At 46.1% G+C, this 57,671-nt stretch carries 60 protein-coding genes, 1 pseudogene and 2 riboswitches (2 of these 63 only partly in view); of the genes and pseudogenes, 52 read left to right on the top strand and 9 right to left on the bottom strand.

The features are described 5' to 3' along the window. The 6 genes from drmB to B3M90_RS08180 all read left to right on the top strand — a co-directional run. Nucleotides 1-1,026: the 3' portion of a DUF1998 domain-containing protein gene (gene drmB, locus B3M90_RS08205; RefSeq protein ID WP_290783311.1), read on the top strand. Its footprint begins 705 nt before the window's first position; only the last 1,026 of its 1,731 coding nucleotides appear in the window; the start codon falls outside the window, past its left edge; its stop codon occupies nt 1,024-1,026. 18 nt (nt 1,027-1,044) lie between these two features. Continuing rightward, a complete protein-coding gene (locus B3M90_RS08200) occupies nt 1,045-4,299 on the top strand; it encodes a helicase-related protein (protein ID WP_290783309.1) in 3,255 nt (1,084 codons plus the stop codon). Continuing rightward, nucleotides 4,296-5,024, top strand: coding sequence for a DUF4391 domain-containing protein (locus B3M90_RS08195; RefSeq protein WP_290783307.1), 729 nt, complete (start codon nt 4,296-4,298; stop codon nt 5,022-5,024). Before B3M90_RS08200 ends, B3M90_RS08195 begins: the two co-directional genes overlap by 4 nt. Further along, the gene (locus B3M90_RS08190; RefSeq protein ID WP_290783305.1) at nt 5,014-6,993 is read left to right on the top strand and encodes a site-specific DNA-methyltransferase; all 1,980 of its coding nucleotides are present in this window, start codon (nt 5,014-5,016) and stop codon (nt 6,991-6,993) included. Before B3M90_RS08195 ends, B3M90_RS08190 begins: the two co-directional genes overlap by 11 nt. 12 nt (nt 6,994-7,005) lie before the next feature. Further along, nucleotides 7,006-9,990 (top strand): DEAD/DEAH box helicase family protein, encoded by a 2,985-nt coding sequence (locus tag B3M90_RS08185; RefSeq protein ID WP_290783303.1) that lies wholly within the window; start codon nt 7,006-7,008, stop codon nt 9,988-9,990. Nucleotides 9,991-10,061: 71 nt separating this feature from the next. Further along, the gene (locus B3M90_RS08180) at nt 10,062-10,571 is read left to right on the top strand and encodes a GNAT family N-acetyltransferase (RefSeq protein WP_290783301.1); all 510 of its coding nucleotides are present in this window, start codon (nt 10,062-10,064) and stop codon (nt 10,569-10,571) included. Between the two features lie 175 nt (nt 10,572-10,746). Here the strand turns inward: B3M90_RS08180 and B3M90_RS08175 are convergent, their stop codons facing one another. Further along, nucleotides 10,747-11,673, bottom strand: coding sequence for a DUF5655 domain-containing protein (locus B3M90_RS08175; protein WP_290783300.1), 927 nt, complete (start codon nt 11,671-11,673; stop codon nt 10,747-10,749). Nucleotides 11,674-11,878: 205 nt separating this feature from the next. Further along, on the bottom strand, nt 11,879-12,244 hold the full coding sequence (locus B3M90_RS08170; RefSeq protein ID WP_029342458.1) for a winged helix-turn-helix transcriptional regulator: 366 nt from the start codon (nt 12,242-12,244) through the stop codon (nt 11,879-11,881). Nucleotides 12,245-12,448: 204 nt separating this feature from the next. Between B3M90_RS08170 and hxlA the strand changes: the two genes are divergently transcribed. The 3 genes from hxlA to B3M90_RS08155 all read left to right on the top strand — a co-directional run bounded on the left by hxlA (nt 12,449) and on the right by B3M90_RS08155 (nt 14,589). Beyond that, nucleotides 12,449-13,084 carry a 3-hexulose-6-phosphate synthase gene (gene hxlA, locus B3M90_RS08165; RefSeq protein WP_023469194.1) on the top strand — a complete coding sequence of 212 codons (636 nt, stop codon included), beginning with the start codon at nt 12,449-12,451 and terminating at the stop codon, nt 13,082-13,084. Further along, the gene (gene hxlB, locus B3M90_RS08160) at nt 13,085-13,633 is read left to right on the top strand and encodes a 6-phospho-3-hexuloisomerase (protein ID WP_290783298.1); all 549 of its coding nucleotides are present in this window, start codon (nt 13,085-13,087) and stop codon (nt 13,631-13,633) included. Nucleotides 13,634-13,818: 185 nt separating this feature from the next. Further along, a complete protein-coding gene (locus B3M90_RS08155) occupies nt 13,819-14,589 on the top strand; it encodes a DUF4367 domain-containing protein (RefSeq protein ID WP_214852568.1) in 771 nt (256 codons plus the stop codon). Between the two features lie 39 nt (nt 14,590-14,628). On the opposite strand, the gene hisJ is transcribed toward B3M90_RS08155, so the two are convergent. Continuing rightward, complete coding sequence (hisJ, locus tag B3M90_RS08150; RefSeq protein ID WP_055968870.1) at nt 14,629-15,423, bottom strand: histidinol-phosphatase HisJ; 795 nt, start codon at nt 15,421-15,423, stop codon at nt 14,629-14,631. Nucleotides 15,424-15,545: 122 nt separating this feature from the next. On the opposite strand from hisJ, the gene B3M90_RS08145 reads away from it, so the two are divergent. The 12 genes and pseudogenes from B3M90_RS08145 (at nt 15,546) to B3M90_RS08090 (ending at nt 24,885) form a co-directional block, all read left to right on the top strand. After that, nucleotides 15,546-16,367 (top strand): ATP phosphoribosyltransferase regulatory subunit, encoded by an 822-nt coding sequence (locus B3M90_RS08145; protein ID WP_290757583.1) that lies wholly within the window; start codon nt 15,546-15,548, stop codon nt 16,365-16,367. Further along, nucleotides 16,368-16,979 carry an ATP phosphoribosyltransferase gene (hisG, locus tag B3M90_RS08140; RefSeq protein ID WP_290783295.1) on the top strand — a complete coding sequence of 204 codons (612 nt, stop codon included), beginning with the start codon at nt 16,368-16,370 and terminating at the stop codon, nt 16,977-16,979. Then, nucleotides 16,976-18,193: a histidinol dehydrogenase gene (gene hisD / locus B3M90_RS08135; RefSeq protein ID WP_290783293.1), complete on the top strand. Its 1,218-nt coding sequence runs from the start codon at nt 16,976-16,978 to the stop codon at nt 18,191-18,193. Before hisG ends, hisD begins: the two co-directional genes overlap by 4 nt. After that, on the top strand, nt 18,193-19,164 hold the full coding sequence (locus B3M90_RS08130; protein ID WP_290783290.1) for a pyridoxal phosphate-dependent aminotransferase: 972 nt from the start codon (nt 18,193-18,195) through the stop codon (nt 19,162-19,164). Before hisD ends, B3M90_RS08130 begins: the two co-directional genes overlap by 1 nt. Beyond that, nucleotides 19,137-19,718, top strand: a complete 582-nt coding sequence (hisB, locus tag B3M90_RS08125) for an imidazoleglycerol-phosphate dehydratase HisB (RefSeq protein WP_035396348.1) — start codon at nt 19,137-19,139, stop codon at nt 19,716-19,718. Before B3M90_RS08130 ends, hisB begins: the two co-directional genes overlap by 28 nt. Then, complete coding sequence (gene hisH, locus B3M90_RS08120; protein WP_255997628.1) at nt 19,715-20,302, top strand: imidazole glycerol phosphate synthase subunit HisH; 588 nt, start codon at nt 19,715-19,717, stop codon at nt 20,300-20,302. The genes hisB and hisH overlap by 4 nt, the downstream gene beginning before the upstream one ends. Next, on the top strand, nt 20,275-20,979 hold the full coding sequence (gene hisA / locus B3M90_RS08115; RefSeq protein ID WP_029342450.1) for a 1-(5-phosphoribosyl)-5-[(5-phosphoribosylamino)methylideneamino]imidazole-4-carboxamide isomerase: 705 nt from the start codon (nt 20,275-20,277) through the stop codon (nt 20,977-20,979). Before hisH ends, hisA begins: the two co-directional genes overlap by 28 nt. Further along, nucleotides 20,973-21,722, top strand: coding sequence for an imidazole glycerol phosphate synthase subunit HisF (hisF, locus tag B3M90_RS08110; RefSeq protein ID WP_023469183.1), 750 nt, complete (start codon nt 20,973-20,975; stop codon nt 21,720-21,722). Before hisA ends, hisF begins: the two co-directional genes overlap by 7 nt. After that, nucleotides 21,719-22,334 (top strand): annotated as a pseudogene (gene hisIE / locus B3M90_RS08105) (bifunctional phosphoribosyl-AMP cyclohydrolase/phosphoribosyl-ATP diphosphatase HisIE). Before hisF ends, hisIE begins: the two are co-directional and overlap by 4 nt. A gap of 218 nt (nt 22,335-22,552) precedes the next feature. Beyond that, nucleotides 22,553-23,212 (top strand): PAQR family membrane homeostasis protein TrhA, encoded by a 660-nt coding sequence (gene trhA / locus B3M90_RS08100; protein WP_290783425.1) that lies wholly within the window; start codon nt 22,553-22,555, stop codon nt 23,210-23,212. After that, nucleotides 23,209-23,883, top strand: coding sequence for a TVP38/TMEM64 family protein (locus B3M90_RS08095; RefSeq protein WP_290779020.1), 675 nt, complete (start codon nt 23,209-23,211; stop codon nt 23,881-23,883). The genes trhA and B3M90_RS08095 overlap by 4 nt, the downstream gene beginning before the upstream one ends. A gap of 84 nt (nt 23,884-23,967) precedes the next feature. Continuing rightward, on the top strand, nt 23,968-24,885 hold the full coding sequence (locus B3M90_RS08090; RefSeq protein WP_290783288.1) for a proline dehydrogenase: 918 nt from the start codon (nt 23,968-23,970) through the stop codon (nt 24,883-24,885). 735 nt (nt 24,886-25,620) lie between these two features. On the opposite strand, the gene B3M90_RS08085 is transcribed toward B3M90_RS08090, so the two are convergent. Beyond that, nucleotides 25,621-26,268, bottom strand: coding sequence for a class I SAM-dependent methyltransferase (locus B3M90_RS08085; protein WP_290783286.1), 648 nt, complete (start codon nt 26,266-26,268; stop codon nt 25,621-25,623). A 183-nt stretch (nt 26,269-26,451) separates the two neighbouring features. Here B3M90_RS08085 and B3M90_RS08080 point away from each other — a divergent pair, with 183 nt between their 5' ends. The 26 genes from B3M90_RS08080 (at nt 26,452) to B3M90_RS07955 (ending at nt 51,606) form a co-directional block, all read left to right on the top strand. Then, entirely contained in the window at nt 26,452-28,869 is a 2,418-nt protein-coding gene (locus tag B3M90_RS08080) for a 3-hydroxyacyl-CoA dehydrogenase/enoyl-CoA hydratase family protein (protein WP_290783284.1), read from the top strand. Nucleotides 28,870-28,886: 17 nt separating this feature from the next. Beyond that, on the top strand, nt 28,887-30,077 hold the full coding sequence (locus B3M90_RS08075) for an acetyl-CoA C-acetyltransferase (protein WP_087681307.1): 1,191 nt from the start codon (nt 28,887-28,889) through the stop codon (nt 30,075-30,077). Then, nucleotides 30,074-31,858, top strand: a complete 1,785-nt coding sequence (locus B3M90_RS08070; protein WP_290783282.1) for an acyl-CoA dehydrogenase family protein — start codon at nt 30,074-30,076, stop codon at nt 31,856-31,858. Before B3M90_RS08075 ends, B3M90_RS08070 begins: the two co-directional genes overlap by 4 nt. A gap of 75 nt (nt 31,859-31,933) precedes the next feature. Beyond that, on the top strand, nt 31,934-32,386 hold the full coding sequence (locus tag B3M90_RS08065) for a DinB family protein (RefSeq protein WP_290757616.1): 453 nt from the start codon (nt 31,934-31,936) through the stop codon (nt 32,384-32,386). A gap of 34 nt (nt 32,387-32,420) precedes the next feature. Beyond that, a complete protein-coding gene (locus tag B3M90_RS08060; protein ID WP_290757620.1) occupies nt 32,421-32,783 on the top strand; it encodes an arsenate reductase family protein in 363 nt (120 codons plus the stop codon). Between the two features lie 64 nt (nt 32,784-32,847). Further along, nucleotides 32,848-33,231, top strand: coding sequence for a glycine cleavage system protein GcvH (gene gcvH, locus B3M90_RS08055; protein ID WP_029342437.1), 384 nt, complete (start codon nt 32,848-32,850; stop codon nt 33,229-33,231). A 98-nt stretch (nt 33,232-33,329) separates the two neighbouring features. Continuing rightward, nucleotides 33,330-33,611: a thioredoxin family protein gene (locus B3M90_RS08050; RefSeq protein ID WP_023469167.1), complete on the top strand. Its 282-nt coding sequence runs from the start codon at nt 33,330-33,332 to the stop codon at nt 33,609-33,611. Between the two features lie 538 nt (nt 33,612-34,149). Then, nucleotides 34,150-34,788, top strand: coding sequence for a class I SAM-dependent methyltransferase (locus B3M90_RS08045; protein WP_290783280.1), 639 nt, complete (start codon nt 34,150-34,152; stop codon nt 34,786-34,788). A 3-nt stretch (nt 34,789-34,791) separates the two neighbouring features. Then, complete coding sequence (locus B3M90_RS08040; protein WP_023469165.1) at nt 34,792-35,256, top strand: S-ribosylhomocysteine lyase; 465 nt, start codon at nt 34,792-34,794, stop codon at nt 35,254-35,256. Beyond that, the gene (locus tag B3M90_RS08035) at nt 35,253-36,176 is read left to right on the top strand and encodes a PLP-dependent cysteine synthase family protein (protein ID WP_023469164.1); all 924 of its coding nucleotides are present in this window, start codon (nt 35,253-35,255) and stop codon (nt 36,174-36,176) included. The genes B3M90_RS08040 and B3M90_RS08035 overlap by 4 nt, the downstream gene beginning before the upstream one ends. Then, entirely contained in the window at nt 36,169-37,335 is a 1,167-nt protein-coding gene (locus B3M90_RS08030) for a bifunctional cystathionine gamma-lyase/homocysteine desulfhydrase (RefSeq protein WP_214727831.1), read from the top strand. The genes B3M90_RS08035 and B3M90_RS08030 overlap by 8 nt, the downstream gene beginning before the upstream one ends. Nucleotides 37,336-37,392: 57 nt before the next feature. Continuing rightward, a riboswitch (SAM riboswitch) is annotated at nt 37,393-37,497 on the top strand. A 78-nt stretch (nt 37,498-37,575) separates the two neighbouring features. Continuing rightward, the gene (locus tag B3M90_RS08025; RefSeq protein ID WP_195864563.1) at nt 37,576-38,598 is read left to right on the top strand and encodes a methionine ABC transporter ATP-binding protein; all 1,023 of its coding nucleotides are present in this window, start codon (nt 37,576-37,578) and stop codon (nt 38,596-38,598) included. After that, nucleotides 38,595-39,260 carry a methionine ABC transporter permease gene (locus B3M90_RS08020; RefSeq protein ID WP_290783276.1) on the top strand — a complete coding sequence of 222 codons (666 nt, stop codon included), beginning with the start codon at nt 38,595-38,597 and terminating at the stop codon, nt 39,258-39,260. The genes B3M90_RS08025 and B3M90_RS08020 overlap by 4 nt, the downstream gene beginning before the upstream one ends. A gap of 32 nt (nt 39,261-39,292) precedes the next feature. Next, a complete protein-coding gene (locus B3M90_RS08015; protein ID WP_290757636.1) occupies nt 39,293-40,126 on the top strand; it encodes a MetQ/NlpA family ABC transporter substrate-binding protein in 834 nt (277 codons plus the stop codon). Nucleotides 40,127-40,205: 79 nt separating this feature from the next. Continuing rightward, complete coding sequence (locus B3M90_RS08010) at nt 40,206-41,456, top strand: MDR family MFS transporter (RefSeq protein WP_290783274.1); 1,251 nt, start codon at nt 40,206-40,208, stop codon at nt 41,454-41,456. 133 nt (nt 41,457-41,589) lie between these two features. Further along, entirely contained in the window at nt 41,590-42,375 is a 786-nt protein-coding gene (sufC, locus tag B3M90_RS08005; RefSeq protein ID WP_023469158.1) for a Fe-S cluster assembly ATPase SufC, read from the top strand. Between the two features lie 18 nt (nt 42,376-42,393). Then, nucleotides 42,394-43,671, top strand: a complete 1,278-nt coding sequence (gene sufD, locus B3M90_RS08000; RefSeq protein ID WP_056062861.1) for a Fe-S cluster assembly protein SufD — start codon at nt 42,394-42,396, stop codon at nt 43,669-43,671. Between the two features lies 1 nt (nt 43,672). Continuing rightward, nucleotides 43,673-44,896 carry a cysteine desulfurase gene (locus tag B3M90_RS07995; RefSeq protein WP_290783271.1) on the top strand — a complete coding sequence of 408 codons (1,224 nt, stop codon included), beginning with the start codon at nt 43,673-43,675 and terminating at the stop codon, nt 44,894-44,896. Continuing rightward, nucleotides 44,886-45,320, top strand: coding sequence for a Fe-S cluster assembly sulfur transfer protein SufU (sufU, locus tag B3M90_RS07990; protein ID WP_035406013.1), 435 nt, complete (start codon nt 44,886-44,888; stop codon nt 45,318-45,320). The genes B3M90_RS07995 and sufU overlap by 11 nt, the downstream gene beginning before the upstream one ends. Nucleotides 45,321-45,356: 36 nt before the next feature. Further along, complete coding sequence (sufB, locus tag B3M90_RS07985; protein WP_023469154.1) at nt 45,357-46,754, top strand: Fe-S cluster assembly protein SufB; 1,398 nt, start codon at nt 45,357-45,359, stop codon at nt 46,752-46,754. An 87-nt stretch (nt 46,755-46,841) separates the two neighbouring features. Then, nucleotides 46,842-47,396 carry a dihydrofolate reductase family protein gene (locus B3M90_RS07980; protein WP_214852615.1) on the top strand — a complete coding sequence of 185 codons (555 nt, stop codon included), beginning with the start codon at nt 46,842-46,844 and terminating at the stop codon, nt 47,394-47,396. A 77-nt stretch (nt 47,397-47,473) separates the two neighbouring features. Then, nucleotides 47,474-48,316, top strand: a complete 843-nt coding sequence (locus tag B3M90_RS07975) for a DUF72 domain-containing protein (RefSeq protein ID WP_290783269.1) — start codon at nt 47,474-47,476, stop codon at nt 48,314-48,316. Between the two features lie 21 nt (nt 48,317-48,337). Further along, nucleotides 48,338-49,639, top strand: a complete 1,302-nt coding sequence (locus B3M90_RS07970) for a bifunctional metallophosphatase/5'-nucleotidase (protein WP_290783267.1) — start codon at nt 48,338-48,340, stop codon at nt 49,637-49,639. A gap of 62 nt (nt 49,640-49,701) precedes the next feature. Next, entirely contained in the window at nt 49,702-50,601 is a 900-nt protein-coding gene (gene lipA / locus B3M90_RS07965; protein ID WP_023469150.1) for a lipoyl synthase, read from the top strand. A gap of 95 nt (nt 50,602-50,696) precedes the next feature. Further along, on the top strand, nt 50,697-51,074 hold the full coding sequence (locus B3M90_RS07960) for a YutD family protein (RefSeq protein WP_214852623.1): 378 nt from the start codon (nt 50,697-50,699) through the stop codon (nt 51,072-51,074). 85 nt (nt 51,075-51,159) lie between these two features. Beyond that, complete coding sequence (locus B3M90_RS07955; RefSeq protein ID WP_214727844.1) at nt 51,160-51,606, top strand: general stress protein; 447 nt, start codon at nt 51,160-51,162, stop codon at nt 51,604-51,606. Between the two features lie 33 nt (nt 51,607-51,639). On the opposite strand, the gene B3M90_RS07950 is transcribed toward B3M90_RS07955, so the two are convergent. After that, nucleotides 51,640-51,915 carry a DUF3055 domain-containing protein gene (locus tag B3M90_RS07950; protein ID WP_023469147.1) on the bottom strand — a complete coding sequence of 92 codons (276 nt, stop codon included), beginning with the start codon at nt 51,913-51,915 and terminating at the stop codon, nt 51,640-51,642. A gap of 35 nt (nt 51,916-51,950) precedes the next feature. Continuing rightward, nucleotides 51,951-52,931, bottom strand: a complete 981-nt coding sequence (glpX, locus tag B3M90_RS07945; protein WP_290757658.1) for a class II fructose-bisphosphatase — start codon at nt 52,929-52,931, stop codon at nt 51,951-51,953. Nucleotides 52,932-53,082: 151 nt separating this feature from the next. Here glpX and B3M90_RS07940 point away from each other — a divergent pair, with 151 nt between their 5' ends. After that, the gene (locus tag B3M90_RS07940; protein ID WP_023469145.1) at nt 53,083-53,526 is read left to right on the top strand and encodes a DUF86 domain-containing protein; all 444 of its coding nucleotides are present in this window, start codon (nt 53,083-53,085) and stop codon (nt 53,524-53,526) included. Between the two features lie 6 nt (nt 53,527-53,532). Next, nucleotides 53,533-54,297 carry a TIGR01457 family HAD-type hydrolase gene (locus tag B3M90_RS07935; protein ID WP_290757661.1) on the top strand — a complete coding sequence of 255 codons (765 nt, stop codon included), beginning with the start codon at nt 53,533-53,535 and terminating at the stop codon, nt 54,295-54,297. A 42-nt stretch (nt 54,298-54,339) separates the two neighbouring features. On the opposite strand, the gene B3M90_RS07930 is transcribed toward B3M90_RS07935, so the two are convergent. Further along, nucleotides 54,340-54,567, bottom strand: coding sequence for a NifU family protein (locus B3M90_RS07930; protein ID WP_012371190.1), 228 nt, complete (start codon nt 54,565-54,567; stop codon nt 54,340-54,342). A 110-nt stretch (nt 54,568-54,677) separates the two neighbouring features. Here B3M90_RS07930 and B3M90_RS07925 point away from each other — a divergent pair, with 110 nt between their 5' ends. Next, nucleotides 54,678-54,974 (top strand): DUF1462 family protein, encoded by a 297-nt coding sequence (locus B3M90_RS07925; protein WP_035406035.1) that lies wholly within the window; start codon nt 54,678-54,680, stop codon nt 54,972-54,974. A 41-nt stretch (nt 54,975-55,015) separates the two neighbouring features. Here B3M90_RS07925 and B3M90_RS07920 read toward each other — a convergent pair whose 3' ends face one another. Next, nucleotides 55,016-56,068 (bottom strand): NAD(P)/FAD-dependent oxidoreductase, encoded by a 1,053-nt coding sequence (locus B3M90_RS07920; RefSeq protein WP_290783264.1) that lies wholly within the window; start codon nt 56,066-56,068, stop codon nt 55,016-55,018. A 92-nt stretch (nt 56,069-56,160) separates the two neighbouring features. Between B3M90_RS07920 and B3M90_RS07915 the strand changes: the two genes are divergently transcribed. Then, on the top strand, nt 56,161-56,394 hold the full coding sequence (locus tag B3M90_RS07915) for a YuzB family protein (RefSeq protein WP_023469141.1): 234 nt from the start codon (nt 56,161-56,163) through the stop codon (nt 56,392-56,394). Nucleotides 56,395-56,470: 76 nt separating this feature from the next. On the opposite strand, the gene B3M90_RS07910 is transcribed toward B3M90_RS07915, so the two are convergent. Continuing rightward, the gene (locus B3M90_RS07910) at nt 56,471-57,037 is read right to left on the bottom strand and encodes an ECF transporter S component (protein ID WP_029342415.1); all 567 of its coding nucleotides are present in this window, start codon (nt 57,035-57,037) and stop codon (nt 56,471-56,473) included. A gap of 154 nt (nt 57,038-57,191) precedes the next feature. Further along, nucleotides 57,192-57,334: riboswitch (FMN riboswitch) on the bottom strand. 111 nt (nt 57,335-57,445) lie between these two features. On the opposite strand from B3M90_RS07910, the gene B3M90_RS07905 reads away from it, so the two are divergent. After that, nucleotides 57,446-57,671, top strand: partial view of a HesB/IscA family protein gene (locus B3M90_RS07905; protein ID WP_029342414.1) — the 5' portion only. 125 nt of this gene lie beyond the right edge of the window; the window shows 226 of its 351 coding nt (coding positions 1-226); its start codon is at nt 57,446-57,448; its stop codon lies off the right edge, out of view.

Raw genomic sequence — 57,671 nt, 5'->3', positions numbered from 1 at the left:
ACAACATCTAGTTCAGATTTTGATGTCCTTTACTTAGTAGATAAAAATAGAGAAGAATTTAACCAAGCCTATGAAGGGATGGGTGAAGCAGGACTTAAAATAGCCTGTACTCTTAAGAACATTCCCACTTCATTTGTATCCACTATAAAGAGGTTTTTAGAAGATAAAATCACGCTCGAAAAAAGCTCAACCTACGAATCAATAAAAAAACAAGAATGGAATACGTTAACACAAAATAAAGTAAATGAGGAAGAGTTCTCATCTGAAAAAGTCGAAATTGATCCAATTTTGATTCCTTATTTTGATGGGATATTTCGAATAGACTCAGTACCTGAAGTACAAGTATTAAAGGAATTTACACGTTTAGATTATATTGATCGATTTATAGACGATGAAGTAAAAACGCAACCAGTTGTCATTACAAATGAACCTATGTGGTTACCGGCTGTTCGAAATTATGGAGAAGGCATTTTCTTTAAATTTAATCTAGGCAGATTAGAAGAATGGGAGAAAAACGAGGAGTTAACAAACTTGATTATAAAAGCTTACAACGCTCAACGTGAAGAGTTGAAAAAGCCTTCGCTAGACATTCTTCCTCGTCAAATATTGTTGCATACTTTTAGCCATGCGTTACTACAAGAATTAGCTGCATACTCTGGCTATGCAACAACATCTTTAAAAGAGCGTATTTATGCTAACGAAGATATGTACGGAGTATTTATTTATACGGCTTCTGGTGATTCGGAAGGAAGTTTAGGTGGTTTAACAAATTTAGCACAAAGTGAAAAGATTTTACCGATTATTATTAGGGCTCTAGAAAAAATTAGTCATTGCTCATCAGATCCGATTTGCTCGGATGGTGAATTTGAATACCATACCTCAGCGAATGGTGCTGCTTGTCATGCTTGTACATTTGTCTCTGAAACATCATGTGAATGGGGAAACCTATTACTAGATCGACGCACTTTAATTAATATTAATTCAAGTGAAAAAAATGGTTATTTCAATCAATTATTTGAAATGTAATGTAGGCGGTGTTTGAAGTTGAAAGTAGATTTAGTTGATAACAAGGGGAATAACACTCTTATTCAAAAAATGAAAAATGAAGTGAAAAAGGGATCATCCATTACTATTTCTTCTGCTAAATTTAGTATAAATGTTTTTAAAGAATTAAAAAAAATAATAGATAAAGGTGATTCTTTTCGTTTTTTATTTACTGAATCAACTTTTTATCAACAAGAGATAGATATTAATCAACAATTTAAAGTAGTAAAAAGAAGTAAAGAAAAATTTGAAATAGAAGGTAACCACTTTGAAATTCCATTACGTAATCAAATGCAAACAAAACAAATTGCTAGAGAACTATCTGAGTGGATTAGTAATCATGCTCAATTTAAAACGATTTTAGGAGAAGTAATTTATCCGAAACAGATATTAATTGAGAATAAATCGAGTGAAGATATTTTAATACAATCTGAAATTGACTTTACGGCGGACGGACTAGGTATTACTCCATCGAACCGTCAATCTAGTTATACTTTTTTGAAAGAAAAAGCTGGTATTACAAAGACCCTACTTTCAGAATTTAATCGAATTTGGCAAGATGATACAAAGTCAAAAGAAATCACTGAAGAAGTTTTACAACAACTGAATGCTTTTCAAAAAGAAAATGCACCGGAGTGGCTTTATTTTGTTACTCTATATAGCATTTTTTCTGAAAACATAGATGGATTTTTAGAAGAAAGTGTTATTAAGGAAGGAACGAATTTTAAAGAAACAATTATATGGAATAAGCTCTATCCATTTCAACGCGATGGTGTAATCGGTATTATCGATAAGATCGAAAAGCATAATGGTTGTATTTTAGCGGATAGTGTCGGATTAGGTAAAACTTTTTCGGCCCTAGCAGTTATTAAATACTACGAGTTGAGAAACAATCGCGTTCTAGTATTGTGTCCTAAAAAGCTTAGAGATAACTGGACGATCTACACCCAAAACGATAAAAGAAATAGTTTAAGTACAGATCGTTTTAACTATGATGTGTTGAATCACACCGATTTGAGTCGAGAAAGTGGTACGTCAGATGGAGTTCGACTAGATACAATCAATTGGGGAAATTACGATTTAGTTGTCATCGATGAATCACATAACTTTAGAAATAATGTTGCACGACAAGGTCGATTAACACGATACCAAAAATTAATGCAGGATATTATTAAAAATGGTGTTAAAACTAAAGTCTTATTACTATCTGCTACTCCAGTAAACAACAAAATGAATGACATGAAAAACCAAATTGCTTTTATTACAGAAGATAAGGACAATGTACTTCAAAAAGAGGGTATTGAAAGTATCGAAAAAACGTTACGATTGGCCCAGACGGCTTTTAATCGGTGGGCGACTCTTCCGGTAAAAATACGTACGACAGAAAAATTTTTAGATATGGTGGATCAAGATTACTTCCAGTTGCTTGATTTGCTAACTATTGCACGGAGTCGAAAACATATTGAGAAATATTATAATGTTACAGACGTAGGAAGTTTTCCAACGCGATTAAAGCCAATTTCGATTAAATCTGATGTTGATACGAGACAAAAATTCATTAATATGAGTGAAGTAAATGAAAAATTGGAATCATTAAACTTTAGTATCTATCAACCAATGAAATATATTCTACCGCATAGAATAAATTATTACGAAAATTTGTATGATACGAAAGTAAAAAATGGACAGTCAACTTTTAAACAAACCGATCGTGAATACGCTGTAGCTGCATTGATGAAGGTCAATCTATTTAAACGTCTAGAAAGTTCGATTCATGCATTTAGACTGACTCTGGAAAAACTAGTAAGTCGTATCGAAGAAACTTTACTCACATTACAGCTTAGAAATGAGCAATCATATTCAGAGCAATATTATGACGAAACAGAGTTTGACGACGAACAACTTGAAGCGGTTACTGTAGGTAGTGACAAAGTAAAAGTTCAATTGAGTGATATGGATGCCTTAAAGTGGTCAGGTGATTTACGTAGTGATTTAACAATAATACAAACCTTATTAAATCAGTCAAAACAAATTTCAACAGACCGCGATGCAAAACTTGAACATTTAATACAAGTGATTCAAAAAAAAATAGAGAATCCAATCAATCCAGGAAATAAAAAAGTCATCATTTTTTCGGCATTTGCTGATACAGTGAAATATTTATATGAACATTTATCAGAACGCTTATTAAATAATAACCTTCATTCTGCATTAGTTACTGGTAGTTCAGTTAATAAATGTACCTTAAAAGGAGTTCGGTTAAATAATATCAACGATATTTTAATGAATTTTTCTCCGATTTCGAAAGAACGCAATAAAGTATTTAGTAAACAAACAAGTGAAATAGACATTCTCTTTGCGACGGATTGTATTTCAGAAGGTCAGAACTTGCAAGACTGCGATTATTTGATAAATTATGATATTCATTGGAATCCAGTGCGTGTTATTCAACGCTTTGGACGGATTGACAGAATTGGTTCAGTTAATGAAAAAATCCAACTTGTAAACTTTTGGCCGAATATGGAACTAGATGAATATATTAATTTAGAGGAACGTGTCAAAGGACGAATGAAAATGTTAAGTACTTCTGCTTCAGGTGAAGAAGATTTTTTAGAGACATCTTCCAAAGAAATGAATGACTTAGAATATCGTCGCAATCAATTAAAATCTCTACAAAATGACGTACTGAACCTAGAAGATATTTCTGGGGCGATTTCGATTACCGATTTGACATATACCGACTTTAAAAGCGACTTAGGTACAGCTTTAAAGAACTATAAAAAAGAACTTTCTACAGCAGTGAAAGGTCTTTATGCTGTTATTACTAATGAATCATTACCAGAAGCTGTTCCAGGGGTCATTTTTTGTGTTAAGCAACATAAAAAAGTTGCGATGGAGGATAATAATTTAGGTTCTCATATTTTGCTCTATGTAACAGACGAAGGTAAGGTATTTATCCATTATACACATGCGAAAAAAATCTTGGATGTTTATCGAAAATTAACACTCGGTTATAATGAACCCGATTTAAATGCCGTGAATTGGTTTAATGAACAGACGAATGATGCGGTTGATATGGATCATTATCAAGAATTACTAAAAAAATCGATTAATATCATCAAAGATAAGCAAGATGAGGTCGGATTTGAAAGTTTATTTAACTTCGGGACAAGTACATTACAGGCTCATTCAGAGTTAGATGAAACTGAGATAGAACTAATTTCATTTTTAGTTATAAAGGATGCATCTTTATGAACGAAATACGATTATTAAAAGCAGTGGGTTTTCCTAAAGCAACTCATATCATGAGAACCTTACCGTACAATCAATTGGAAGACAAACTCAATCCGGTCCAGAAGAAGGTCATTTCTGATAATGTAGTTTCTAGAGGGATTCGTATTTTAGCAACGATTCAAACTAATAATACAAATATCGAACCATTTGAAAGTGAGACTGAGCGATACGATTCAATTATTTTATTATTAGTATCTGTGCATGATTTAAGGAAGTCTAATCAAATTTATAAGATGTTTATGAATATCATACCTAATCCACTTGTTATTTTGTTTTTTGATGGTAGCAATACAAAATGGATTTTGGCAACGCATATAAAGAAAAAAGATGGTTTTTTAACGCATGATAGGGTGTACGAGTTCAATAAAATTATCATGAAAAATGCGGAACAATTTTTAGAGTTTGATTCTTTTAATAAAGACAACTTAAAATTGTTTTATGAGTCTTGGATTGAACAACTATTACATTTAGAATTGGGAGCTCGTTACAACATCTATGCACCAGTTTCATTGGAAAGTAACTTACTAGAAGAATTAGTTGTTATGGATTCACAAATAGAAGATTATATTAAACGTGCAAAACAAGAAAAGCAATTAAATAAAAGAATAGAAATGCAACAAGTAGCTAATAAAATAAAGCTTCAAAAACAGGCACTAATAGAAAAGGAGCAAAGACATGATCAATAAAATGAGCGGAGAATCTTTAGATTTAACAGTAAGGAATATTGAACACCTAAAAAAAATATTTCCAGAAGTCATAACAGATAACGAAAAAATTGATTTTGATATGTTGAAGACAGTTCTTGGTGAAGTTATAGAAAATGAACAAGAACGCTATCAGTTTACATGGAACGGAAAGAAAAAAATGATTGCGGGAGCGCAAAGACCATCAAAAGGTACTTTACGACCAGATTTTGATAAAAGTAAAAATTTTGATACAACTGAAAATCTCTATATTGAAGGAGATAACCTAGAAGTATTAAAACTCTTACAAAAATCATACAACAATAAAATTAAAATGATTTATATTGATCCTCCATATAACACTGGAAAAGATTTTGTTTATAAGGATAAATTTACAGATGGATTGCAAAATTACTTAGAGCAGACAGGTCAAATAGACATTGAAGGAAAAATGATTAGAACGAATACGGAAAGTAATGGACGTTTTCATACAGATTGGTTAAATATGATGTTTGCAAGACTAAAAATATCTAAAAACTTACTAACTGATGATGGTGTTATTTTTATTAGTATTGACGATAGTGAACAAAGTAACTTGAAACGAATTTGTGATGAAATTTATGGCGAAAATAATTTTATTGGAACAATAATTAGAAATACAAATAGTACAAAGAATCAAGCGTTGTTTTTATCAGTAAGTCATGAATACTGCTTAGTTTACTCCAAAAATATTAATATACTAAATGAAAAACATTCTGATCAAAAATGGGCTGTAGATAAAAATAATATCGAAGAGTATAAAAAAAGAATTGCCTATTTGCAAGGAAACAACATGTCAAATGATGAGATAACAAATGAATTAAAAGAACTTACTAAATACCCTAGATTTATAGATTTTACAAATTATTGGTATTTAGATGAAAGGGGTGTATATCGAAAAGATAACTTAGGCGGTGTCAAGAATGGAAATTTAGAACCTTTATTTAATCCTCTAACTAACGACTATGATTCTGTACCACCCGGTGGATATAGATACAACTCTGAGAGATTAAAAAAATTAGTAGAAGATAATCGTATTCATTTTCATTCAGATGGAAGCTTACCTACAATAAAAAGATATCTAGAAGAAAATTCTAAGCAAAGACCCAAATCTATCATGTCTGATGATCAAAGACCAGATTATAATTTCTTTAAGGAAAATAATCTAAACTTTGATAATCCTAAGCAGTTGACGTTCATGAAAAGAATTATTAGTATTATGGATTCAGATTCTATAATTTTAGACTTTTTTTCGGGATCTGCAACAACAGCCCATGCAACAATGCAACTAAATTCCGAAGATAACGGAAATCGTAAATTTATTATGATTCAGCTTCCAGAAATATTAGATGAAAAATCTGAGGCCTATAAAGATGGCTATCGTACTATTTGCGACATTGGTGAGGAACGTATTCGTCGTGCAGGTGAAAAAATAAAAAAAGAACTACAAGAAAAACAACTGCAGTCGAGTATTTTGGATGAAAGAACTGTTGATCCAGAATCACTAGATATCGGTTTTAAAGTGCTAAAACTTGATACTTCAAATATAAGAGAATGGAATGTAGATTTTTCAAACTTGGAAGATGAATTAGATTTATATGAGTCAATTTTTGTTGAAGGTCGTTCGGAATTAGATACTGTATATGAAATTATGCTGAAACAAGGTCTAGAACTAACATATCCTATTGAAATTTTTGAAGTCGATGATCAAACAATTTACGATATTGCGTTTGGAAGTTTATTTATTTGTTTATCGAATCGAATCACACCAGAAATCGCAAAAGCGATCATTGTACGCCGTGATGAGCAAGGTTCAGAGACGAGTAGTGTTATTTTTTGCGATTCTGGTTTTATCAATGACTCAGACAAGTTGAATTGTATTGAAATTCTAAAAGATGCAGGTTATCCGGAAGATAACTTGTTAACGATTTAAAGGTGATTATATATGAAAATTCAGTTTGATGAATTAATGTATCAGTCAGATGCAGTAAACGCAATATTAAGAGTTTTCGAAGGACAACAAATTCGAAAATCGGAATTTACAATTATGGATCAATCTACACAAGGAAAGCTTTTTGGTCAAATAGGTATCGGTAATAAAATTGATGTTTCGCATAGTAAATTATTACAAAATGTCCATCAAATTCAAATTGATCAGGGTATTCCGATTGCTAAAGATTTTTTTAATAAATTTCTTCAGTTTAATATTGAAATGGAAACTGGTACCGGAAAGACGTTTGTTTATTTAAAATCGATTTTAGAAATGAATCGTAAATACGGTTTCACTAAGTTTATTATTGTAGTTCCTTCTGTAGCGATAAAAGAAGGAGTTATGAAAACACTTGAAATGACTCGTGATCATTTTAGAACACAAATGCAAGGACAAATCTATCGCTCTTTTATGTATGATAGTTCACGACTCAATGAAGTTCAGGCATTTGCGACGAGTAATGAAGTTGAAATCATGGTAATTAATATTCAAGCTTTTTCAAAGAGTACTAAAAATAATGACAATATGAATATTATTTATCGTAATGATATGGATACATTACATGGTGTTGCTCCAATTGAGTTAATCTCAGAGACCAATCCCATTGTGATTATCGATGAACCACAAAGTGTAGACAATACTGAAAATGCGCAAGATGCTATCGCAGCATTAAAACCATTAGTAGCATTCCGATTCTCTGCAACACATAAGAATAAAAACTATCCATTAATTTATAAACTTGGTCCAGTGGAAGCGTATCAACAAAAGCTTGTCAAACAAATTGAAGTAGCTGGAATTTCACGTTCTATCGATGGTAATAATGCATACTTAAAATTAGTGAATGTTAAAGCTACTCCTAAAACAATAACAGCAACTGTTGAAATGCTTGTAAAAAATAAAGGAGAAATTGAAAAAAAAGAATTTAAGCTTAAACAAGGCGACGACCTTTATACTAAATCGAAACATATTGTTGCTTATGAGTCTGTTGGTTTTGTAAAAGATATTTCAGCAGAGCTAAACAATGAATACATCGAGTTTTCAGGTGAACCATCTATAATTCGTTTGAGTCAATCACAAAATGAAGATTTAGAAATAAAGCGTGCTCAGATTCGAAAAACGATTGAGGAGCATTTAAATAAAGAGTTGAAACTTAATGATAGAGGAATTAAAGTATTAAGTTTATTCTTTATTGATAACGTAGCTAACTATCGAAAATATGATAGAGAAGGTAACGAATTACTAGGGATATATGGACAAATATTTGAAGAAGAATATGAGAACGTTATAAAATCTTCTAAGTATAAAAAACTTCGTGATCATGGAGTGTCGGTTAAAGAGGTTCACAATGGTTATTTCTCGATAGATGGAAAAAATAAGGTGAAAAATACGTTAGGATCTTCAAAAGAAGATGAGACCACATACAATATCATCATGAAAAACAAAGAGGATTTGCTAACTATCTATGATGAAGCAAGCGGAAATACGAAATCTGCACATAAATATCGTTTTATTTTTTCACATTCTGCTTTAAAAGAGGGATGGGATAACCCGAATGTTTTTCAAATTTGCACGCTAATTGAGTCGACTGATACGATTACAAAGCGTCAAAAAATTGGACGAGGTCTTCGTATTGCAGTCAATCAAGATGGTGAGCGCGTTCCAGGTTTCGAGGTCAATACTTTAACAGTCATGGCAAATGAAAGTTATGATGAATTTGCTAAAGGGTTACAAACTGAGTACGAAGAAGAAGGAATGGAATTCGGACTCTTTAAACAAGATATTTTTAGTTCACTTGTGATTCAAGTAGATGAGCACACGGGAATTAAAACGCCGCTAGGAATTGAAAAATCTGAACAACTTGTAGAATATTTGAAAGAACAGGATTATATTGATGCCAAGTGTAAAGGTACAGAATTACTTGCAAAAGCAATCAAGGAAAAAACATTTGATATTCCAGATACTTTTAAAGAACTTGCATTAGATATGAAAGAAAAAGTTATCGAAATAATTGAATTGAAATTCAATGTTGAAAAAATTGAAATAAAAGATAATCAAAAAAAAGTAAAAGTAAAATTAAACAAAGAAGCACTCTCAGGTCCATTTTTAGAATTGTGGGATCAAATTAAGTATAAAACAAACTATACGATTCAAATGGATACCAATAGATTTATACAGCACGTTGCTGAAAAATTGAATGATGAGCTGATTGTTCGCATAGATAAATTAGAATATGAGCGTAGTAGACTCGAAGTAGATGAGTCTGGTATATCAACACTTAAAGAAGAAAATACGATTTTTTCTATGACTGAACGAAAATACGAAAAAGCACCAGATATTATAACGTATTTGCAAAATGAGACGAAACTAAGGCGCAAAACGTTAATTCAAATATTAAAAGAGAGTGACACTTTAGTAGATTTTAAACGAAATCCGCAAATGTATATGATGGAATCAGCTCGCATTATTAATGCCGCAAAACGTATGGAAATCATTGATGGTATTAAGTATGAGAGAACACCAGGCGATGAAGTATATGATCAGTCACTTTTCATGAAGGAAGAAATTGAAACATATAGTGATAAGATCGTTTCGGTAGTGAGTAATCGTTCACCTTATGATCATGTTATTGTCGATTCATCGGTGGAAAGAGAATTTGCAGAATCCTGTGAGCAAGACACGAACGTAAAATTTTATATTAAGCTTCCTGGAGAATTTAAGATTAAAACACCACTTGGTATGTACAATCCAGACTGGGCATTAGCTCTTGAAAGAGATGGAAAGGATCGTTTATATTTCATTGTTGAAACAAAAGGTAGTACTGCTTCAGAAGATTTACGTCCAACAGAATTAGCAAAAATTCGGTGTGGAGAAAAGCATTTTTCTGCAATCGAAACAGGGATTACTTTTAAGAAGACTACTCAACTCAGTGAAGTATATTAAGTGGGAAATGCTAGGGATGCAATAAGAATTGATTTATAAATCTGGTTTCTTTAGAAACGGAGCTGACACCTATGATACGACGCGCCACATTGATGGACGGAAAAGCCTTATCGGACTTGATGCGACGAATTGATCGGGAAACGAAATATATGTTGTACGAGCCAGAGGAACGCGTCCTGTCAACGGAACAGGCGGAGGCGTTCATCGAGAAGTTCGGTCAGGCTGCGAACTCGGATATCTTTGTTGTGGACGTCGATGACCAACTCGTCGGGTATGCACTCGTCGTTGGTGGCGAACCGAGTCGAATCCGTCACCGAGCGAATCTCGTCATCGGCTTGCTAGATGCCTATACGGGTCGTGGTCTTGGTGCGGGGCTACTAGAAGCGGTTGATGCGTTTGCGATTGAAGAAGGGCTCATCCGACTCGAGTTGACGGTTCGCAAAGACAATCTGCGGGCGATCGAACTCTATCATAAGTTTGGCTTTAACATCGAAGGCACACGGATTGCATCGCTTTTCATCGATGGGGAATACGTTGATGAACTGGCGATGTCGAAGATTTATACGGCGGAAGAATCCTAAAAAAGATGCTTAGTAGCTCTTCTCACATAGAGAAGAGTTCACTAAGCATTTTTTATGGACCAATTCTTTCTGAACACCATTAAAAAGTTCTTAAATTAGTTAGCTTTAAACAACTATAGTGATCGGATGTAAGAATACGAAACTGATGTGAAACAACTCAAGCCTCATATATTTTTTAGCTTAAATCATAAGATTGTTCAATGTATGTTTTAGCTTTTTCTAGTTCTTCATCATTGCTAATACGTATTTCGAAATCGCCAGTTCCATAATGTCCAATATTACTAACGTCTCTAGTGAATCCTGGTTCGATGTTAATATTTGATGGATTAATTTTTAGATATAGTAAGATTATATTAGATTGTGGATGAACTTCAACACATACAAAATTCTTAATACGTTTAAATGCTATATAATATTTTAATACTTTAACTTGAATATCATCACCTAAAGCTAAGATAAAAGCTTTTAAGTTTTCGTACCGGTCTATTAATTTGTCATCTGCTCGTTCTATATACTCAGAAACAGTTTTTCCTTGTCTAGTATTAATAGGTTTTAAAGATTTAACTAGTAGATCGTCTTTAGTAGAGTTAACTTGTTCGGTTGTTGCATTAACTAAATCTAGCATTAAAAATCCTTCATCATAATGCTTATATTGATAAAGCTCAATATTGCGATTTATTTGCTGTACAGCATGCTCATCATACCTATTAAAACTACCAGCAATACAAAGCAATCTAGGGCTACTCCACTCGATACTTTCTAAATCGATTTTAGGATATTTTTGCATTACCAATAATTTGAATTCCGCTTTATGATCAAGTAACCAATCTAAATAGAAAAGTCCTTGGTTTATCACATTTTCATTTGTTGAACGTTTATATTCAATAATTACAGGTGAGTTATTCTCATCAATCCCTAGTGTATCTATTCTTCCGCCATGACGTTTTCCTGTTGAATATTCAGAAGCCAAGAAACGAATGCCGAGAAATGATTCAAGATGATTTTCAATCAATTTTTGTAAAGATTTTTCAAGTCTAATCGATTGCCCATTTAATTCTTGAACTGTACCATTATTTATTTTAAAAAATTTTATATCTCCCATTGGTATCTCCTTTAAAATTTAATTAAAAATGTATATTGTTGATTTGAAAATGAGCACTTTATTATTATGATACTAGACTTCCATTCATTGTAAAACGAAACATGAATTATTTAAAAAGTAGCAAAGCTTCCTATCTTTAGATGAATTTTAAAAAGATGCTCAGTGGACTTATCTCTAAAAAGAGATGAGACCACGAGCATCTTTTTTATGGCGATATCTTTTGTTGTTCGAAGTCGATCTCCAGAACATTTTTCGCATAATCCTTACCCCAGTCATACATCGCATCTAAAATCGGCATTAAGCTATGTCCGTGTGGCGTCAACGAATATTCGACCTTCGGTGGTACGACCGGATAGACTTCCCGGTGAATGATATGGTGGTCTTCGAGTTCGCGTAGTTGATTGACGAGCATCCGTTGCGTGATCCCGGGCATCAGACTTTTCAGTTCCCCGAAGCGTTTTGTCCCTTCCTTGCCTAAGTGCCAAAGAATGAGCATCTTCCATTTTCCCCCGATGATCGAGAGTGTCAATTCCTTCTCACAGTTAAACTGACGGTCTTCAAAATGTGGCATCGTTTCACCTCCTGCTCCAGTATAGTCTTTCTTCCGATTGACAGTATACTTTTTTGCACTATGTATAAAAAACCGCACTATGTAAATTAAAAGTGCGTACTTCTCAAGAATGCTCCTGCGGATTATATTTAGTCCTGTTCCTTCTTGAATGTCTGAAGGAAGTGTCAGGTACGACAATATAGAGAAGAATGGGAGAGATACAAAATGAAATTACAACTCGCAATTGATTTAGTCGATACAGCAGGTGCGATTGCTTTAGTCAAAGAAATCGGGGAAGACAATTTAGATATCGTTGAGATCGGCACACCAGTCGTCATCAACGAAGGGCTCCGCGCCGTCAAAGAAATGAAGGCCGCGTTCCCGAACTTAACGGTCCTCGCTGACTTGAAGATCATGGACGCTGCCGGTTACGAAGTCAGCCAAGCTGTCGCACACGGTGCTGACATCGTGACGATTCTTGGGGCAGCGGAAGACATGTCAATCAAAGGGGCAGTCGAAGAAGCGAAAAAATCAGGCAAACAGATTCTCGTTGATATGATTGCTGTGAAAGATATCGCGACACGTGCGAAAGAACTGGATGCATTAGGCGTCGACTACATCTGTGTCCACACAGGGTACGATTTGCAAGCAGTCGGTCAAAATTCATTCGAGGATCTCGCGACAATCAAGTCGGTTGTGACGAACGCAAAAACTGCTGTTGCGGGTGGCATCAAGATGGAGACGTTACCAGAAGTCATCGCAGCACGTCCTGATTTGATCATCGTCGGTGGCGGTATCACGGGACAAGATGATAAACAAGAGACAGCGTCAACGATGCACCGGATGCTGCAAGAGGCGTAAATGACACATATTCAAACGATTATCGAAGAGCTGACTTCGACGGTCGAAGCGATCGATGCAACCGAGACAAAAGAACTGGCAGACGCTGTGCTGCAAGCGAACCGAATCTTTCTCGCAGGAGCCGGTCGCTCCGGCTTAATGGGAAAAGCGTTCGTCATGCGGTTGATGCACATGGGACTCGACGCGTATGTCGTCGGTGAGACGGTCACGGCGAATTTACGCGAGGGTGACTTGTTGATCGTCGGTTCCGGATCGGGTGAGACGAAAACCTTGATTCCAATCGTCGAGAAAGCACAGCAAATCGGTGGAACGGTTGCCGTCGTCACGATTAATCCGACGTCGACGTTAGCACTACTTGCAGACTTAGTCGTCAAATTGCCCGGAGTTCCGAAAGAACAAACGGCATTAGCGGACGAGACAGTTCAACCGATGGGCTCGTTGTTTGAACAGACGATGTTGTTGTTCTATGATGCCTTGATTCTGCAGATCATGGAAGACAAACAGCTCGATTCGCAGACGATGTACGGGAAACATGCCAACTTAGAGTGAAACATACGAAACAGATTAGTTCTTTTCAATCGAAGAGGGCTAGTCTGTTTTTGTCTGTAGATTTTTCGCGTATGAATGCGTATTAATCAGAAATTCTCCTTTCCTTCTTTTCATAATTTTCTTAAAGACTTAGTCCCGCAACGTGAGATACTCAAAGAAAGGAAAAAGAGGAAAAGGAGATTGTCATGCGATTTCAACGGATTGGTGTAATCAGTGCTTTACTCGCTGCAAGTATCTTGACCGGTTGTGCAGAACCGGACCAAATTCCGCCTTTGAATCAGCTTAGGTCACACTGGATCGAGGATAATACTGCTGAAGATGTAAATAATCCCGATGCCATCGTGCAACGCATTAAAGCGAAGGACTTTTCAGAACAGGATTCGTTTGAAGCGGATTTCCGTCGTCACGTGACGTTTTACTTTAAAGATGGAACAAAAGCGCACCCGACTGAAGGTGATATCTGGAGCAGTATCGTTGTCGGAAATCATGCTTACGTGACGCTGCATTATCCAAAAGGAGCAGATCGTCTTGCTGTACTAGAGTATACCAAGCAAGAGACGAACTGGATGTTAGGAGGCGTCTCATATGACGACGTTCAAAACATTAAGAAGAGTAGTTCTGCTCGCGGCTTGAATTTACCGTTCTCGACATTCCAAGCGATTATGAGTAGTTCGACTCCTAATGGGGACGATAGTGTTTGGTTCTTCCACACGAAGTCCCAAACGATTCTTCTAACCGTTGTTCCGAAGCAAGACGTTCAAGGCGAGGACTGGAAAGAAACGACACTTGCGAACGGACAGACGGCTTATTTCGAGCAGAAACAAGGGAGAGCGAACCTCTATTACGTCGAGGACAACCAAATCGTCCTCCTGTCTGGTAACGTGTCGCTAGCACAATTAAAAAAATTAGCACGATCGATTGCTCCTGTCGAAGCTGCTGATTTTCCATATTCCTAAACAAAAAAATCCGGACGCTGCGGCATCCGGATTTTTGTTTTACCATTTGAAATCGAAATCAGCACCGACATCTTTTGCGAGATGGGCATCTGATCCATAGACGAGCGGAATCGATAACGACTGCGTGACTTGCAGGAGTTCCGGGTAAGGATAGGAAAGACCACATAATGGCTTTCGGAGTCCTGCTGTGTTGACGTCGAGTGTGAAGTTCGCCTGACGGATCTTCCGTAACGTGTCGTCGAGGTTCGTTGGGTTCGACTCAAGCGGATAGGCTTGGATGAATTTCGTCGGTAACGTTAAGTGACCGAGGCGCTTCGGCTGGTGTGCACCGAGGTCCGTCATGACGAGGGCTTGGATGCCTTCATAATAGCGTTCGTGTACCGCCGTGACGCTTCCGAGTTTCGTGACGATCTCACCGAAGCTTTCCTTGCTGAAGTCGACGCCGTAATATTGCTCATCGATGTATAAGTAATGCAGTGAGAGAATGCCGTCGGTTAAGACGTCAGCGTAGCGGGCAATGATGTCACGCGTCCCGTCGACATGCCCTTCCCAGTAGTCGAACTCCATCCCGATCCGGATATCAATCTGATTCTTGTATGTCTCGCGGAGTTGTGTCAATTCCTTCAGATAGGCATCGGCTGTCGCGAACGACATTCCGGAATCGTTATCTGGCGCAGGATCCGTCACACCTTCAGGTAAAGGGGCATGTTCCGTGAAGCTGATCCGTTCTAAGCCTTGCTCTAACGCCCGCTCGATGTAGGCTTCGAGTGGATCCTTTGTACCGTGTGGACAATATGGACTGTGGACGTGACCGTCCCATTTCAATAATTGCATGAGTAACCCTCCGATTTTTTAGAATTGGCAAGCAAAGCGATTGACAATGTGCCCGAAACACGGTATCTTATCGTTAAATAATTTAGCGTGGTACAGTGATAATAAGATAAAGGAGTGGGAGTATGCAATCATTTTCTACGATTCGACTCAAGGATGGAGCGACGGACTATGTCGGTGCCTCGGCAACACGGCTTCAACGGGTCATCCGTCAGCTCGAGGATGGACTCGAACAATCTAACTATACCCGATTAATCACCCCCTTAATTGAGGAAATCGGTGGACGGGAACAGATTCGGATGGATTTTACGACTAGTGTCGCGCGTGCCCTTAGCGAACGTGGTCGCGAACAATATAAACGTGTCTTCTACAGTGGCTCGGTCTTTCAACCGGAAGAGAAGTTCCAAGTCGGATTCGAGGAACGGGGACAAATCGCGGAAATCGAAGCAATTCAACTCGCGGTCCGACTCGTCGAAGAACTGACAGGAAAAGAAGTCACACTCTCGATCGGCGATGCCGGATTGATCGAGCATTTGATTGAGACGCGCGTCGGTGATCACCACTTACGCGACCAAGTGACGCAGATGCTCCGTTTACGTAACGTCATCGAACTGAAGCGAATCGCGGGTCAACTTGATGATGCTTTACTCGCGAAACTTCCTTTATTATTCGGACGCGAAGGGGCAGAGACGATCTTACCGTACGTCGACGAGACACGACTCAATGCCGTGCTTGATCTCGCGGAAGCCGTCAATGCCGATCTCGACTTCGGTCAAATGGGCTTACAGACGTACTATGACGGGATCACGATTCACGGTTTCATCGAAGGTGTGACGGAACCCGTCCTCGTCGGTGGACGCTATGACCGGCTTTATGAACAATTCGGACAAGAACAACAGGCGTTCGGCATCGGATTCTCGGTCGAACGGTTGGCGGAGGTGCTCTAAATGCGAATCGGAATTACGAAAGGACGGCTGTCGAAAGCGACAGAACGTTATCTGAAAGAAGCTGGCGTCGAGACATGGGGAGCCGTTGAACGCGAACTGATCGTCAAACGGGGCGAGCACGAATTCGTCTTCATGAAAGGATCGGATTTGATTCCGTACGTTGCTCAAGGCGTCCTTGACGTCGCGATCACGGGGAGCGACATCTTACTCGAATCGGATCAAGAACTGTCAGAACTCGCGGAATTGCCATTCGGAGTCTGCCGGATGTCCGTCTGTGCAAAGGAACCGTTGCAATTCGAAGGCGGACGCCGCGTCCGGATCGCGACGAAGTATCCGGTCATCGCAAAACGCTACTTCAGCGAACTCGGTGTCGACGTCGACATCGTACCGTTGAACGGTTCGGTCGAGTTAGCGCCGTTACTCGGTCTTGCTGACGCAATCGTCGATATCGTCGAGACAGGTGAGACGTTACGGGCAAACGGACTAAATGAATACGAAAAAATCATCGATATCAGCGCTCGATTCTTTACGAGCGAATGGACGTTAAAACGGAAGCGGGTGGAAGTCATCCGCTTGCTCGAGCAATTGACAGAAGGAGTGACACGATCATGACACCGACAAAACCATTCAGCATCGATCGCGACACGGAGCTCGCGGTCCGCGCGATTCTCGAACGCGTCGCAACAGACGGTGACGCTGCTGTCCGCGATTACACGAACCAATTCGATCAGGTCGATCTCGAAGATTTCCGTCTCAGTGAAACACGGATCACAAAAGCCTTCGAACAGGCAGACGCCAACTTGATTGACTCGTTGAAGTTGATGGCGACACGACTCGTCGAGTGGCACGAACAAGAACTACCGCCTGACATCGAACTCGTCGAAGCAGACGTGACACGACGCCAACGGTTCGTTCCCGTTGATTCGGTCGGGATCTACGTACCGGGTGGTGCAGCAAGTTATCCATCGACGGTCTTGATGAACGCGATTCCAGCGAAAGTTGCCGGAGTCGAACGCGTCGTCATGGTGACACCGATGACGAACTTAAGTGATGAGGTTCTCGTTGCGGCACGCATCGCTGGTGTGACAGAAATCTATACGATTGGTGGAGCACAAGCGGTCGCCGCGCTGACATTTGGAACAGAAAGCATCCAAGCCGTTGACTTGATCGTCGGACCCGGAAACCGCTTCGTTGCTGAAGCAAAACGCCAAGTCTACGGGATTGTTGGCATCGACTCGGTTGCCGGTCCATCGGAAGTTGTCGTCATCGCGGACGAAACAGCGCATCCGGACCGGATCGCAGCCGACCTCCTTGCGCAAGCCGAACACGACCGTGACGCTGTCGCGATCGCCTTCGTGCCAACGGAAGAGATGAAACAAGCGGTGGATACAGAAATCGAGCGGCGCTTACAGCAATTGCCGCGTCAAGAGATTGCCCGTCGTGCGATGGAAAATGGTGGCGTCTTCGTCGCTCCACTCGAAACAGCAATCGAAGAAGCGAACCGTCTCGCAGCGGAACACTTGGAACTTGCCGTTGCCAATCCGCAAGAGGTCGTCAAGTCGATCCGTCACGCCGGGATGATCTTCCTCGGTCACGAGACACCGGAAACGCTCGGCGATTACGTCGCTGGAACGAATCACGTCTTACCGACATCCGGCACAGCTCGTTTTGCGTCTGGATTATCAGCGCGGACGTTCCTTCGTCACCAGTCGATGCTCGAAGCCACACGCGCAGGCGTACAACGTCTCGCGAACGCAGCGAAGACCGTTGCCCGGGTCGAAGGACTCGAAGCACACGCACAAGCCATCGAAGTGAGGGAAGACTAATGCGATTACACCAAAACGAACGATTCACGACCCACAGTCCAGTCGGGATCGAAGCGATCCAGGAATTGATCGCAACGTTCCCTTTAAATGAATATCCTGTCGAGATCATCGATCAAGTTAAGACATCGTACGCAACATACGCTGGTGTCCGTCCGACGCAACTCGTCGCCGGGAACGGCTCGGATGAGTTGATCGGCTACTTATGTGCCCGCTACGGCGGACCCGGGATGCCGGTCATCGCCTCGGAACCGGACTTCGTCATGTACCAGTTCTACGCTGACCGGGCACGGGCACCGTTTGAACGCGTACCGTTACTCGACGAGATGGCGCTTGACGTCGACGGATTGATCGCAGCTCCTGGTGAGATCATCTTCTTGAGTCACCCGCACAATCCGTCCGGTGTCCTCCGCAAGGAAGCGGACATCCGTCGTTTGCTCGATAGTGGCAAATACGTCGTTATCGATGAGGCGTACATCGACTTCGCGCTCGAACAGTCGATGCTTCATTTACTAGAGGAATATCCGAAAGCGATCATCTTACGGACGCTCTCAAAAGCGTTCGGACTCGCATCGCTTCGACTTGGTTTTGTCATCGCGAGCGAACAAATCATTGAAGAAATCGAACAGATTAAATCACCGTACAACGTCTCTGGTCTATCAGCAGCTGTCGGCATCGCCATCATGGCAGAACCGGAACTCGATCGGGTCTTAGAAGAAACGTATGCGAGTCGCGAAGCAATCGAGCGAATTCTCACGCCAATCGGCAAGACGTATCCGAGTGCAGCGAACTTCGTCTATGTCGAGTATCCGGAAGCCGAACGCTTTACGCAGCGTTGTGCTGACGCTGGATTACGGATCCGCTTGTTTGACCAGGCATTCCGTGTCAGTTGTGGATCACCAGAAGCGATGCAAGTATTAGAAACGTGTGTAGAGGAGGAATTACGATGCGGCGTGGCGCAAGCGAACGAGTAAGTGCAGAATCAGACATCAAGGTTGAGGTCGATCTCGCAGGAGGTCCGGTTGAGATTAAGACTGGTGTCGGGTTCTTTGATCATATGTTGACGTTATTTGCCTTTCAGGCCCGGATCGGTCTGAAGGTGACAGCAAAAGGTGATACGTGGATCGATGCGCACCACACGGTCGAAGATACAGCGATCGTCCTCGGGGCAGCGTTGACGGAAGCGCTCGGCGATAAAGCCGGGATTGAACGCTACGGCGAATCGCGTGTACCGATGGATGAGACACTCGCGTCGGTCGTGCTCGATTTCAGCGGTCGTCCGTTCACGGTCTTCCGTGCTAGTTTCAAGAATCCGAAGCTCGGTGACTTTGATACGGAACTCGCAGAAGAGTTCTTCCAAGGCTTATCGCGCAGTGCCCGGATGACGATTCATGCCGAAGTCTTGTATGGTTCGAATACACACCACATGATCGAAGGGTTGTTCAAAGCACTCGGTCGGGCCGTCCGTCAGGCAGTTGCCGTGACGAGCGAAGGGGTACCGTCTACGAAAGGGTTGATTGATCAATGATAGCAATCGTCGATTATGGCGTCGGGAATATCGCGAATGTCGAGCGGGCGTTAAAGGAGCTCGGCGAAGCAGTCATCGTCACGAGTGACACGGAGTTGCTCGACCAAGCAGAAGCACTTGTCTTACCCGGTGTCGGTGCCTATGCACCGGCAATGGAGCGCTTGAAGGAGACGGGACTGGTCGACTTCTTAAAAGAACAAGCCGAAAAGAAACCGTTCCTCGGGATTTGTCTCGGGATGCAATTGCTCTTTGAATCGAGTGACGAAGATGGACTGACGGAAGGTCTCGGCATTTTACCAGGAACGATCGAAAAACTACCGAGCGATGTCCGCTTACCACACATGGGCTGGCACCAGCTGACGAACCACGGCGAAGCGGTCTATTTCGTCCACTCGTACGGTGCCGTCTGTGATCCAGAGTGGATCGTCGATTCGGTCGAATACGGACGCCTTGTTCCGGCGATCGTTCAAAAAGGACAAGTCACGGGAATGCAGTTCCACCCGGAAAAGAGTGGCGAAGTCGGATTGAAACTACTGAAGGAATGGAGAGAGACGACATGCAACTCTACCCAGCAATCGATTTAATGAGCGGACAGGCCGTACGCCTAAAGCAAGGAGATTTTGACCAACAGACATTCTTCGGTGATGCACTGACGATCGCGAAGCGCTTCAAGGAAGATGGTGCGACAGCGATTCACTTGATCGATCTTGACGGTGCAAAAGCCGGCGAACCGTTACACTTGAACTTGATCGCCGACATCAAAAAGGAAACCGGTTTGTTCGTCGAAGCTGGTGGTGGTGTCCGTAACATCGAGACGGTCGAAGCATACGTCGGTGCCGGAATCGACCGGATTCTCGTCGGTACGGTTGCTCTTGAAGACGAAGCGTTACTTGAGCAGATGATTGCTCTTGCTGGTGATAAACTAGCCGTTGCCTTGGATGCCAAAGAAGGCATCGTTCAAACACGCGGTTGGCTCGAAGCGAGCGGTTGGACGCTCGAAGAGGCGATGACGCACTTGATCGGCAAAGGGATCAAGACGTTCCTGTATACAGACATTTCGCGTGACGGAATGATGATGGGACCGGATGTCGATGGACTTGATCGCTTGAAGCGGGAAGGGGTCGAATTGATCGCTTCTGGTGGTGTGACGACGGTCGATGACGTCGCGCGTCTCAAAGAGATCGGGATGGACGGAGCGGTCGTCGGTCGGGCGTTGCTCGACGGATCCCTCGCCTTAAAAGAGGTGTTACGCGTATGTTGATGAAACGTATCATTCCCTGTCTTGACGTCAAGGAAGGACGTGTCGTCAAAGGCGTTAAATTCCAGAATTTACGTGATCTCGGTGACCCGGTCGCCGTCGCAAAGTATTATTACGAGCAAGGGGCGGACGAACTCGTCCTGCTCGATATCTCAGCAACGCAAGAAGGGCGCGAGACGATGCTTGATATCGTCGAACGCGTCGCAGAAGTCATCTACATGCCGTTTACGGTCGGTGGCGGAATCAAGACGATCGAAGACGCGAAACGGTTGATTCGTGCTGGTGCTGACAAAGTCTCACTCAACTCGTCAGCACTCCAAAATCCACAACTGATTCAAGAAGTCAGCCGCCTGTTCGGTGTCCAAGCGACAGTCGTCGCGATCGATGCGAAACAGACCGGCGACTCGTGGGGTGTCTTCTCACACGGTGGCACACAACCGGTCGGACGTGACGCAATTGAGTGGGCGCAGGAAGCCGTTGCCCTGGGTGCCGGTGAATTACTCGTCACTTCAATGGACGCTGACGGAACAAAAGACGGCTATGATCTCGCCTTGATCCGTCGTCTGCGTGAAGTCGTTAACGTGCCGATCATTGCTTCCGGTGGGGTCGGAACGCTCGATCACTTAGCGGAAGGACTAGAGGCAGGCGCTGACGCGGCTCTTGCTGCTTCAATCTTCCATGAAGCGACATACACGATGCCGGAAACGAAAGCCTACCTCAAAGAACGGGGAGTCGAAGTCCGATGACGACATTGAATTTTTCAAAAGGACTCGTCGCTGCCGTCGTCGTCGACGAGCAGACGAACGATGTCTTGATGGTCGGCTTCATGGACCAAGCCGCTTATGATAAGACGCTTGCGACCGGTCTTGTCACCTTCTTCTCGCGGACGAAGAATCGTCTCTGGACGAAAGGGGAGACGAGCGGGAACACGCTTGAACTCAAACGGATGTGGATTGACTGTGATCAAGATAGTCTCTTGATCACGGTCAAAGCGAATGGTCCGACATGCCATACAGGAAATCGTAGTTGTTTCTATACGGAAGTGGAGGTGCCCGATGTTATACGAACTGGAACAGACGGTCAAAGCGAAGATTGACGCGAAAGAAGCAGAATCCTATACGAACTATTTGATTGCTTCTGGATATGAGAAGATCGCGAAGAAGTTCGGCGAAGAGGCATTTGAAGTCGTTCTCGCTGGTAACGATACGTTAGCAGAAGAGACAGCAGACTTGTTGTATCACTTAACGGTCTTGCTCGCTGAGCGCGGTGTCTCATTCAAAGAAGTCGAAGCCGTCCTTAACGAACGTCACGGTACAAAATCGACGTTCAAGGATCGCCCGGATATTGAACAATGGTAAACGACATCCACATCGCAAAGGCGGTGTGGATTTTTGTATAAGCGGGAAAAGACAAACAGATGACGGTTGTCATCAAATCGACAGAATCTTTCGATAGGCATGCTGTCGCATGAGGGCGTATAATCAAAAGCATAGTCCTTTGTTTTTAGAAAGTAGGTGTTCGAGTGGTTACGAAAAAAGAAATCAAGCAAACGATCAAGCAACAATCGAAGGAAACGATCGAAGAGCTACTCGCAAAAGGTGATTCCTTGAAAGAGGAGATCGCCAGTGCCATTACACACGGATTGGGTGTTATTTTCAGTATCGTCGCGCTCGTGCTGTTGATCCTGCAGGCGACGAAATCCGGCAGCGCTTGGAACGTCACAGCTGTCAGTATCTTCGGGGCAACGATGATTCTTCTTTATCTGTTCTCGACCTTGATGCATTCACTGATGCATACGAAAGCGAACAAGGTCTTGCAAATTTTAGATCACGCCGGTATCTATCTGTTGATTGCCGGTAGTTATACACCGTTCGCTTTGATCACACTCCGTGGTCCGCTCGGCTGGACATTGCTCGGCATCGTCTGGGGTGTCGGGACGCTCGGCATCATCTGGAAGCTCTACTCGACGGGGAAATATGTCTGGATCTCGAACGCGTCTTATCTGATTCTTGGTTGGTGTTGTCTGTTTGCGATCAAGCCGATCTATGAAGCGCTCGGATTCCAAGGATTCTTACTGCTACTCGGTGGCGGCCTTGCATACTCGCTCGGCGTCATCTTCTACGTCTGGGCACGCTTGCCGTATAACCACGCGATTTGGCATCTGTTCGTCCTTGCTGGTAGTGTGTTGATCTTCCTGTCGATTTTCTATTACGTTGCTCCAGCGACGATGTCATGAAGAAACTACGGCTCCGGGACTGGCTCCCGATCACGCTGTATTTTATGTTTGGACTTGGATTGCTCCTGTATTTCCGGATGTCGGGAATGTTGGAGCAATTCGACATTCAAGCATTATCGGATTGGGTACGGAATCAAGGTCTGACAGGGATGTTGCTTTATGTGCTCGCTTATACCGTCCGACCACTCGTCTTTTTTCCGGCGAGTCTTTTGACCGTCTTTGGCGGTTATACGTATGGTCCGTGGCTCGGAACACTACTCGATGTTATTGGTGCCGGTACGGGTGGATTGCTCAGCTTTTGGATCGCCCGGTTGCTCGGTCGCCGTGGAGTTGAGAAGTTGATCGGGAAAGGGAAGCTGAACGTACTCGACGAACGGATTGCAACGAACGGCTTTCTCGTCGTCTTGATCGTCCGGTTGATTCCGCTATTTCCGTTTGACGCGATCAGCTACGCGTCCGGATTATCAAAAATCCGCTTTAAACAGTTCGCCATCGCGAACTATATCGGGATCATTCCCGGTGCGTTCGTTTACAACAATATCGGCTCAAGCCTACGCGATCCGTTCTCATGGCAGTTCTTCCTCGCGATCGGTCTGTATGTCTTATTCTTTGCCGTAGGACTTGTCGCACAACAGATTCTCAAAAATAAACAAAAGAAAGAGCGTATGTAAGCGCTTTATGTCATAATATAAAGGCAGAGATGTGAACCGATACGGTAAAACAGCCTAGCATTTATTTAGGGGGAATCATGAGTGATGGAAAAAGTACTACGGGATGGTTTTATCTTCTTATCGCAAAACAAGACATTGAACGGTCTCGCCAAGCGATACGGGCTTAAATTCGGAGCAAGTCGCTTCGTGGCAGGGGATTCATTGGAAGCATCAAAACGGGCGATCCAGGAATTGAACGCAAAAGGATTATGCGTCACGATGGACCATTTAGGGGAGTTCATCTCGACGGTAGCGGAAGCAGAGATGATGACACAAGAATGTATTCGTGCGGTTGAGATGATTGCGGAAGAAAAATTAGACTCGCAACTCTCGTTGAAACTGACATCACTCGGACTTGATATCTCGGGCGACTTGATTCGCTCGAACATGGAACGGATCTTAACGCGGGCGAAAGAACTCGGTGTCTTCGTCACGATTGATATGGAAGACGAGCCACGTTGTGAAAAGACGATTCAATTGTTTGAAGAATTGCGCCAATCTTTCGATAACATCGGTACGGTCATCCAGTCATACCTTTACCGGTCGGAAGATGATATCAAACGTGTCGGACGCTTCGAGACGAATCTCCGGATCGTTAAAGGGGCATATAAAGAGCCGGCAACGGTGGCGTTCCCAGAAAAAGAAGATGTCGATCACAACTACATCAAGCTCGTGAAGTTACAATTATCACTCGGAAACTATGCTGCCGTCGCAACACATGACGATGCGATGATCGAGCAAATCATCCGTTACGCTAAAGAAAACGGGATTGAAAAAGACCAGTTCGAATTCCAGATGTTATTCGGCATCCGGGTTGAGCGTCAACTCGAACTCGTCAAACAAGGCTATAAAGTCCGTGTCTATGTCCCTTATGGACGTGACTGGTATGGTTACTTCATGCGCCGTTTAGCAGAACGACCGGCAAACGTTGCCTTCGTTCTCAAAGGAATGGTCAAAGGATAAGAAGAGAAGGCGATGCAACGCTGCATCGTCTTTTTGTATGAAAAATGCATAGTACACCGGACGTCCTCAGCATCTTCGCTTTCCTCAGGCGGGAAGTAAGCCGCGGCATCTCGCATTTCATGCGATTTGCCGGGTCTTCCTCTTCCCTGACGGAAGCATGGCTCATGCTTCCTTTTCCTGTAGGAGTCGAAGATGCCCGGTTCGTCTTAGATGAACTTATATCAAAAAGCGATCGATTCTATTGACGGAAATCGATCGCTTTTGAGTTCTTTGGATAACAAATGAGTGCATTCTCCTCACATGTCTTCACCCGACTCCTACAGGAAAAAGCGCGATGTTTCACCTTGCGCTGTCAGAGACAAACAAGACCCGGATTCGTCATCCGAAGGATGAGGAAGACTGGCTTGTGTCTCGCCTGAGGAAAGCGGGTGAGAAGACAGTGAGGTGAATAGTGCGTTACATCGATCATTTCGCATCATGGCCAAATGATATTACCTAGAAACACCATCCCAGCAAATAAACCAATCATTAAGAAGACAGTAGTTTGTGGTTGGAAACGTTTCTCCCGATAACGTCGAAATAAACGGTCCCCCAATGCCTGTATACAGAATAAGAGACCAATAAAGAGTAGGAAGAATTGCCATCTTTCTAGAACATCGAGAGCATCAATGTAAAATAAAAAAACAATACATAAAGCTATTAATATAGACGTATAAAAGGTACTGTGTGACATATTTATCTCTCCCTCACAGCTGTCGTCTGAAAAGCAAACAAACACGAGAAAGCATGGGCTTGATCCAGTAACCGATGCCCCGTCATGACGGCTCCTTCTTTTTGAATGACCGCTTCATCGAGTAACGTCCAACCCCGTTCTTTTGCTAGTTGCAACAGTTCCCACGGCATCATCGTATTCCCCATCGCGACTTCCTCACCGTGTAGACGACGGTAAGCAAGTTGCCGCGGAGCGGCTGTCGGACCAAGTAGGCTGATGACGACAAGCGGGGCGACGCGTTCGATTTCTTGCAGCACTTGAACGGGACGTGTCGACCATTCGAGTGAGTTAACGGCGAGGACGACATCAAACGCATGATCAGCGAACGGTAACACTTCGCCAGTCCCGACGATGAATGTCTGCTCGGGTGATTTTTCACGGGCGATCCGGATCATCTCATCTGAGACATCAAGTCCGACTGTCTGAAAGTCCGGTGTCAGTAAGCGACAGGCTGCACCATCACCGCAACCGAGATCAAGCAAACGACCACCGGTGATCGTTTTTCGTAAGAACGGCAAAACGGTTTTTCGGCTGCCGTTCGTCCACATATCGTCAGCGCGATCCGCCCAGTCGGCGGCTTTTTGATTCCATACATGCTCGGTTTGACTCATTTTCAACCACTCCTTTTTATCAGTCTAACAGGAAAATTTGTCCATTGACTGATTTTTTATTGCTACTGAATCATTATTCATTTATGATGAAGATGTAGAAGAAGCACACCAAAGTCGTTCGGCTTCTTTTTTTGTCAGTATAATGAATGGTTATTCATTCAATTTAAAATCAGGGGGTATATCATGGCGAGTCAAATCGGTCAGCCGACCACAATCCAGTTGACGAAACACATCCAATTCGCCGTCATCATCGGTTCAGGGGTGATGGGTGCAGGCATCGCGGCACATCTTGCGAATGCTGGCATACGGACATTGATGCTTGATATCGTACCAAAAGAACTTACGGCACAAGAAGAGAAGCAGGGCTTGACGCTGAGTGATCCGCGCGTCCGCTCCCGCATCGCGCGCGATAACCGCGAAAAACTCTTGAAACAAAATCCAGCACCACTCGCGTCGAAAAAATTGATCGACTTCATCGAGGTCGGAAACTTAGAAGACGACTTAGAACGTCTGAAGGAAGCAGACTGGATCGTCGAAGTCGTCGTCGAACGACTCGACGTCAAACAGCAATTGTTCGCAACGATCGAACCGTTCATTCGGGAAGACGCGATCGTCAGCTCGAACACATCAGGAATTTCAATTGAAGCGATGCGTGAAGGACGCTCCGAATCATTCAACCGTCGTTTCCTCGGGACACACTTCTTTAACCCACCACGTTATCTGAAGTTACTCGAGTTGATTCCGACGTCAGACACGGATCCACGTGTCGTTGACTTCATGAAACAATTCGCAGAAGAACGACTCGGGAAAGGTGTCGTCATCGCGAAGGATACACCGAACTTCATCGGCAACCGAATCGGGACATACGGTCTCCTCGTGACGATGGATGAGATGAAAAAAGGTGGCTATTCGATCGGGGAGGTCGATTCGGTCACAGGTCCACTGCTTGGTCGCCCAGGGTCAGCGACGTTCCGCACACTCGACGTCGTCGGCATCGACACGTTCGTCCATGTTGCGAACAACGTCTATGACTTGTTGCCAGAAGGCGAAGAGAAAGAGACGTTTGCGGTTCCGACTGAGATGCGTCGCCTTGTCGAACAAGGAGCACTCGGTGCGAAGACGGGTCAAGGGTTCTACAAGAAAGTCGGAAAACAGATCCTTGAACTTGATCTCGAGACATTCGAGTACGTTGAAAAGAGAGCGCTTACTGAAGCGTCGATTGGACACGCTAAAGCACTTCCGGGCGCAAAAAACAAACTGAAAGCCGTCGTCTTCGCACAAGATCGTGTCGGTGCCTTACTCTGGCCGATCCACGCGAAAACATTGCTCTACTCGGCTCAGCTGACTGGAGAAATCGCAGACGACATCAAAGCGATCGATGAAGCGATGAAATGGGGCTTTGGTTGGAAGATGGGACCGTTCGAGACATGGGACGCACTTGGTGTCGAGAAAACGGTCGCGAAGATGAAACAAGACGGTTACGCGGTACCAGCATGGGTCGATGAGATGCTCGCAGCAGGAAAAACGAGTTTCTATGATGCGTCCGGTCGTCATTATGACGCAACGACACAAGACTACGTCGGAGCAACGGTCAATCCGAAGGAAATCCGCCTCCGTGATGTCCGGAAGTCAAACGGTGTTCTCCTTGAGAACAATGGGGCACGTTTGCTTGATATCGGTGACGATGTCGCAGTCCTTGAGTTCACATCGAAGAGCAATGCAATCGGTGTCGACATCATGCAGATGATCGAACAGTCAGTCGATCTCGTTGAGAAAAACCACCGTGGTCTCGTCATCGCGAACGATGGCAAAAACTTCTGTGTCGGGGCGAACCTAGCGATGATGCTGATGGAAGCAGAAGATGAGAACTGGTTCGAGCTCGACTGGATCATCAACAAGTTCCAACAATCGATTCAAAAGATTCGCTATGCATCGCGTCCGATCGTCGCTGCACCACAAGGAATGACGCTTGGTGGCGGTACGGAGATCTCGCTTCCGGCAGCTCGTCTGCAAGCGGGACTTGAAACGTACATGGGTCTCGTCGAAGTCGGTGTCGGTCTGATTCCGGGAGGTGGCGGAAACGTCAACACGTACCGTCGACTGCTAGAAAACACACCGGACGGACTCGTTAATATCGAGAAAGCAGCGCAAAAAACGTTCGAGAACGTCGCGATGGCAAAAGTCTCAAAATCAGCCTTTGAAGCACGCGAACTCGGATATGTCCGCTCCGTTGATCAGATCTCGATGAACCGGGATCACTTGACGTATGATGCGAAACAGCTTGTCTTGGAACTTGACCGGACCGGCTACACGGCACCAGCGAAAGCGAAGATTCCAGTCGTCGGTCGTGCTGGGAAAGCGACGCTTGAACTCGCGACACGCGAAATGTTCTACGGCGACTATATCTCGGAACACGATTTGAAAATCGCAAGTAAACTCGCACACGTCATCGCCGGCGGAAACGTCGCCTTCGGTAGCCTCGTCGATGAACAATATATGCTCGACATCGAACGGGAAGCATTCTTGAGCCTGATCGGTGAGATGAAGACACAACAACGGATGCAGCACATGCTCGTCAAAGGCAAGCCGCTTCGTAACTGAGGACTGGGGGGATTCGGATGAAGGAAGCAGTAATCGTCGCCGGTGCACGGACACCGGTCGGAAAAGCAAAAAAGGGCGCATTCAAATCGATGCGCTCAGATGAATTAGCAGGCATCGCCATCCAGGAAACGTTGAAACGGTCCGGTTACACGGGAGCGGTCGATGACGTCATCCTCGGATGTGCTTTACCGGAAGCAGAGCAAGGGATGAACATCGCCCGCTACGCTTCCGTCCTTGGTGGTTTATCACACGAGGTACCGGCGATCACGATCAACCGGTATTGTTCAAGTGGACTACAATCGATCGCTGACGCAGCGATGAAGATCATGACGGGGCAAGCAACCGCTGTCGTCGCTGGTGGACTCGAATCGATGAGTCAAGTTCCGATGCCAGGTCACGTCGTCCGACCTAATCCGTCGATCGTCGACACGGCACCGGAATACTATATGAGCATGGGGCATACAGCGGAGCAAGTCGCTGCGACCTACAATGTCTCACGGGAAGATCAAGATGCGTTTGCCTTGAAGAGTCACCAAAAGGCAGCGGCAGCAATCGCAGCTGGTAAGTTTGCTGACGAGATCGTTCCGGTGACGGTGACGGAACAATTCGTCAACGATGAACTAAAAATCGAAGAGAAGACATTCGTCGTCGAGCACGATGAAGGCGTTCGCCCGGATTCGTCACCGGAAGGTCTTGCGAAACTTCGCCCAGCGTTCCGCCTCGGCGGCAGCGTCACGGCAGGGAATTCTTCGCAGACGTCAGACGGTGCCGCGGCTGTCCTCGTCATGGAACGAGAAGAAGCAGAACGCCAAGGGTTACCGATTCTCGGCAAGTTCAAATCGTTTGCGGTCGGTGGCGTTCGTCCGGAAGTGATGGGAATCGGACCAGTCGTTGCGATTCCAAAGGCACTGGACCTCGCAGGCATCACGCTTGAGGACGTTGGTTTGATCGAGTTGAACGAAGCGTTCGCTTCGCAGTCACTCGGTGTCATCCGCGAGCTTGGATTAAACGAAGACATCGTCAACGTCAACGGTGGAGCGATCGCCCTCGGTCACCCACTCGGTTGTACAGGAACGAAACTCACATTGACGCTCTTGCATGAAATGAAACGCCGAAATGTCCAGTACGGTGTCGTCTCGATGTGTATCGGTGGCGGAATGGGCGCAGCAGGTGTATTCGAACTAGTTGAAGGAGGAACAGGACAATGAGCCAAACGACAAACGAATTAATCAAAGGTGGCAGTTTCGTATTAGATGAGTTAGCACCAGAACGTCTCTTCACACCAGAGGATTTCTCGGAAGAACACAAAATGGTCGGTGACATGACAGCGAAGTTCGTCGAAGATCGTGTCGTTCCTGTCCTTGACCGGATCGAAAAACACGAGTTCGAACTGTCGGTCGGTCTTCTCCGCGAAGCAGGCGAGCTGGGTCTACTCGGCGCAGACGTTCCGGAAGCATACGGCGGCTATCAGATGGATAAGATTTCGTCTTCGATCATCACGGAGAAGTTCGCACGTGGCCGTTCATTCGCCCTCAGCTACGGCGCACACGTCGGAATCGGTTCGTTGCCGATCGTCTTCTTCGGTAACGAAGAGCAAAAGCATAAATACTTGCCGAAACTCGCTTCAGGGGAGTGGATCGCTTCGTACGCGTTGACGGAGCCAGGCTCTGGTTCGGATGCTCTTGGTGCTAAAACGACGGCTGTCTTGAATGAAGCTGGTACGCACTACATCTTGAACGGTGAAAAACAATGGATCACGAACGCTGGTTTCGCAAGCTTGTTCGTCGTCTATGCAAAAATCGACGGTGACAAGTTCACCGCCTTCCTCGTCGAAGGATCGTATCCAGGCGTCTCGACAGGCGTCGAGGAACAGAAGATGGGAATCAAAGGATCATCGACACGGACGTTGATCTTACAAGATGCAGAAGTACCGGTCGATAACGTCCTTGGTGAGATCGGACGCGGTCACGTCATCGCCTTCAACATCTTGAACGTCGGTCGTTATAAATTAGCTGTCGGTGCTGTTGGTTCGTCAAAACGGGCGATTGATCTCGCAGTCCAGTACTCGAATGAACGGAAACAGTTCAAGACACCAATCAGCTCGTTCCCATTGATTCAAGAAAAACTCGCAACGATGGCAGCACAGACGTATGCGATGGAAAGTTCGGTCTACCGGACGGGTGGTCTCTTCCAAGATAGCCTTGATCAGTTGTCAGAAGAAGAGAGCAAGGACGGTAAGAAAATCGCCGATGCAATCGCGGAGTACGCAATCGAATGCTCAATGAATAAAGTCTTCGCTTCGGAAACATTTGATTATGTCATCGATGAAGCGGTCCAGATCCACGGTGGTTATGGCTTCATGGCAGAATATGAAGTCGAGAACATGTACCGTGATTCACGGATTAACCGGATCTTCGAAGGAACGAACGAGATCAACCGTCTGCTCGTCCCGGGAACACTTCTGAAGAAAGCGATGAAAGGCGAGTTGCCGTTGCTTGCGGAAGCACAGCGTCTGCAACAAGAAGTGATGAGCTTCATGCCGACAGAAATCGGAACAGCACCACTTGATCGCGAACGTCATTTACTGGCGATGATGAAGAAAATCTTCTTGTTGACTGCCGGAACAGCGGTCCAGAAATACCAGGACAAACTCCAAGGCGAGCAAGAGATCTTAGCGAATACAGCCGACATCATGAGTGCGATCTATGCGCTGGAGTCAGCAATCGTCCGGACGGACAAAGCGATTGCCGACAAAGGAATCGAGAAGAGCGAACTGAAAGTCCGTTACACGGAAGTCTTCGCACAACAAGCGTTCGAAGCTGTCGAGCGTGATGCGAAAGAGACACTCTACGCGGCAGCAAGCGGCGACGAACTCCGGATGTTGCTCTCGGCGCTGAAAAAATTCAGCCGTTACCAGGCGATCAACGTCATCGGTACGAAACGCGACATCGCAAAACGCCTCATCGAGTCAAACAAATATACGGTCTAAGTCAGGTTTACCGCTTCGCCTTTGCAGGGAAAATCTCTGTAAAGGCGAAGTTTTTGGTTGGAGGAGGAAAACGAGATGCGCCAAGAATTGGTTGAACTGCAATTTGCGATTGCCTACTATCAATCCCTTGAACGTTTGTCGCCGGAAGAATGGGATCTGCCGCTTGCCCTTAACAAGTGGACTGTCCTGGAATGCGTCAGCCACCTCTATTTATGGGACCGGTTTTATTACGATCATGCCATCTCGAAGTTACCGGATGAACCGCTGACACTGGTCGAGACGGATTTTGATCAGTTCAATCGACTGGCGGTCGAATATGCGCATCATATCGATCCGCTTGCTTTGTTAAAAAAAGCGATCAGCGTCCGGAGTGACATCGTCAATCACCTCGATCGTCTGTCTGATGAGGAATTTGCGGCGACCTATGAGAATTTTCGACCGCAAGAATTCGTCGAATCGTTCGTTGCCCATGACGCCCATCATCAAGATCAAATCGACGGGGCGCTCGCACGCTTGAAGCAGAAGTGATCCATCTGCTACTCTTGAAGGTGAGGTGATGAACATGACAACAACAGTCACGATGTACGGCTACCCGAAATGTAGTACGTGCGTCAAAGCGAAAAAAGCACTCGAACAACACGGTGTCGAAGTCGATTACAAACATATCGTCGAGGAGACACCATCTGCAACGACGATTCAGGAACTCCACCAAAAAAGTGGGGAGCCGTTGAAGAAATTCTTCAACACGAGTGGTCAATCGTACCGTTCGCAAGGAATCAAGGATAAACTTCCAGAGTTATCGGAAGACGAGCAATACAAGTTGCTCGCAAGTGACGGCATGTTGCTGAAGCGTCCGATCGTCACGGACGGGAAAGACGTTACGATCGGTTTCAAGGAAGAAATGTATCAAGGAAAATGGTATTAAGTTCAGAGTCGATTTTGGTATACTGAACACGTTAGTCCAAATTAGTCCACAGGGGGAATCGGAAATGAGTCAAGTAAAAGACAACTTACGCTATTCGGAAGAACATGAATGGGTCGAAGTATCAGGAAACAAGGCGCGCATCGGAATCACGGATTTCGCGCAACACGAACTCGGGGATATCGTCTTCGTCGAATTGCCTGAAGTCGGGGATACGATCTCAGCAAACGAGCCATTCGGTTCAGTCGAGTCGGTCAAGACAGTCTCGGAATTATACGCACCGATCTCTGGTAAAGTCGTTGCCATCAACGAAAACCTTTCGGATTCCCCAGAACTCGTCAACGAGTCACCATTCGAAGGTGCTTGGATGGTCGACATCGAAATCGAAGATGCTTCACAAGTCGAGGCATTGATGGACGCTGCAGCGTACAAATCGATGATCAACGAGTAATACTTAACGAAAAGAGAGTGAACGAGGCGCTTGCGTTTCGTCCGCTCTCTTTTTTTTGTATACTGACGACAGATACCACGAAGAAAGGAGCGACCGTCATGCAAGAGGTCACGACCGTCCCGGAAAACGGGCTATTGTATGTCTATGCACCGATGTGCGGGACATGCGCCATTGCGGAACGTATGCTCGATATCGTCGAAGCGACGGAATCAGGTCAATCGATTCAGAAGGCGAACGGGAATTTCATTCCGGATTTCTTAGAAGAAGCCCGTGTCATGAGTGTTCCTGCGTTGTTGCGAATTGAAGAAAATCAAGTCGTAGAGCGACTTTATGCCTTCCAGTCCGTCCAAAACGTCTTTGCTTTCTGTCAAGAACGGTAAGAAAAGTCCGACTGGATTTTTCTTTTTATTAAATTGTCGGAATATTTACAATAATCCGTTGACAACGCAGAAATATGAATGGTATATTCATAACAACTTCTAGAAATGCATTATAGGAAGTCTAGCAGAGATGATCGTTCAATACGATTCAAGTCCTGAACCCTTTCTCCCATCCTAAGCCGGTGTATTGTTTCCCCTTAAGTCGTCCCCCAAAGACGAAGCGGTGCAATGAACGGGTGGTGGATCGAAAGGACCGATCAGGAAGTGAACGTAAGCTGGCGATCATGTCGAACAGGCGCCGTCCTCCACGCGGAAGAGCGAACAATTCCGAATGGAGCTGGGTTTTCCTTCGTAGCATTTCTAACCACATTATTCGTGTTGTCGGTTCGCCGGCAACGCCTTTTTTTGTTTTCTGGAAGTTTTTCGAGCCGGTCGCTTGCCAGGATAGAATCTCCTTGCTACAATGCGAATATGGAAAATTACTTTAATTCATATCCGATTACTCGGAATTAACTGGTGAGATGGAGGACGACAAGGCATGACAGTACGTTTTATGGATGTTTTCACAGAATGGGCATCGACGTATGACGAGACAGTAACCGGACACGATCCGGAATATAAAGAGGTTTTTCGTCGATACGATGAGATTTTGGATACAGTAGCGGATAAAGCGCAGTCGCCGGTCATTGAATTCGGAGCAGGCACAGGGAACCTGACACAACGTCTTCTGGCACGTCACGACGCCGTACTCGCCGTCGAACCAAGTCCGGAGATGCGGGCAATCCTGACGGAAAAGATTCCGTCGCTTGATGTACAGGATGGTCACTTCCTCTCGTTCGAAGCGAAGGAAGCACGCAGTTTCGTTTCGACGTATGCGTTTCATCATCTAACAGATGAGGAAAAGGGAGAAGCAATCGAACTGATGGCATCACATTTACCGGCAGACGGAAAAATCGTCTACGCGGATACGATGTTCGTCTCAGAAGAAGCACGCCAGCAAACGATCCGTGAAGCACGTGCTCAAGGGTTCGACGCGTTAGCGGAAGATCTCGAACGCGAATTCTACCCGTTGATTCCAGTCATGGAAGAATTGTTTAAAGCACGGGGATTCACTGTTAAATTTATACAATACAATCACTTCGTCTGGCTCGTAGAAGCCGAGAAAATGGGGGAATAAATCATGGCACTTCAAAAAATGAACGTCGAAAGCTTCAACCTGGATCACACGAAAGTCAAAGCACCTTATATCCGTGTCGCGGGTTATAAAGAAGGTAAAGTCGACCAAGTCGTCAAATACGATATCCGTTTCACACAACCAAACGTTGAGCAAATGCCGATGCGTGCGATGCACACACTCGAGCACTTACTTGCTGAAAACATCCGCAACTACTCGGATGATGTCATCGATGTCTCGCCGATGGGATGCCAAACAGGTTTCTACATGGCGATGATGAACTTCGACTCTGTCGAAAAAATGAGCGAACTCGTTGAGAAGACGTTGAAAGACGTCCTTGCAGCAGAAGAGATTCCAGCGCAAAACGAAGTCCAATGTGGATTTGCGAGCGCACATGACCTCAAAGGAGCGAAGCACTATGCCGAGAAAATGCTTGCCGGTCGTGATGAATGGGACATCGTCTTCGGATGATCGCGAACAACGTCCGCGACCTCGTCGGAAACACACCACTCTACGAGATCACTTCATTCGATTTGCCTGCTGGTACGCGCATTTTGGCGAAGCTCGAATGGATGAACCCTGGGGGCAGCGTCAAAGACCGCCTTGGCATTCAACTCGTTGATGCAGCAATCGAAAACGGACATGTGACACCAGGCGGTACGATCATCGAGCCGACAGCCGGGAATACCGGCATCGGCTTGGCGCTTGCCGCTAAAAAATATGATCTTCAAGTCATCTGTGTCGTTCCTGAAAAATTCAGTCAGGAAAAACAGACGTTGATGCGGGCACTCGGCGCAACCGTCGTCAACACGCCGACTGAACTCGATATGCAAGGGGCGATCGACCGGGCAAAAGAACTCGGTCAGGAAATTCCGAACAGTTACGTTCCGTTACAATTCGAAAACGAAGAGAACCCAGTCACGTATCAGCGGACACTCGGTCCTGAGCTGATTGCGGACTTGCCGCACATCGACTGGTTCGTTGCCGGTTGTGGTTCAGGTGGTACGTTCGCCGGAACAGCGGACTTCTTAAAACAACGTCTCGGTACAAAAGCAGCGATCGTCGAACCGGAAGGCTCCGTCTTAAATGGTGGTCCAGCCGGTCCGCATAAGACAGAAGGCATTGGAACAGCGAAATGGCCAAGTCTCGTTCCGCGTGAACTCGTCGACGAGATTCATACGATTTCTGACCGCGATGCATTTGACGCGGTTCATACACTCGCTGCTCGCGAAGGATTACTCGTTGGTAGTTCAGCAGGTGCAGCGCTCGTTGCTGCGCTTGATATCGCAAAGCGTCACCCCGGCAGTACGATCGTCACCGTCTTCGCAGACAGTGCCGAACGCTATTTAAGCCAACAAATCTTTGAAAAGGTGGACGAAACTCATGCGTAAGAAGACAGCATTGATTCATGGAGGAACAGGTGTCGACCGGGCAACAGGAGCCGTCACACCTCCGATCTATCAAACAAGCACATACAAGCAGGATAAAATCGGTCAACTCAAGGACGGATACGAATACTCACGGACAGCGAACCCGACTCGGACGAGCATCGAACGTTTGATTGCGGATCTCGAGGGCGGCGCACGTGGTTTTGCCTTCGGTTCTGGGATGGCAGCGATTCACGCCGTCTTCCACTTGCTTGAGTCTGGCGACCACATCGTCATGACGGATGATGTCTACGGTGGTACGTTCCGCTTGATGCAACGTGTCTTACCGAAGTTCAACATTCAAGTGACATTCGTCGATACGACGGACCTTGCGGCAACGGAAGCAGCGATCCAAGACAACACGAAGATCGTCTACGTCGAAACACCGACGAACCCGTTATTGAAAGTAACGGACATCGCAGCGATCGCAACGATCGCCAAACGTCACGATCTTAAACTCGTCGTCGACAACACGTTCGCGACTCCATATCATCAACAACCACTCGCGCTCGGTGCAGACATCGTCTTGCACAGTGCGACGAAATACATCGGCGGACACTCGGACGTCGTCGCTGGACTTGTCGTCGTTAAAGATGATGCGCTCGGCGAAGAGTTGCATTTCATCCAAAACTCGACAGGCGGCGTGCTTGGACCGCAAGACAGCTTCTTGCTCGTCCGTGGTCTTCGTACGCTCGGTATCCGGATGGATGCAATCGAAGAGACAGCACATGATCTCGTTGCGTTCCTACAAGCGCAAGATATCGTCTCGAACATCTTCTACCCAGGACTTGCATCGCACCCTGGTCACGACATCCAAGCGAAACAAGCGACTGGATTTGGTGGGATGATCAGCTTTGATGTCGGTTCAGCAGCGAACGCAGAAAAACTCGTCGAGGCGACACATTTCTTCACACTCGCTGAGAGTCTTGGTGCCGTCGAGAGCCTGATTTCCGTTCCGGCACGGATGACGCACGCGTCGATCCCAGCAGAACGTCGGGCAGAACTCGGCATCACGGACGGTCTCGTCCGGATTTCAGTTGGACTTGAGGATGCGGAAGATTTGAAAGAAGACTTAACACGTGCTTTCACGTTCCTCGAAAAAGTTTCTGAAAAAACTGTTTGACAACAAAAATAACCCCTGCTAATATTCAGAATATATTCTACAAACTTAATACCGAAACTCTTATCGAGAGTGGTGGAGGGACTGGCCCGATGAAACCCGGCAACCGCGGATCTAATCCGAAGTGGTGCTAATTCCAGCAGACAAAAGTCTGGGAGATGAGAGCAAATGGTTTTGTGTACTGAAAAGTGCGCGCGTTTGCTCTAAAACGCGCGCACTTTTTTTATTTTAGGAGGGACAGTAGTGATTCGTTTACAAGACGTAGGAAAGATTTATCGCTCAAAGCGCGGAGCGGTCGAAGCCGTAGCGAATGTCGATCTGACAATCGAGCGCGGTGAAATTTTTGGAATAATCGGTTATTCCGGAGCAGGGAAATCGACCTTGATCCGATTGCTGAATATGCTTGAAGCACCAACGAGTGGTTCGATTCAAATCGATGGTGTTGAGATGACATCACTCAAACCAAAAGAATTACGAGGCGTCCGCAAGAATGTCTCGATGGTCTTTCAGCACTTCAACTTACTCTGGTCACGGACGGTTGAAGAAAACATCATGTTCCCACTCGAGCTCGGTGGCTTCCCGAAAGCACACCGCAAGGAACGGGTAGCGGAATTGATCCAACTCGTTGGTTTAGACGGACGTGAAAAAGCCTATCCGTCGCAATTATCGGGTGGTCAAAAGCAACGTGTCGGTATCGCTCGGGCACTGGCATCGAACCCGGACGTTCTCTTATGTGACGAGGCAACAAGTGCACTCGACCCGAAGACGACGGACTCGATTCTTGAGTTACTTGTCGATATCAACGAAAAACTGAAACTGACGATCGTCTTGATCACACACGAGATGCACGTCATTCAAAAAATCTGTCACCGGGTCGCTGTCATGGAAGCCGGTAAAATCGTCGAGCAAGGACCGGTTGCAGAAGTCTTCCGTCATCCGAAGCAAGCGATGACGAAGGAGTTTGTCAAACAATTGACGTCGCCGTCGGAAAACGAGTTGACGTTCGCGAAACTACGCGAACGGTACCCAACCGGAAAAATCGTTCAGTTGACGTTCGTCGGATCAACAGCGGAAAGCCCGATCCTCGCGGAAGTCATGAAGGATTCACCGGTCCTGTTTAATATCATCGGCGGAAACGTCGGTCAATCGCAGGAAGGGGCACTCGGTACACTGTTCATTCAGTTGATCGGGGAAACAGCAGCAACACAAGCGGTCATCACGAAGCTTCAAGCCAGTGATGTTGAAGTGGAGGTGGATCACCGATGATTTCATTCTTTGACAACCTAGATTGGGACATGGTGTGGGAAGCGACAGGCAGTACGATCTATATGACGGCAATCGCTGGGTTTTCGACATTCGTTCTCGGTTTGATCATTGGTTTACTATTGTATGCGACAAACGAAGAGTTATTGTTCAAGAATCGGGCGTTCTATTCAGTGTTGAGCTTGATCGTCAACGTCTTCCGTTCGATTCCGTTCATCATCTTACTGATCTTATTGATTCCATTTACGACAGCGATCGTCGGTTCGTTCCTCGGACCAACGGCAGCATTACCGGCACTGATTTTCGGTGCTGCACCATTTTACGGTCGGATGGTTGAACTCGCGTTACGTGAAGTCGATAAAGGTGTCATCGAGGCAGCTGAATCGATGGGGGCGACGAAGTTCCAAATCATCTATAAAGTCTTAATCCCGGAAGCATTGCCTGCCATCGTTTCTGGTATCACGGTCACACTCGTCTCACTTGTCGGTTATACGGCAATGGCCGGAGTAGTCGGCGGAGGTGGACTTGGGGACATGGCCTTTATCGAAGGATTCCAGCGTTCTCAAAACGATGTCATCGTCATTGCGACACTCTTAATCTTAGCGATCGTCTTCGTCATCCAAATCATTGGTGATTTGCTGATCCGTGCGATCGATAAACGTTAATTCGAAACTTAATCATATTGGAGGAATCATTCATGAAAACTTGGAAAAAATTCGTAGGTACTGCTGCTGTATCCGTCTTAGCTATTAGTCTTGCTGCATGTGGCGAAAAATCATCAGGATCAGACAGCGACGACAAAACACTTGTCATCGGTGCTTCAAACGTACCGCACGCTGAGATTCTTCAGCACGTTAAAAAAGAATACGAAGCAAAAGGTTACAAGCTTGAAATCAAGAAGTTCCAAGATTACGTACTTCCGAACAAAGCGCTCGCTTCAAAAGAAATCGATGCGAACTACTTCCAGCACGTACCGTATCTTGAGCAACAAGAGAAAGAAAACAAATCGTATAAGTTCGCGAACGCAGGTGGCGTCCATGTTGAACCACTCGGTATCTACTCGAAGAAATACAAGTCACTCGATAAGTTGCCAAACGGTGCAACGATCTTAACGAGCTCAAACGTCGCGGAACGCGGTCGTGTCTTGACGTTCCTTCAAAACGAAGGGTTGATCAAACTCAAAGACGGTAAAACGACAGATGCACAACTCGGCGATATCGCGGAGAACCCGAAGAAACTTAAGTTCAAAACGAACATCGAAGCATCGCTTCTTCCGCAAGCTTACAAAAACAATGAAGGCGACGCCGTCCTCATCAACACGAACTATGCGATCGATAACGGTCTGAACCCGTTAAAAGACGCGATCGCTTCAGAAGATGAGTCTTCACCATACGTCAACATCATCGTCACACGTGACGGCGATGAGAAAGACAAGCGTGTCACGACACTTCTCGATGTCTTGCACGAAAAGAAAAACCAAGATTGGATCCTCGACAAGTACAAAGGTGCAGTCGTTCCAGTCAGCAAATAAGTTCACCGAATCCGGCATCCTTCCTATATAATGGAAGGATGCTTTTCATTTGTCTGAAACAGGGGTTAGGGGGAATCATATGCAACGCATTCGTCAACTGCATCCGTTGACACTCGGGGTCTTGTTCGGGACGTTTTTCTCGCGTCTCGGAACGTTCATCACGATGCCGTTCTTCGCCATCTACATGACGACCGTCCTGAAGTTTGATCCGGTCGATGTCGGCTGGGTCCTCAGTATCTCAGCGATCGCCAGCCTCATTATGAGTTTCATCGGTGGTACCTTGTCGGATCGGTATGGTCGCCGGGCGATGATGCTTGCCGGAACGATCGGATTCGCGATCGTCTTCATTGCGCTGGCACAAGTCGAGACGTTCTGGGCATTCTTTACGCTCAGTGCCTTGAACGGGGTCTGTCGCTCAATTTTTGAACCGTCCGCCCGTGCCTTGATCAGTGATACGACGGATGAAGCGAACCGGTTGTTCGTCTTCAATATCCGTTACGCGATGATCAACATCGCAGCAGCGATCGGACCGGGAATCGCTTTACTGCTGAGTGCAGGGAACACGTCCGCGACGTTTTACATCACGGCGTTCGTCTATATCGTGTACGGGGTGATGATCGGTATCTTATTCAAACGCTATCCGATCACTGAGACGCATGGTGGGAAAAAGGTGTCGTTTGGAGCAACGGTTCGTCTGTTGCGGACGGATATCGCCTTTACGCTGGCACTCGCCGGCATCATCTTCGGGGTCTTCGGCTACAGCCAGTTCAATTCGACCTTGCCACAGTTCTTGACGGAGACGTCACTCCTTGAAGGCGGGAAGACACTTTATGCGATCTTGATCACGATCAATGCGATCACCGTCTTGATCGTGCAATATCCGATCATGAAGTTCGGTGTCAAGACGTCACCACTCGTCTCGATCACGACCGGAATTGCGACCGTCGCTGTCGGATTGTTCATCATCGGTAATGTGAGTTCGATTTGGCTGATGGTCGTCGCGATGGTCATCTTCACGTGCGGCGAAGTCATGATGTTCACGATGACTGATATCTTGACCGATCGGTTCGCAAAACCAGAATTACGGGGCAGTTATTTCGGGGCAATGGGCTTGACGTCGATCGGACAATCAATCGGTCCAATTGCCGGCGGACATTTATTAAGTTTATATGGAGCGGACCGTCCGTTACCGATTTTCGGGATTTTAGCGGGCTTGACATTATTCGGAATACCACTGCTCCTACTGTCACAACGGATTCATCGGACTTCGACGATCGAGGAACTGGAGGAACCGGTGAAACTTTCGAATGATTCTCAACAAAACGCATGATTTTGAGAAAAAACAACGAGCGATGACGCTTGAATAATACGCCATGTTTCTTTAAGATTAGAATGATACTAAATTAGTAACGCTCGTGTTCTGAATCGTCAGTCACGAAATGAATAGATGGAGGGATTCTAACATGAAGGCTTCACACTTGAAGATTGAAGATCTACACGTCGCGATCGACGGCAAGGAAATCTTGAAAGGCGTCAACTTGGAAATCAAAGGCGGGGAAATCCACGCGGTCATGGGACCAAACGGGACAGGTAAATCAACACTCGCATCAGCATTGATGGGTCACCCATCGTACGAAGTGACATCTGGTTCAGTCACACTCGACGGCGAAGACGTCCTCGACATGGAAGTCGATGAGCGCGCACAAGCAGGTATGTTCCTCGCAATGCAGTACCCAAGCGAAATCAGTGGTGTTACGAACTCGGACTTCCTTCGTTCAGCGATCAACTCGCGTCGTGAAGAAGGCGATGAAATCTCACTCATGAAATTCATCCGTGAACTTGATTCACAAATGGGACTTCTCGAGATGCCTTCAGAAATGGCACACCGTTACCTCAACGAAGGTTTCTCTGGTGGAGAAAAGAAACGTAACGAAATTCTTCAGATGATGATGCTTAAACCAGCAATCGCGATTCTCGATGAAATCGATTCAGGTCTTGATATCGATGCACTTAAAGTCGTTGCGAAAGGTGTCAACGAAATGCGTTCACCTGAATTCGGCTGCTTGATCATCACACACTATCAACGTCTCTTGAACTATATCGAGCCAGACTTCATCCACATCATGATGGGCGGAAAAATCGTCATGTCTGGTGGTAAAGAACTCGCACACCGTCTCGAAGCAGAGGGTTATGACTGGGTTAAAAAAGAACTCGGCATCGAAGACGTCGAAATCGAAACAAAAGCGTAAGACGAGGGAGGAAGCATGATGACTGTAGAACTGAATCTTGCAGTAAATCGCGAGGCAGTGGCAGAACGTGCGACTCGCTTAGGGGAACCATCTTGGATGGTCGCAAAGCGTCAAGACGCGCTTGATCTTGCCCCAACGCTCGCATTGCCAAAAGTAGAAAAAATCAAGATCGAAGGCTGGAACTTCACAGAAGGTACGACGGAACTTGAAACCGTCACTGGTCTTTCTTCAGATATCGAAGCATTGATCGGCGAAAACCGTGATCACATGCTCGTCACACGTAACGGACAACTTGTCCACGCGCAAAACAGTGAAGCGTCGAACGGCGTCATCTTCACGACGCTCGAAGACGCATTAAAACAACACCCGGAACTCGTCGAGAAGTACTTCATGACGGAAGGTGTTCAAGTCAACGAAGATCGTCTTGCGGCATTAAACGCAGCACTTCGTAACGGCGGTACGTTCCTTTATGTACCAAAAGGCGTCAAGCTGTCTGTACCAATGCAAGCGATCTACACGCTTGAGCAATCAGGCGCTGCCCTTTACCATCACGCAATCATTGTCGCAGATGCTGACAGCGAATTGACGTATATCGAAAACTTCGTCTCTTACGGTGACGAAGCGCATAACGTCAACGTCGTCACAGAAGTATTCGTCGAAGACAACGCAAAAGTTCTCTTTGGTGGTGTAGATACACTATCTAAAGGTGCCATCACGTATATGAACCGTCGCGGTGTCGTCAAACAAGGCGCAAAGCTCGAATGGGCACTCGGTCACATGAATGACGGTCACACGGTTACAGAAACAAAAACACACCTCGTCGGAAACGATTCGTTCTCAGATACGAAAGCCGTTACGGTCGGTCGTGGAGAGCAAAAACAAAACTTCAACGTCCGGACGGACCATTTCGGTAAAGGATCAGAAGGTTTCATCTTGATCCACGGTGTCCAAAAAGACGCAGCAACATCGATCTTCAACGGAACGTCGATGATCCATCACGGCGCTTCGAAATCAAACGGCGTTCAAACGGAACGTGTCCTCATGTTGTCTGAAAAGGCACGTGGTGATGCGAACCCAATCCTCTTGATCGATGAGGATGACGTCATGGCAGGACACGCGGCATCTGTCGGTCGTGTCGATGAACTACAACTCTACTACTTGATGAGCCGTGGCCTTTCACGGAAGGAAGCAGAACGCCTCGTCGTTCACGGATTCCTCCAGCCGGTCGTCTCGGAACTTGCGATTGACTCGGTGAAAGAACGTCTCGTTCAAGTCATCGAAGGGAAAGTAAACTAATATGGGAATCGATGCATCCATCCGCAATCAGTTTCCGATCCTCGACCAACAGGTCAACGACCGGAAACTCGTCTATCTCGATAGTGCGGCCTCTTCGCAGAAGCCGCTCGTCGTCATCAATGCGATTGACGACTACTATAAGACGATTCATTCGAATGTGCACCGTGGCGTCCATACGCTCGGAACACGAGCGACGGATGCGTACGAAGGTGCGCGTGAGAACGTTCGTCGTTTCATCCAGGCGCAACACCATGAAGAAATTATCTTTACCCGCGGCACGACGACGGCGATCAACATCGTCGCGTCAAGCTACGGTATGGAGCATGTCGAAGAAGGCGACGAAATCGTCGTTACGTACCTCGAACACCATGCGAATCTCATTCCGTGGCAACAAGTCGCTAAACGCAAAAAAGCGAAGTTGAAATACGTTGATTTGACAGCGGATGGTCGCGTGACGGTCGAAGCGGTCGAAGCACAACTGTCTGACCGGACGAAAATCGTCGCGATGGCACACGTCTCGAACGTTCTCGGGACAATCAATCCGATCAAAGAAGTCGCTCGTCTTGCGCACGCTCGCGGTGCCGTCATGGTCGTCGATGCTGCGCAAAGTGCGCCACACCAACGGATCGATGTCACGGATCTCGACTGTGACTTCCTCGCTTTCTCCGCACACAAGATGTGTGGTCCGACAGGCGTTGGTGTCCTTTACGGGAAAAAAGCATTACTCAATGCGATGGAACCGGTCGAATTTGGTGGTGAGATGATTGATTACGTCGGTCTTGAAGAGTCGACGTTCAAACCGTCTCCATATCGTTTCGAAGCGGGTACACCGATCATCGCAGGCGCTGTTGGTTTATCGGCAGCGATTGATTTCTTAGAAGAGATTGGTTTAGAGAACGTCGAAGCACACGAACGTGAACTCGCGCAGTACGCGATGGCACAAATGCGTGACATCGACGGACTAACGATTTACGGTCCGGAAGAACGCGTTGGACTCGTCACGTTCAATCTCGGTGATGTCCATGCACATGACGTCGCAACCGTCCTTGATATGCAGGGAATCGCGGTTCGCGCCGGTCATCACTGTGCACAGCCCCTGATGCGTTGGCTCGGAGCGAGCTCGACGGCTCGCGCTAGCTTCTATCTCTACAACACGAAAGAAGAGGTTGACGCACTCGTGACAGGACTTCGCCAAACGAAGGAGTATTTCAGTCATGGATTTTAACAATCTCGATCACTTGTATCGTCAAGTGATCATGGATCATTATAAAACTCCCCGAAATCGCGGTGCGATCGAGGGGGGCGTCACGATCGACATGAACAATCCGACGTGCGGCGATACGATTCGTCTCCAGCTCGCGATTGAAGACGATGTCGTCCGTGATGCGAAATTTGACGGGGAGGGCTGCTCGATCAGCATGGCGTCTGCTTCAATGATGACGCAACTCGTCAAAGGTAAGACTATCGATGAAGCCTTACGACTCGCGGATATCTTTTCGGACATGGTCCAAGGAAAAGACTATGACGACGAATCGTTCGACCTCGGGGACGTCGAGGCACTCTCGGGTGTCACGAAATTCCCGGCACGCATCAAATGTGCGACACTTGCCTGGAAGGCGCTCGAACGCGGCGTAGAAGAAGGGAAGTAAACTTCGGTCACAAGCAAGTAAGAGGAGGAAATGAACATGGCAAAGAACATGCCGGAAATTGGCGATTATAAATATGGTTTCCACGATCGCGATATCTCGATCTTCCGTTCTGGACGTGGCTTGACGACTGAAGTCGTCGAAACGATCTCGAAAATGAAGGAAGAACCACAATGGATGCTTGATTTCCGTTTGAAATCACTCAAGATCTTCAACGAACAAGCGATGCCCGCGTGGGGTGGCGATCTCTCAGAATTGAACTTCGACGACATCACGTACTACGTCAAGCCGTCTGAACGGGCAGAGAAATCGTGGGATGAAGTACCGGAAGAAATCAAACGTACGTTTGACAAACTCGGTATCCCTGAAGCAGAACAAAAATACTTGGCAGGTGTCTCGGCTCAGTACGAGTCAGAAGTCGTCTACCACAACATGAAAGAAGACCTCGAAGAAATCGGTGTCGTCTTCAAAGATACAGATACAGCGTTAAAAGAAAACGAAGATATCTTCCGTGAGTACTTCGGAAAATTAATCCCGCCAACAGACAACAAGTTCGCAGCTTTGAACACAGCGGTTTGGTCAGGTGGATCGTTCATCTACGTACCAAAAGGTGTTAAAGTCGACACGCCGCTTCAAGCCTACTTCCGCATCAACTCGGAAAACATGGGTCAATTCGAGCGGACGTTGATCATCGTTGATGACGAAGCATCGGTTCACTACGTCGAAGGATGTACAGCACCGGTCTACACGACGAACTCGCTTCACTCAGCGGTCGTTGAGATCTTCATCAACAAAAACGCTTACTGCCGTTACACGACGATCCAAAACTGGGCGAACAACGTCTACAACCTCGTTACGAAGCGTGCAATCTGTGAAGCTGGCGCAACGATGGAATGGGTCGATGGTAACATCGGTTCGAAACTGACGATGAAATACCCAGCCGTCATCCTCAAGGGTGAAGGTTCACGTGGTATGACATTGTCGATCGCGATCGCTGGTAAAGGTCAACACCAAGATGCGGGTGCGAAGATGATTCACTTAGCACCGAACACATCGTCGACGATTGTCTCGAAGTCGATCTCAAAACACGGTGGTAAAGTCACGTATCGCGGTATCGTTCACTTCGGACGGAAAGCGACAGGCGCACGTTCGAACATCGAATGTGATACGCTCATCATGGATAACCAATCGACGTCAGATACGATTCCGTACAACGAAATCCTCAACGATAACATTTCGCTCGAGCACGAAGCGAAAGTCTCGAAGGTCTCGGAAGAGCAATTGTTCTACCTCATGAGCCGCGGGATTTCACAAGAGGAAGCAACGGAAATGATCGTCATGGGCTTCATCGAGCCGTTCACAAAAGAACTCCCAATGGAATATGCGGTCGAAATGAACCGTCTCATCAAGTTCGAGATGGAAGGTTCAATCGGATAATTCGTCTTACTCTCTCATCTGCGGATGAGGGAGTTTTTTTCATGACTTGAGGAAAACGGGTATAGGAGAGAAAGAGGAGGGATTACTATGCGTGACATCGTTTATTCCTTTCAAGTCTCACTTGACGGTTATATCGAGGATGCGTCAGGCAGCATCGATTTCGCTTCACCGGACGCGGAACTGCATCAGTACTTCAACGATTATGAGAGAGCGTTCGATACCCATGTCTATGGACGTCGTTTGTATGAAATGATGCAGTACTGGGAGACAGCGGATCAAGAAGACGAGCCGATCATCGTTGAGTATGCGAAAACGTGGCAGGCGCTTGAGAAGATCGTCTTCTCGCGAACGCTCGACGCTGTCGAAGGAAAAGCGCGTCTAGCGACCACGTCGCTTGCCGAGGAACTTCAAGCACTAAAAGCCTTACCTGGCAAACAGATTGCGATCGGTGGGGCAACGCTTGCTGCTGAAGCGATTGAGCTTGGACTCGTCGACTGTTATCATGTCGTGATTTACCCGGTTCTCCTCGGAGGTGGAAAACGAATGTTTCCAGTATTTGATCAACCGCAACACTTAAAAATGATCAAAACACAACGCTTCGAATCAGGATGTATCATACTTGAATATGAACGTTTAAATTGAAGCATTGAAGAAGAAATCCCGGATTCTGCTATGCTATGATGAATAGGCAGAATAGAACACGCGAGGGGGAAGAGAGCATGATATATATCGGTGTCACGGGCTGGGGAGATCATGATAGTCTCTACTTGACCCCGCAAGATCGAAAAGAAAAACTAGCTGCCTATGCTGGGCATTTTCCAGCAGTTGAGGTCGACTCGACATTCTATGCGATTCAACCGGAACGAAACTACGAAAAATGGACATCTGAGACACCGGACGGGTTCCGCTTCATCGTCAAGGTCCACCGCGCGATGAGTGGGCACGACCGGGAAAATAAAGATCCGCTCGGACCAATTTTTGAACAATATATCGCGTCGATCGAACCGATGCGTAAGAGTGGAAAAATTGCGGCAATCCTTGTCCAACTTCCACCATGGTTCGATGTCAGTAAATTGCACTTGGAATACTTGCAAACGATCCGAAAATCGCTTGCTGGACTGCCAGTCGCGATCGAATTCCGAAATCCATCGTGGTATTCGGAAGCTTATCGTGAGCGGACGCTCCGTTTTTTGAAGGAACATCAGTTCATCCATACGATTTGCGATGAACCGCAGACCGAAGATGGTTCGGTGCCGTTCGTACCGGTCGTGACGCAGGAGACGGCATTCATTCGATTACATGGACGAAACAAGGCCGGTTGGTTAAAGAAACCGGGTCAAAGCAGCGACGATTGGCGAAAAGTCCGCTGTCTCTATCGGTACTCGGAAGATGAGCTACAGGAACTTGCAAGTCACGTCCGCGACGTTGCAGCGGAAGCAAAGGATGTCTATGTCTTTTTCAATAACAACTCAGCAGGAGATGCTGCCCCGAATGCGAAACGATTAATCGAAATTCTTGATCTCGACTATGAACTCGCGCCGCGACAAATCTCTTTGTTTTAAATCATCAAGGGGGGCTTCTGCATGAAGTTACACATCATTCACTATAATGATTTGCACTCACACTTCGACATGTGGCCTCGCTACATGTCATTCGTCAAGGAACATCGGACGTATGATTCGCTCGTCTTTGATCTCGGCGATCATGCTGACCGTGTCGATCCAGCGACGGAAGCAACAAAAGGAAAAATCAATACGCATCTACTGAATGCGTTGATGCCGACTGCCGTGACGATCGGGAACAATGAAGGCATCACGTTTCCGCATGACTGGTTAGCGAATCTCTATACGGAAGCAGACTTTCCAGTCCTTGTCTCGAATTTAGAAGCACCATTCGCCAAGCAAGGTGTCATTCATGAGTTACCGACGGGAAAAGTCGGTGTTTTTGGTCTGACGGCACCGTATATCGAACTATACGGTTTACTCGGTTGGACGATCGAAGAACCATTTGACGTCGCGGCGCGCGAGATCGAACGTTTGCGCCAGGAAGTCGACGTCCTGATTTGTTTAAGTCACCTCGGATTTTATCAGGATGAAGAACTTGCGATGCGCTTTCCAGAACTTGATTTAATCATCGGTGCGCATACGCATCATGTCCTCGATGATGGTGTCGTCAAGAACGGTGTCTTAATCACGCAAGCCGGAAAACACGGTCAGTATGCGGGTGAGATTTATATGAATACGGATACGGGTGAGAAAGAAGCAGTACTTCATTCCCTACACGATTACGTTGAGGATGAGGCAACAGCGAAATTACTCGATCGAGAACAATATCTGGCGGAACAACAGATGAAGGAACCGATTGGCGAGACAGCGGGTCTAGCCAATGATTGGTTCAGTGAGTCGCCGTTTTCACAGTTGCTCGTCGAGACGATGCGCGACTGGTGTGAGGCAGATATCGCTTGTGTACCAGCCGGTATTCTGCTCGGGTCGCTTCCACCAGGTCCCGTCTCTCTCTTTGATTTACATCGACTCTGTCCACATCCGATCAATCCTTGTAAAGTCACGATGACAGGAATGGAATTACAAACATTCCTCGATGAAGTCAACACAGAACAGTTCGAGCACTTAAAGGTTCGTGGTCTTGGATTCCGAGGAAAGTTGATGGGACGGATGCATTATGCTGGTTTGGCGGATCATCAACCGCTTGAGCTAACACGCGATTATTCTGTCGTCTTGCCGGATATGTTTACGTTCGGTCCATTATTCCCGGCCATCAAAGAGATGCCCAAAGAATATTTCATGCCTGAATTGTTGCGTGATTTGTTGTTTGAACGCTTATCGGAGAAGTCGGAATATAATGAATTGCATGTTCGCAAACCCTGATTGTTTGTTATACTAAAGCAGACATGAATTGACTTTTTGGGGATGAAGGGGGAAGCGAAACCATGGGACGCGGAGAAATCCAACGTAAACCGGAATGGTTGAAAATCAAGCTGAATACGAATGAAACTTACACAGAATTAAAAAGTATGATGCGCGAGAAAAAGCTACATACTGTCTGTGAGGAAGCAAAGTGTCCGAATATCCACGAGTGTTGGGCGGTACGCCGAACGGCGACGTTCATGATTCTCGGAAGTATCTGCACACGTGCGTGCCGTTTTTGCGCCGTGACGACAGGACGTCCGAACGAACTCGATCTCGAAGAACCAAAACGCGTCGCGGAATCCGTTCGATTGATGAACCTGAAGCACGCGGTCATCACAGCGGTCGCACGCGACGATCTGAATGATTTCGGAGCAGGCGTTTACGCTGAAACCGTCCGTGAAGTGCGTCGGATGAACCCAGAGACATCAATCGAAGTCCTACCTTCAGATATGGGTGGGAACTTTGAGGCATTGAAAACGCTGATTGATGCACAACCAGACATCATGAACCACAACATCGAGACGGTCCGCCGTCTGACGCCGACCGTTCGTGCGAAAGCAACTTACGACCGGACGCTTGAATTCCTTCGTCGTTCGAAGGAACTCGCACCTGAAATTCCAACGAAGTCGAGCTTGATGCTTGGTCTTGGTGAGACATGGGAAGAGATTCTTGAAACGATGGATGATCTTCGCGCAAATAACGTCGACATCATGACGATCGGTCAGTATCTCCAACCGACGAAAAAGCACCTCGACGTCATCAAGTACTATACACCGCAAGAATTCGCTGAACTGAAGCAAATCGCGCTCAGCAAAGGGTTCTCGCACTGTGAGGCAGGTCCACTCGTTCGTTCATCGTATCATGCAGATGAGCAAGTCAACGCAGCGAAAAAGAATAAAACAGCACTTCCGATCGATTAACGATCAACGACCGTTCGAGCAGCTGACTCGGACGGTTTTTCGTCTGTCAGGAGAAATGGAATATGCTATGATAAGAACAGCAGGAGGTGGGAATAATGATACAAGTCAATCGGGAACGTTATGAAGTCGTCGAAGAGAAACGGGAAGGCTTTAATGAAGAAGCCTTCATCGGTCGTTTCAGCGATGTCCTTGAAAAATATGATTATATCGTGGGCGACTGGGGGCACGGTCAATTACGACTACGTGGCTTCTATGAGGATCAACACGAGAAAGCGACATTCGATACGAAGATTTCGCATGTTGCTGATTATCTCTACGAATACTGTAACTTCGGATGTGCCTATTTCATCGTCAAGAAGGTCGGATTGGTAGAAGGAGAAGAAGCACCACCTCGCTTCGACGGTTCTTCATCCAATACGTTGAAGTTGAAACGGAAGTTCGCACCTGCACCAGAGAAGACGGAAAGCGAGTAATCAAACTGTCATACAGAAAAGCGTTTCTAGTGGACGGAATTCGGCTATTACTATAAGTATCATGCACCTATAGGGGGAATCATCCATGCGAATCGTTGGAATTTACTCATCCGTACCAGAAGTCGTCAGTGCCGTGCACGATCTCCGTGTTGCCGGTGTCGTCTCGACTGATTTAAAAGTCTTAGCACACGACAAATACGATCTCGAACAAATCGAGGAACTAGCGGATCTAAACAACCAACAGACATCTACGCGTCTGTCGCAGGAAGATCATCGTAATCTATGGCAGGAAATCAAGAGTATCTTCAAAAAAGATGAATCAGTCTCTCATGGAGATGCCATCCACGGAAGTGGCTTGACGAAGGAAGACGTCGATCGTGCGAATCATGCGGTCGAAAGTGGTCAATTCGTATTACTCGTCGGTGATGAAGCGGATCAGCATTCAGAACGCCGTGCCCATGACGAGTCAGACAATACGAACGTCTTCAGCGGACCAAACACACTAAATGAACGAAACGATCGTCTCTTATAAGAAAAAGCCTTCGTCCGCGGACGAAGGCTTTTTTCATAGACCGATATAAGCGCGCAGATACATCTCGAGTTCCGTTGCCGCATCGTCTTCGACGTCAAACGCTGTCGCGATGTAGCCCGGTTCATCAAAATCGTCCGCACCGATGATCGCATAGCGATTCGATAAGAGATTCAAGACGAGAATCTTACCGTAAAAATGCTCCGAGTGGGTGATGGCGAGATCAAACCGACTGGCTTCTCCAATCCAACTGACGAAGCGTGTCTTCGTTTGTTCGACATCATCATATAAAAAATCACGTTCTTCCATCATTCAGCTTCCCTCATTTCCCTAACATCTGTTTCAGATTAAAGGGTTTGGGGGACTTTTTGCAAGTATGGTTTACGCGATAAGCTATGCTCAGCGATCACTTTTCGGATTGTCCGTGTCTTTGAACGCATGACGAGGGATGTCGTCTCAACGATATCATCCGTCAAGAACTTAACGCCATCGAGCATTTCGCCCGTCGTGACGCCAGTCGCGGCAAAGATACAGTCGTCGCTTTTAATCAGGTCATCAAGCGTCAAGAGTTGAAGCGGATCTTCAAGTCCCATCCGGATGACACGAGCAGTTTCTTCTTCATTCATCGGATGTAAACGTGCCTGCATGTCGCCGCCCATCGCTTTAACGGCAGCAGCCGTGATGACACCTTCAGGAGCACCACCTGTTCCGATGAAGATATCGATTCCTGTCGCAGGAGAAAGTGGTGCGATTCCAGCTGAGACATCGCCGTCTTCAAACAGACGGACGCGTGCGCCCATCCGCATCGTAGCTTCGCGGAAGTGATCGTGACGCGGGCGATCCTGCATGATGACCGTGACGTCCTCAATCCGTTTATTGTTGTATTGAGCTGCTTTTTCGATGATGACTTCAAGTGGATCGTCGAGTGAGACGTGCCCTTTCAAGTTCGGTCCGACTGTTAATTTATCCATATACATATCAGGTGCGTGGAGCAGGGCACCTTGATCGGCGACGGCGATGACGACCATCGCATTACCGAGACCTTTGGCAACGATGTTCGTACCTTCGAGCGGATCGACGGCGATATCAACGATTGGACCATTCGCTGTTCCGACACGTTCACCGATGAAGAGCATTGGTGCTTCGTCAAGTTCACCTTCACCGATGACGACCGTTCCGTTCATGTTGACCGTGTTCAAGACTTCGCGCATCGCAGTCGTTGCTGCGTCATCCGCTTCATTTTTCTTACCGCGACCAATCCATTGAGCAGAAGCTAGTGCTGCTGCTTCCGTAGCGCGTACGATTTCCAGTGCGAGTTCCCGTTCCATGTATATAACCTCCACGTCGCCAATGTGACATACTATTTTCAGCAAAAATCTAAATTGAGGATAACACATTTGGGAATGTGATGCAAATGACCTTTCTGCTTTTCAGGATTGCCGGATAACGATAAAATGGAGGATGTGAGGGGGAATGAAGATGTATTTCGTCAATCGTCAAAAAATCGAAGAGACGGTCGTCTGTTATGAGACGGCACTTCGACAAAGTAAGGAAGTTACGGGGGATCCGGTGACGACGGCACTGGCTATGGAACGGATCGGTTTTTTAGTCATCGAAAGTGTCATCGACATCGGAAACAGTATGATTGATGGATTCATCATGCGGGATCCGGGAAGTTATGAAGATATCATTCTCATTTTAGAAGATGAGAAGGTCATCGATGGACCGCTCGCGACGAGTCTGAAGAAGCTCGTTGCGTTACGTACGTTGATCGTCCGGTCATTCACACAGTCGAGTATGGCGGAGATTCGGGCGGTACTTGAGACAGAGGAAGCAGAACTACGTCGTTTCCCGGAAGCGATTCGCCGGTATATCGAGACAGAACTCGGACCGGTGTCTGCATTTTTACCAAACGAGGAGTGAGTCAGGATGAAGGCAAAAGGCTATTTATTTGATTTAGATGGAACGATGTATAACGGAACGGAACCGGTAAAAGAAGCGGTCGATTTCGTCAATCGTCTGCAAGCAGAGGGCATTCCGTACTTGTTCGTGACGAATAACGCGTCGATGACGGCAGAAGCTGTGGCAGAGAAACTATGCGGGATGGGTGTTCATTCCGATGCGAAACACGTTTTGACGAGTGCGATGGCGACTGGTCGTTATATTGCTGACCTGTCACCAAAAGCGCGCGTCTATGCGATCGGAGAAACAGGACTGATCGACGCGCTTGAACGAGAAGGGTTAGACGTCGTCGCAACCGAAGCGGCAGATTACGTCGTCATCGGTCTCGATCGTCAAATCACGTACGAAAAACTCGCTGTTGGTGCACTTGCGATTCGTGCCGGTGCCCGGTTTATTTCAACGAACGGTGATATCGCGATTCCGACCGAACGTGGTTTCCTGCCAGGTAATGGTGCTTTGACGTCCGTCCTGCGCGTGACGACGGAGAAGGAACCGTTCTTCATCGGTAAACCAGAACCAGTCATGGTCGATATCGCGACAGAAATGATTGGTCTGTCAAAAGAAGACGTCATCATGGTCGGAGACAACTACCATACGGACATTCTTTTCGGGATCAATGGAGGTATCCGGACGATGCACGTCAATTCTGGCGTCCATACACCCGTCTTCATTCAAGGGCAGGATCGTCAACCGACATACATGGTTGATACGTTAGCTGAATGGATTCTATGAATCAAAAAATCCCGAACGAGAATTCGTTCGGGATTTCATGTATTAGAAGACTTGTTCGACTTCGACGACGCCAGCGACTTCTTCAAGAAGGGCACGTTCGATACCGGCCTTCAATGTGATCGTTGAACTTGGGCAGCTACCACAAGCTCCCATCAAACGGAGTTTTACGATTCCGTCTTCTACATCTACGAGTTCAACGTCTCCTCCATCACGAAGAAGGAACGGACGCAATTTTTCAAGAACTTCATTCACTTGATCAAACATTTCCATGCGTAAACACATCCTTTCGTATAGTTTCATTGTAACAGGGTTGAAAAATGTTCTCAATCTGGAAAACTTGTATACTAAAGAGGAGTGAATTGAAAAGGGGGGACTTCAAGATGGAAATCACGGTTTACGGAACAGCGGTCACCTGTCCGAGTTGTGTCGGGGCACCTAGCTCGGAAGAGACATTCAGTTGGCTACAAGCCGTCCTCGGGCGGAAATATGAGCAAGCGATGACGCTTCGCTATGTTGATTTCGAGACAGCAACATCAGATCAATGGACGGAAGCGCTGAAAGAGGATGTCTATTTTTATCCACTGATCGTGCTCGATGATGAGATGATTGATGAGGGGTACGTCAAACTCAAGACGATCACAGCGGCAATCGATGCGAAGCTGAATCAGGCGGGATGAACGAAAAAGAGGTATCCCAAAGCTTGGGACACCTCTTTTGCTCATTTAATCTTTTTGTGTTTCCATAAGACACCGGACTTCAAGAGACGTGGGACTTTCCCCGTCAGTGCTTGCTTGCCCATGACGATTCCGAAACCGTCTGATTTTCCGAGTGAACCGAGCATCCCGCGCAGTTTAATTTCTGGCAGCTTCGGTAATTTCTTTCCTTGCCACTTGGCTTGTAAGACATCGACGACTTGTTCTGCCTGATGTTCTGCGAGTTGACCACTTGGTGCATATGGTAGACTTGCACAATCACCGATGACGAAGACGTTATCGTATTCCGGTACGTGATGATGTTCCGTCAATTTGATCCGACCGCCACTATCCGCAGCAAAGCCGAGATTGCGTACAACTTTGACCGGCTGCGTACCAGCTGTCCAAATCGTTAAGTCGGATGGATACGTATCGTCGCCGTTTCGCACATCGTCCGCTGTGACGAGCGTGACATTCGAGTTGTTGATGACTTCAACGTCATGTTCCTCGAACCATTCCTGAACGTAAGACGAGACTTTATCGGATAAGAACGACAAGACGGATGGACCGCGGTCGAATAGACGAATCGTCAAATCCTTCCGGCTCTCATGTAGTTCACTGGCGAGTTCGACACCAGATAGACCAGCACCGACGATCGAGACAACGGATCCCGGTGACAGACCATAAATCGCTTGTTGTGTCTTCCGTGATTCTTCTAGTGTCTGGATGCTGTATGTAAATTCTTGAGCACCCGGAATGTTGTGGTATTTATCCTCGCAACCGAGGGCGATGATTAAGTCATCATAGAATAATTCTGATCCGTCCTGCAGATGGACTGTATTCGTCTCTGGTGAGATTTTGATGACATGTCCATATTTATAGGTAAGATGTTTCCCCTCCGGAAATTCAATCCGGACATCCCGATCTGATAATGTACCTGCTGCGAGTGCGTAGTATTCCGTTTTGAGTGCGTGGTACGGTAGACGGTCGACGAGCGTGACGGCAACTTCCTCGTCCTTGAATCGCTCACAAATCCGCATTCCACCATAACCTCCGCCGAGTACGACCAATTGCTTCATAACGTAAAATCCCCCTTAGTTCCCCTAAATCAGTCTGACCTTGTATAATACGACATGAGGCAGGTCGTTTCCTGCTTGAAGGAGGAAAAAAAGTGAATCCGATTATTGAATTTTGTATTAGTAACTTAGCGGCTGGTACACAGGTCGTCATGGAGCAACTTGAACGTGACCCGAATGTTGACGTCGTCGAATACGGTTGCCTTGGTTATTGCGGGATTTGTTCGCTTGACCATTTTTGTCTCGTAGATGGTGAGACCGTCGTAGGTGAAACGCCGGAAGAGTTGCTTGAAAAGATTTACCTGAAAATCGAAGAGAATGAGCTGTGAGCACGGACAGCCAAAAAATCCCCTCGTTCGTCTGAACGAGGGGATTCGTGTCCGTCAGCGGGCGCAGCTTTTCGGATCAGGCAGATTGTTGACGGCGCATCATCCATGGGCGTAGTTTCAAGAACAATGGAATGAAGAGTGCCGAGATGAACAAGGCCTTGATGACGTTAAACGGTAAGATACCGGCTGTGATCGCTGTCCATTTGACAGCTGGATCCGCCATGTAATCCATACCGAGGAACCATGCATACGCTGGAAGGATCAAGATATAGTTGAGGATCGCAAGACCGAGTGCCATCGTGATCGTACCAGCGACGAGACCAGTTGCGAGACCTTGTGTTGATTTCTTTTTGTGGTAGAACCAGCTGACAGGTAGTACGAATGCGACGCCTGCAGCAAAGTTCGCGAATTCTCCGACCGGAACACCACTTCCGCGGAAGATGTAGTATAACACGTTCTTCAATGCTTCGACGATGACACCTGCGACCGGTGAGAACATGATCGCTGCGACAAGAGCAGGAACATCACTGAAGTCAATCTTCAGATAGTTTGGTAAGAACGGTAGTGGAAAATTGATAAGCATAAGAACAAACGAGATTGAACCTAACATTGACAGAGTGACCATTTTTTGTGTGCGTTTCATACGAGTATTGTCTCCTTTTGCTCGTTCCTCTCGATGAAGTATTGGCATGACTGCGACCATAAAGAAACCCCTATTGATGAGATCAACAGGGGAGAAGTCCGCATTAAATAAACCTAATCGATTATTGCAAAATCGATCAAATTCAAACTCATGCCGCCATCTTCTCCCATCCAGACTGTACTGTCGGCTCCTGAATTACACAGAATCAGCAAATAGCGCCCTATTCGCTCGCGGGCTTCAACTTAAAAAGAGTTGTTTACCGCCGGTCGGGAATTTCACCCTGCCCTGAAGATGGAACGATTATTTTATTGTACATACCATTTATACAACGAATTCAAGATAGTTTCAAGCAACTAGGTTTCGATTCGCTCAGAAGTTGCGTATACTAAAGAAAAGGAAGGTGATGACATGATCCATTTAACGGAGGCAGCAGCGCTACAAGTCCAGGACATGATGGCGCAGGCACCAGCAGATGAACGAAATCTTCGGATGCTCGTCCAAGGTGGTGGATGTAGTGGTCTGTCGTACGGAATGGGATTCGATCAACAGAAAGAAACGGATCTCGTTTTTGAACAGCACGGCGTGACCGTCATCGTGGACGAAAAAGATTATCCGGTCGTCAAAGGACTGGAAA

The organism is Exiguobacterium sp. UBA6309, from assembly GCF_002439205.1.
Classification (GTDB): Bacteria; Bacillota; Bacilli; order Exiguobacteriales; family Exiguobacteriaceae; genus Exiguobacterium_A.
This window is presented reverse-complemented; position numbering and strand designations above follow the sequence as displayed.

Bases quoted from the DNA above. Each gene is read 5' to 3' on its own strand.
- B3M90_RS07975 (WP_290783269.1), top strand. From the start codon at position 47,474: ATGATATATATCGGTGTCACGGGCTGGGGAGATCATGATAGTCTCTAC.
- B3M90_RS08175 (WP_290783300.1), bottom strand. From the start codon at position 11,673: ATGGGAGATATAAAATTTTTTAAAATAAATAATGGTACAGTTCAAGAA.
- hisG (WP_290783295.1), top strand. From the start codon at position 16,368: ATGCGAATCGGAATTACGAAAGGACGGCTGTCGAAAGCGACAGAACGT.
- hxlA (WP_023469194.1), top strand. From the start codon at position 12,449: ATGAAATTACAACTCGCAATTGATTTAGTCGATACAGCAGGTGCGATT.
- B3M90_RS08170 (WP_029342458.1), bottom strand. From the start codon at position 12,244: ATGCCACATTTTGAAGACCGTCAGTTTAACTGTGAGAAGGAATTGACA.
- B3M90_RS08065 (WP_290757616.1), top strand. From the start codon at position 31,934: ATGCGCCAAGAATTGGTTGAACTGCAATTTGCGATTGCCTACTATCAA.
- B3M90_RS08180 (WP_290783301.1), top strand. From the start codon at position 10,062: ATGATACGACGCGCCACATTGATGGACGGAAAAGCCTTATCGGACTTG.
- B3M90_RS08190 (WP_290783305.1), top strand. From the start codon at position 5,014: ATGATCAATAAAATGAGCGGAGAATCTTTAGATTTAACAGTAAGGAAT.
- B3M90_RS08155 (WP_214852568.1), top strand. From the start codon at position 13,819: ATGCGATTTCAACGGATTGGTGTAATCAGTGCTTTACTCGCTGCAAGT.
- B3M90_RS08050 (WP_023469167.1), top strand. From the start codon at position 33,330: ATGCAAGAGGTCACGACCGTCCCGGAAAACGGGCTATTGTATGTCTAT.
- B3M90_RS07980 (WP_214852615.1), top strand. From the start codon at position 46,842: ATGCGTGACATCGTTTATTCCTTTCAAGTCTCACTTGACGGTTATATC.
- hxlB (WP_290783298.1), top strand. From the start codon at position 13,085: ATGACACATATTCAAACGATTATCGAAGAGCTGACTTCGACGGTCGAA.
- hisJ (WP_055968870.1), bottom strand. From the start codon at position 15,423: ATGCAATTATTGAAATGGGACGGTCACGTCCACAGTCCATATTGTCCA.
- lipA (WP_023469150.1), top strand. From the start codon at position 49,702: ATGGGACGCGGAGAAATCCAACGTAAACCGGAATGGTTGAAAATCAAG.
- B3M90_RS07955 (WP_214727844.1), top strand. From the start codon at position 51,160: ATGCGAATCGTTGGAATTTACTCATCCGTACCAGAAGTCGTCAGTGCC.
- hisF (WP_023469183.1), top strand. From the start codon at position 20,973: ATGTTGATGAAACGTATCATTCCCTGTCTTGACGTCAAGGAAGGACGT.
- B3M90_RS07910 (WP_029342415.1), bottom strand. From the start codon at position 57,037: ATGAAACGCACACAAAAAATGGTCACTCTGTCAATGTTAGGTTCAATC.
- B3M90_RS07930 (WP_012371190.1), bottom strand. From the start codon at position 54,567: ATGGAAATGTTTGATCAAGTGAATGAAGTTCTTGAAAAATTGCGTCCG.
- B3M90_RS08130 (WP_290783290.1), top strand. From the start codon at position 18,193: ATGCGATTACACCAAAACGAACGATTCACGACCCACAGTCCAGTCGGG.
- B3M90_RS08045 (WP_290783280.1), top strand. From the start codon at position 34,150: ATGACAGTACGTTTTATGGATGTTTTCACAGAATGGGCATCGACGTAT.
- hisH (WP_255997628.1), top strand. From the start codon at position 19,715: ATGATAGCAATCGTCGATTATGGCGTCGGGAATATCGCGAATGTCGAG.
- sufC (WP_023469158.1), top strand. From the start codon at position 41,590: ATGAAGGCTTCACACTTGAAGATTGAAGATCTACACGTCGCGATCGAC.
- glpX (WP_290757658.1), bottom strand. From the start codon at position 52,931: ATGGAACGGGAACTCGCACTGGAAATCGTACGCGCTACGGAAGCAGCA.
- B3M90_RS08020 (WP_290783276.1), top strand. From the start codon at position 38,595: ATGATTTCATTCTTTGACAACCTAGATTGGGACATGGTGTGGGAAGCG.
- B3M90_RS08095 (WP_290779020.1), top strand. From the start codon at position 23,209: ATGAAGAAACTACGGCTCCGGGACTGGCTCCCGATCACGCTGTATTTT.
- B3M90_RS08035 (WP_023469164.1), top strand. From the start codon at position 35,253: ATGATCGCGAACAACGTCCGCGACCTCGTCGGAAACACACCACTCTAC.
- hisD (WP_290783293.1), top strand. From the start codon at position 16,976: ATGACACCGACAAAACCATTCAGCATCGATCGCGACACGGAGCTCGCG.
- sufB (WP_023469154.1), top strand. From the start codon at position 45,357: ATGGCAAAGAACATGCCGGAAATTGGCGATTATAAATATGGTTTCCAC.
- B3M90_RS08090 (WP_290783288.1), top strand. From the start codon at position 23,968: ATGGAAAAAGTACTACGGGATGGTTTTATCTTCTTATCGCAAAACAAG.
- B3M90_RS07935 (WP_290757661.1), top strand. From the start codon at position 53,533: ATGAAGGCAAAAGGCTATTTATTTGATTTAGATGGAACGATGTATAAC.
- hisB (WP_035396348.1), top strand. From the start codon at position 19,137: ATGCGGCGTGGCGCAAGCGAACGAGTAAGTGCAGAATCAGACATCAAG.
- B3M90_RS07995 (WP_290783271.1), top strand. From the start codon at position 43,673: ATGGGAATCGATGCATCCATCCGCAATCAGTTTCCGATCCTCGACCAA.
- B3M90_RS08030 (WP_214727831.1), top strand. From the start codon at position 36,169: ATGCGTAAGAAGACAGCATTGATTCATGGAGGAACAGGTGTCGACCGG.
- B3M90_RS08185 (WP_290783303.1), top strand. From the start codon at position 7,006: ATGAAAATTCAGTTTGATGAATTAATGTATCAGTCAGATGCAGTAAAC.
- B3M90_RS07960 (WP_214852623.1), top strand. From the start codon at position 50,697: ATGATACAAGTCAATCGGGAACGTTATGAAGTCGTCGAAGAGAAACGG.
- B3M90_RS08070 (WP_290783282.1), top strand. From the start codon at position 30,074: ATGAGCCAAACGACAAACGAATTAATCAAAGGTGGCAGTTTCGTATTA.
- B3M90_RS07925 (WP_035406035.1), top strand. From the start codon at position 54,678: ATGGAAATCACGGTTTACGGAACAGCGGTCACCTGTCCGAGTTGTGTC.
- B3M90_RS08010 (WP_290783274.1), top strand. From the start codon at position 40,206: ATGCAACGCATTCGTCAACTGCATCCGTTGACACTCGGGGTCTTGTTC.
- sufU (WP_035406013.1), top strand. From the start codon at position 44,886: ATGGATTTTAACAATCTCGATCACTTGTATCGTCAAGTGATCATGGAT.
- hisA (WP_029342450.1), top strand. From the start codon at position 20,275: ATGCAACTCTACCCAGCAATCGATTTAATGAGCGGACAGGCCGTACGC.
- B3M90_RS07940 (WP_023469145.1), top strand. From the start codon at position 53,083: ATGTATTTCGTCAATCGTCAAAAAATCGAAGAGACGGTCGTCTGTTAT.
- B3M90_RS08060 (WP_290757620.1), top strand. From the start codon at position 32,421: ATGACAACAACAGTCACGATGTACGGCTACCCGAAATGTAGTACGTGC.
- B3M90_RS07950 (WP_023469147.1), bottom strand. From the start codon at position 51,915: ATGATGGAAGAACGTGATTTTTTATATGATGATGTCGAACAAACGAAG.
- B3M90_RS07920 (WP_290783264.1), bottom strand. From the start codon at position 56,068: ATGAAGCAATTGGTCGTACTCGGCGGAGGTTATGGTGGAATGCGGATT.
- B3M90_RS08040 (WP_023469165.1), top strand. From the start codon at position 34,792: ATGGCACTTCAAAAAATGAACGTCGAAAGCTTCAACCTGGATCACACG.
- B3M90_RS08145 (WP_290757583.1), top strand. From the start codon at position 15,546: ATGCAATCATTTTCTACGATTCGACTCAAGGATGGAGCGACGGACTAT.
- B3M90_RS08195 (WP_290783307.1), top strand. From the start codon at position 4,296: ATGAACGAAATACGATTATTAAAAGCAGTGGGTTTTCCTAAAGCAACT.
- B3M90_RS07970 (WP_290783267.1), top strand. From the start codon at position 48,338: ATGAAGTTACACATCATTCACTATAATGATTTGCACTCACACTTCGAC.
- B3M90_RS08015 (WP_290757636.1), top strand. From the start codon at position 39,293: ATGAAAACTTGGAAAAAATTCGTAGGTACTGCTGCTGTATCCGTCTTA.
- B3M90_RS08085 (WP_290783286.1), bottom strand. From the start codon at position 26,268: ATGAGTCAAACCGAGCATGTATGGAATCAAAAAGCCGCCGACTGGGCG.
- B3M90_RS08080 (WP_290783284.1), top strand. From the start codon at position 26,452: ATGGCGAGTCAAATCGGTCAGCCGACCACAATCCAGTTGACGAAACAC.
- gcvH (WP_029342437.1), top strand. From the start codon at position 32,848: ATGAGTCAAGTAAAAGACAACTTACGCTATTCGGAAGAACATGAATGG.
- B3M90_RS08075 (WP_087681307.1), top strand. From the start codon at position 28,887: ATGAAGGAAGCAGTAATCGTCGCCGGTGCACGGACACCGGTCGGAAAA.
- sufD (WP_056062861.1), top strand. From the start codon at position 42,394: ATGACTGTAGAACTGAATCTTGCAGTAAATCGCGAGGCAGTGGCAGAA.